The organism is Microbacterium sp. Leaf151 (genome assembly GCF_001424225.1).
Lineage (GTDB): Bacteria > Actinomycetota > Actinomycetes > Actinomycetales > Microbacteriaceae > Microbacterium.
The window spans coordinates 393,849-451,519 of sequence record NZ_LMOR01000003.1 but is presented as its reverse complement, the minus strand read 5'-3'; the positions used below and the strand labels follow the sequence as shown (position 1 = coordinate 451,519).

The 57,671-nt window shown below is 69.0% G+C and carries 52 protein-coding genes and 1 tRNA gene (2 of these 53 cut by a window edge); 19 read left to right on the top strand and 34 right to left on the bottom strand.

What is annotated here, in order from left to right:
• Positions 1-553, top strand: the 3' portion of a protein-coding gene (locus ASF76_RS09625; protein ID WP_082484970.1) for an acyltransferase family protein. It extends 470 nt beyond the left edge of the window; only the last 553 of its 1,023 coding nucleotides appear in the window; the start codon falls outside the window, past its left edge; its stop codon occupies positions 551-553.
• 71 nt (positions 554-624) lie between these two features.
• Here ASF76_RS09625 and ASF76_RS09620 read toward each other — a convergent pair whose 3' ends face one another.
• The gene (locus tag ASF76_RS09620; protein ID WP_055956616.1) at positions 625-2,898 is read right to left on the bottom strand and encodes a glycosyltransferase family 4 protein; all 2,274 of its coding nucleotides are present in this window, start codon (positions 2,896-2,898) and stop codon (positions 625-627) included.
• The gene (locus ASF76_RS09615) at positions 2,895-3,860 is read right to left on the bottom strand and encodes a glycosyltransferase (protein WP_055956613.1); all 966 of its coding nucleotides are present in this window, start codon (positions 3,858-3,860) and stop codon (positions 2,895-2,897) included. Before ASF76_RS09615 ends, ASF76_RS09620 begins: the two co-directional genes overlap by 4 nt.
• A gap of 533 nt (positions 3,861-4,393) precedes the next feature.
• Between ASF76_RS09615 and ASF76_RS17350 the strand changes: the two genes are divergently transcribed.
• Complete coding sequence (locus ASF76_RS17350) at positions 4,394-5,494, top strand: Ig-like domain-containing protein (protein ID WP_156459208.1); 1,101 nt, start codon at positions 4,394-4,396, stop codon at positions 5,492-5,494.
• 48 nt (positions 5,495-5,542) lie between these two features.
• Here ASF76_RS17350 and ASF76_RS09605 read toward each other — a convergent pair whose 3' ends face one another.
• From ASF76_RS09605 to ASF76_RS09545, 13 genes are all read right to left on the bottom strand, one after another.
• Positions 5,543-6,766, bottom strand: coding sequence for a glycoside hydrolase family 5 protein (locus tag ASF76_RS09605; RefSeq protein ID WP_055956608.1), 1,224 nt, complete (start codon positions 6,764-6,766; stop codon positions 5,543-5,545).
• A complete protein-coding gene (locus ASF76_RS17060) occupies positions 6,763-7,824 on the bottom strand; it encodes a glycosyltransferase (protein ID WP_162240816.1) in 1,062 nt (353 codons plus the stop codon). The genes ASF76_RS09605 and ASF76_RS17060 overlap by 4 nt, the downstream gene beginning before the upstream one ends.
• On the bottom strand, positions 7,805-9,202 hold the full coding sequence (locus ASF76_RS09595) for a NosD domain-containing protein (protein WP_055956603.1): 1,398 nt from the start codon (positions 9,200-9,202) through the stop codon (positions 7,805-7,807). The genes ASF76_RS17060 and ASF76_RS09595 overlap by 20 nt, the downstream gene beginning before the upstream one ends.
• A gap of 59 nt (positions 9,203-9,261) precedes the next feature.
• Positions 9,262-10,233, bottom strand: coding sequence for a glycosyltransferase family 2 protein (locus ASF76_RS09590; RefSeq protein WP_055956601.1), 972 nt, complete (start codon positions 10,231-10,233; stop codon positions 9,262-9,264).
• Entirely contained in the window at positions 10,230-12,416 is a 2,187-nt protein-coding gene (locus ASF76_RS09585) for a glycosyltransferase (protein ID WP_162240815.1), read from the bottom strand. Before ASF76_RS09585 ends, ASF76_RS09590 begins: the two co-directional genes overlap by 4 nt.
• Positions 12,409-13,761 carry a polysaccharide biosynthesis tyrosine autokinase gene (locus ASF76_RS09580; RefSeq protein WP_055956596.1) on the bottom strand — a complete coding sequence of 451 codons (1,353 nt, stop codon included), beginning with the start codon at positions 13,759-13,761 and terminating at the stop codon, positions 12,409-12,411. Before ASF76_RS09580 ends, ASF76_RS09585 begins: the two co-directional genes overlap by 8 nt.
• 189 nt (positions 13,762-13,950) lie before the next feature.
• On the bottom strand, positions 13,951-14,814 hold the full coding sequence (locus ASF76_RS09575) for an alpha/beta hydrolase (protein ID WP_082484964.1): 864 nt from the start codon (positions 14,812-14,814) through the stop codon (positions 13,951-13,953).
• On the bottom strand, positions 14,811-15,827 hold the full coding sequence (locus ASF76_RS09570) for a hypothetical protein (protein ID WP_055956590.1): 1,017 nt from the start codon (positions 15,825-15,827) through the stop codon (positions 14,811-14,813). Before ASF76_RS09570 ends, ASF76_RS09575 begins: the two co-directional genes overlap by 4 nt.
• Positions 15,828-16,191: 364 nt before the next feature.
• A complete protein-coding gene (locus ASF76_RS17600) occupies positions 16,192-17,445 on the bottom strand; it encodes a GDSL-type esterase/lipase family protein (RefSeq protein WP_082484962.1) in 1,254 nt (417 codons plus the stop codon).
• Between the two features lie 120 nt (positions 17,446-17,565).
• Positions 17,566-17,898, bottom strand: coding sequence for a hypothetical protein (locus ASF76_RS09560; RefSeq protein WP_055956584.1), 333 nt, complete (start codon positions 17,896-17,898; stop codon positions 17,566-17,568).
• A 169-nt stretch (positions 17,899-18,067) separates the two neighbouring features.
• Positions 18,068-18,140: transfer RNA gene (locus tag ASF76_RS09555), tRNA-Thr, on the bottom strand.
• A gap of 49 nt (positions 18,141-18,189) precedes the next feature.
• Entirely contained in the window at positions 18,190-18,567 is a 378-nt protein-coding gene (locus ASF76_RS09550) for a hypothetical protein (RefSeq protein WP_055956581.1), read from the bottom strand.
• Between the two features lie 42 nt (positions 18,568-18,609).
• Positions 18,610-19,557, bottom strand: coding sequence for a DsbA family protein (locus tag ASF76_RS09545; RefSeq protein WP_055956578.1), 948 nt, complete (start codon positions 19,555-19,557; stop codon positions 18,610-18,612).
• 212 nt (positions 19,558-19,769) lie between these two features.
• Between ASF76_RS09545 and ASF76_RS09540 the strand changes: the two genes are divergently transcribed.
• Both ASF76_RS09540 and ASF76_RS09535 read left to right on the top strand, forming a co-directional pair.
• On the top strand, positions 19,770-20,873 hold the full coding sequence (locus ASF76_RS09540; protein WP_055956575.1) for an ABC transporter ATP-binding protein: 1,104 nt from the start codon (positions 19,770-19,772) through the stop codon (positions 20,871-20,873).
• Between the two features lie 78 nt (positions 20,874-20,951).
• Complete coding sequence (locus tag ASF76_RS09535) at positions 20,952-22,274, top strand: DUF4032 domain-containing protein (protein WP_055956573.1); 1,323 nt, start codon at positions 20,952-20,954, stop codon at positions 22,272-22,274.
• Positions 22,275-22,336: 62 nt separating this feature from the next.
• On the opposite strand, the gene ASF76_RS09530 is transcribed toward ASF76_RS09535, so the two are convergent.
• The 3 genes from ASF76_RS09530 to cysS all read right to left on the bottom strand — a co-directional run bounded on the left by ASF76_RS09530 (position 22,337) and on the right by cysS (position 25,483).
• Complete coding sequence (locus ASF76_RS09530) at positions 22,337-22,978, bottom strand: NAD(P)-dependent oxidoreductase (RefSeq protein WP_055956570.1); 642 nt, start codon at positions 22,976-22,978, stop codon at positions 22,337-22,339.
• 122 nt (positions 22,979-23,100) lie between these two features.
• A complete protein-coding gene (rlmB, locus tag ASF76_RS09525; RefSeq protein ID WP_055956568.1) occupies positions 23,101-24,096 on the bottom strand; it encodes a 23S rRNA (guanosine(2251)-2'-O)-methyltransferase RlmB in 996 nt (331 codons plus the stop codon).
• The gene (cysS, locus tag ASF76_RS09520; RefSeq protein ID WP_055956565.1) at positions 24,089-25,483 is read right to left on the bottom strand and encodes a cysteine--tRNA ligase; all 1,395 of its coding nucleotides are present in this window, start codon (positions 25,481-25,483) and stop codon (positions 24,089-24,091) included. The genes rlmB and cysS overlap by 8 nt, the downstream gene beginning before the upstream one ends.
• A gap of 67 nt (positions 25,484-25,550) precedes the next feature.
• On the opposite strand from cysS, the gene ASF76_RS09515 reads away from it, so the two are divergent.
• Complete coding sequence (locus tag ASF76_RS09515) at positions 25,551-26,012, top strand: GNAT family N-acetyltransferase (protein WP_055956563.1); 462 nt, start codon at positions 25,551-25,553, stop codon at positions 26,010-26,012.
• On the opposite strand, the gene ispD is transcribed toward ASF76_RS09515, so the two are convergent.
• Together ispD and ASF76_RS09505 are read right to left on the bottom strand one after the other, a co-directional pair.
• Complete coding sequence (gene ispD / locus ASF76_RS09510; RefSeq protein WP_055956560.1) at positions 26,009-27,208, bottom strand: 2-C-methyl-D-erythritol 4-phosphate cytidylyltransferase; 1,200 nt, start codon at positions 27,206-27,208, stop codon at positions 26,009-26,011. The two genes, ASF76_RS09515 and ispD, sit on opposite strands and share 4 nt — an antisense overlap.
• 50 nt (positions 27,209-27,258) lie before the next feature.
• Positions 27,259-27,741 (bottom strand): CarD family transcriptional regulator, encoded by a 483-nt coding sequence (locus ASF76_RS09505; RefSeq protein ID WP_055956557.1) that lies wholly within the window; start codon positions 27,739-27,741, stop codon positions 27,259-27,261.
• Between the two features lie 206 nt (positions 27,742-27,947).
• On the opposite strand from ASF76_RS09505, the gene ASF76_RS09500 reads away from it, so the two are divergent.
• The gene (locus ASF76_RS09500; protein WP_055956553.1) at positions 27,948-28,514 is read left to right on the top strand and encodes a hypothetical protein; all 567 of its coding nucleotides are present in this window, start codon (positions 27,948-27,950) and stop codon (positions 28,512-28,514) included.
• 71 nt (positions 28,515-28,585) lie between these two features.
• Here the strand turns inward: ASF76_RS09500 and ASF76_RS09495 are convergent, their stop codons facing one another.
• Positions 28,586-29,269 (bottom strand): response regulator transcription factor, encoded by a 684-nt coding sequence (locus tag ASF76_RS09495; RefSeq protein ID WP_055956550.1) that lies wholly within the window; start codon positions 29,267-29,269, stop codon positions 28,586-28,588.
• On the bottom strand, positions 29,266-30,480 hold the full coding sequence (locus ASF76_RS09490) for a sensor histidine kinase (RefSeq protein WP_055956548.1): 1,215 nt from the start codon (positions 30,478-30,480) through the stop codon (positions 29,266-29,268). The genes ASF76_RS09495 and ASF76_RS09490 overlap by 4 nt, the downstream gene beginning before the upstream one ends.
• Positions 30,481-30,652: 172 nt before the next feature.
• Between ASF76_RS09490 and phoU the strand changes: the two genes are divergently transcribed.
• Positions 30,653-31,336, top strand: coding sequence for a phosphate signaling complex protein PhoU (gene phoU, locus ASF76_RS09485; protein ID WP_055956545.1), 684 nt, complete (start codon positions 30,653-30,655; stop codon positions 31,334-31,336).
• A 57-nt stretch (positions 31,337-31,393) separates the two neighbouring features.
• On the opposite strand, the gene ASF76_RS09480 is transcribed toward phoU, so the two are convergent.
• The gene (locus ASF76_RS09480; RefSeq protein WP_055956542.1) at positions 31,394-32,140 is read right to left on the bottom strand and encodes a phosphoglyceromutase; all 747 of its coding nucleotides are present in this window, start codon (positions 32,138-32,140) and stop codon (positions 31,394-31,396) included.
• A gap of 51 nt (positions 32,141-32,191) precedes the next feature.
• On the opposite strand from ASF76_RS09480, the gene ASF76_RS09475 reads away from it, so the two are divergent.
• Positions 32,192-32,989 carry a class I SAM-dependent methyltransferase gene (locus ASF76_RS09475; RefSeq protein WP_055956539.1) on the top strand — a complete coding sequence of 266 codons (798 nt, stop codon included), beginning with the start codon at positions 32,192-32,194 and terminating at the stop codon, positions 32,987-32,989.
• A gap of 58 nt (positions 32,990-33,047) precedes the next feature.
• On the opposite strand, the gene ASF76_RS09470 is transcribed toward ASF76_RS09475, so the two are convergent.
• From ASF76_RS09470 to ASF76_RS09455, 4 genes are all read right to left on the bottom strand, one after another.
• A complete protein-coding gene (locus ASF76_RS09470; protein ID WP_162240814.1) occupies positions 33,048-34,157 on the bottom strand; it encodes an FUSC family protein in 1,110 nt (369 codons plus the stop codon).
• Entirely contained in the window at positions 34,154-35,242 is a 1,089-nt protein-coding gene (gene ygfZ, locus ASF76_RS09465; RefSeq protein ID WP_082484961.1) for a CAF17-like 4Fe-4S cluster assembly/insertion protein YgfZ, read from the bottom strand. The genes ASF76_RS09470 and ygfZ overlap by 4 nt, the downstream gene beginning before the upstream one ends.
• A gap of 2 nt (positions 35,243-35,244) precedes the next feature.
• A complete protein-coding gene (locus ASF76_RS09460; RefSeq protein ID WP_055956536.1) occupies positions 35,245-35,844 on the bottom strand; it encodes an FABP family protein in 600 nt (199 codons plus the stop codon).
• Positions 35,845-35,972: 128 nt separating this feature from the next.
• Positions 35,973-36,263 (bottom strand): hypothetical protein, encoded by a 291-nt coding sequence (locus tag ASF76_RS09455; RefSeq protein ID WP_055956532.1) that lies wholly within the window; start codon positions 36,261-36,263, stop codon positions 35,973-35,975.
• A 114-nt stretch (positions 36,264-36,377) separates the two neighbouring features.
• On the opposite strand from ASF76_RS09455, the gene ASF76_RS09450 reads away from it, so the two are divergent.
• The 5 genes from ASF76_RS09450 (at position 36,378) to ASF76_RS09430 (ending at position 41,582) form a co-directional block, all read left to right on the top strand.
• Positions 36,378-37,070 (top strand): response regulator transcription factor, encoded by a 693-nt coding sequence (locus ASF76_RS09450; protein WP_055956528.1) that lies wholly within the window; start codon positions 36,378-36,380, stop codon positions 37,068-37,070.
• Between the two features lie 56 nt (positions 37,071-37,126).
• On the top strand, positions 37,127-39,295 hold the full coding sequence (locus tag ASF76_RS09445) for an RNA degradosome polyphosphate kinase (protein ID WP_055956525.1): 2,169 nt from the start codon (positions 37,127-37,129) through the stop codon (positions 39,293-39,295).
• A complete protein-coding gene (locus ASF76_RS09440; protein WP_055956522.1) occupies positions 39,292-40,230 on the top strand; it encodes an NUDIX hydrolase in 939 nt (312 codons plus the stop codon). The genes ASF76_RS09445 and ASF76_RS09440 overlap by 4 nt, the downstream gene beginning before the upstream one ends.
• A gap of 161 nt (positions 40,231-40,391) precedes the next feature.
• On the top strand, positions 40,392-40,775 hold the full coding sequence (locus ASF76_RS09435) for a hypothetical protein (RefSeq protein WP_055956519.1): 384 nt from the start codon (positions 40,392-40,394) through the stop codon (positions 40,773-40,775).
• 24 nt (positions 40,776-40,799) lie between these two features.
• Positions 40,800-41,582: a hypothetical protein gene (locus ASF76_RS09430; protein WP_235561275.1), complete on the top strand. Its 783-nt coding sequence runs from the start codon at positions 40,800-40,802 to the stop codon at positions 41,580-41,582.
• Positions 41,583-41,604: 22 nt separating this feature from the next.
• On the opposite strand, the gene ASF76_RS09425 is transcribed toward ASF76_RS09430, so the two are convergent.
• Positions 41,605-42,903, bottom strand: a complete 1,299-nt coding sequence (locus tag ASF76_RS09425) for a M1 family metallopeptidase (RefSeq protein ID WP_055956516.1) — start codon at positions 42,901-42,903, stop codon at positions 41,605-41,607.
• Positions 42,900-46,838: a Pls/PosA family non-ribosomal peptide synthetase gene (locus tag ASF76_RS09420; protein ID WP_055956513.1), complete on the bottom strand. Its 3,939-nt coding sequence runs from the start codon at positions 46,836-46,838 to the stop codon at positions 42,900-42,902. Before ASF76_RS09420 ends, ASF76_RS09425 begins: the two co-directional genes overlap by 4 nt.
• A 166-nt stretch (positions 46,839-47,004) precedes the next feature.
• Here ASF76_RS09420 and pstS point away from each other — a divergent pair, with 166 nt between their 5' ends.
• The 4 genes from pstS (at position 47,005) to pstB (ending at position 51,075) form a co-directional block, all read left to right on the top strand.
• The gene (gene pstS, locus ASF76_RS09415; RefSeq protein ID WP_055956512.1) at positions 47,005-48,120 is read left to right on the top strand and encodes a phosphate ABC transporter substrate-binding protein PstS; all 1,116 of its coding nucleotides are present in this window, start codon (positions 47,005-47,007) and stop codon (positions 48,118-48,120) included.
• A gap of 79 nt (positions 48,121-48,199) precedes the next feature.
• The gene (gene pstC / locus ASF76_RS09410; protein ID WP_055956509.1) at positions 48,200-49,144 is read left to right on the top strand and encodes a phosphate ABC transporter permease subunit PstC; all 945 of its coding nucleotides are present in this window, start codon (positions 48,200-48,202) and stop codon (positions 49,142-49,144) included.
• A 1-nt stretch (position 49,145) separates the two neighbouring features.
• The gene (gene pstA / locus ASF76_RS09405) at positions 49,146-50,255 is read left to right on the top strand and encodes a phosphate ABC transporter permease PstA (protein ID WP_055956506.1); all 1,110 of its coding nucleotides are present in this window, start codon (positions 49,146-49,148) and stop codon (positions 50,253-50,255) included.
• A gap of 40 nt (positions 50,256-50,295) precedes the next feature.
• Complete coding sequence (pstB, locus tag ASF76_RS09400) at positions 50,296-51,075, top strand: phosphate ABC transporter ATP-binding protein PstB (protein WP_055956505.1); 780 nt, start codon at positions 50,296-50,298, stop codon at positions 51,073-51,075.
• 113 nt (positions 51,076-51,188) lie between these two features.
• On the opposite strand, the gene ASF76_RS09395 is transcribed toward pstB, so the two are convergent.
• From ASF76_RS09395 to sigK, 4 genes are all read right to left on the bottom strand, one after another.
• Positions 51,189-52,073 carry an aminodeoxychorismate lyase gene (locus tag ASF76_RS09395; protein ID WP_055956502.1) on the bottom strand — a complete coding sequence of 295 codons (885 nt, stop codon included), beginning with the start codon at positions 52,071-52,073 and terminating at the stop codon, positions 51,189-51,191.
• 298 nt (positions 52,074-52,371) lie between these two features.
• Complete coding sequence (locus ASF76_RS09390) at positions 52,372-53,010, bottom strand: hypothetical protein (RefSeq protein ID WP_055956499.1); 639 nt, start codon at positions 53,008-53,010, stop codon at positions 52,372-52,374.
• Positions 53,011-53,087: 77 nt separating this feature from the next.
• Positions 53,088-53,897 carry an anti-sigma factor gene (locus ASF76_RS09385; protein WP_055956497.1) on the bottom strand — a complete coding sequence of 270 codons (810 nt, stop codon included), beginning with the start codon at positions 53,895-53,897 and terminating at the stop codon, positions 53,088-53,090.
• Positions 53,894-54,484: an ECF RNA polymerase sigma factor SigK gene (gene sigK / locus ASF76_RS09380; RefSeq protein WP_055956494.1), complete on the bottom strand. Its 591-nt coding sequence runs from the start codon at positions 54,482-54,484 to the stop codon at positions 53,894-53,896. The genes ASF76_RS09385 and sigK overlap by 4 nt, the downstream gene beginning before the upstream one ends.
• A 321-nt stretch (positions 54,485-54,805) precedes the next feature.
• On the opposite strand from sigK, the gene ASF76_RS09375 reads away from it, so the two are divergent.
• Positions 54,806-55,480 carry a fasciclin domain-containing protein gene (locus ASF76_RS09375; protein WP_055956492.1) on the top strand — a complete coding sequence of 225 codons (675 nt, stop codon included), beginning with the start codon at positions 54,806-54,808 and terminating at the stop codon, positions 55,478-55,480.
• A 109-nt stretch (positions 55,481-55,589) separates the two neighbouring features.
• On the opposite strand, the gene ASF76_RS09370 is transcribed toward ASF76_RS09375, so the two are convergent.
• Positions 55,590-56,636: an ABC transporter substrate-binding protein gene (locus ASF76_RS09370; RefSeq protein ID WP_235561274.1), complete on the bottom strand. Its 1,047-nt coding sequence runs from the start codon at positions 56,634-56,636 to the stop codon at positions 55,590-55,592.
• A 23-nt stretch (positions 56,637-56,659) separates the two neighbouring features.
• On the opposite strand from ASF76_RS09370, the gene ASF76_RS09365 reads away from it, so the two are divergent.
• A protein-coding gene (locus ASF76_RS09365; protein ID WP_200936104.1) for a FecCD family ABC transporter permease crosses the window boundary here: on the top strand, positions 56,660-57,671 show its 5' portion. The gene runs 38 nt beyond the window's last position; only the first 1,012 of its 1,050 coding nucleotides appear in the window; its start codon is at positions 56,660-56,662; its stop codon lies off the right edge, out of view.

Below are 57,671 nucleotides of genomic sequence, written 5' to 3'. Positions count from 1 at the left end.
CGCTGCCTACGACGTCGTTCCGACCGGAGACAATCCCATCTGGCGCTCCATCGCCCTGTACCTGTTCTTCTTCGCCCTCGGTGTGCGCGGAGCTCCGGCATGGAAGGCCCTGGCGGCTCACGCTCGGGCCTGGTGGGCCGTGCCCGCCGTCATGCTGATCCCCGCGGCGTTCGCGCTCTTCCGTGTCGTGCCGTCCGCGGGTAGTGGACTGGCGCGGGTCATTCTGTCGACCGTCTGCGTCGTGGCCTGCGTGGTGATCGCCTCGTCGCTCGCCCGATCGGTTGTTCTGTCCAGTCCGTTGGTTGCGGTCGGGCGCCGGACCCTGCCGGTCTATGTGCTGCACGCCCTGCTCCTGGCCACGGTCGTGCCGTGGATTCCGGCCAACGCCGCGTCAGCGCCCTTCGTCGCGTTCTCGCTCACTCTCGGAGCCGTCGCCGCCTGTGTCGGACTCTCCGTTCCGCTGAGCCGGGTGCCGGGGGTGTTCGCGCCGCCCAGGCGCTGGCAGCCTCAAGCGCGGGCGGTCGAGTCGACCCGCGACGAGATCCTTCCGTAACGACGAACGGCGTCGGCTGTCCCCCATCTCGGGGACCGCCGACGCCGTTCGCGGAGAAGCAGCGAACCGCGCTAGCGCAGATCGGCTCCCGCCTGAGCGTCCGCGTTGGCGGTCGCCCCCGTCGCCGTCGGCCCGGAGCTGAGGGCAGCACTGCCGCGGGCGTCCACCGCGGCTCCCTCGGAGAAGCGATCGCCCAGCGGGGCCAGCCAGATCGACTCCACGCGCGGGTAGACGGCCTCCGCCGCGTACGTGTCGGCGAATGCGGCGTGGCCGCGTCCCGCTCGGCGGTCCCGCTCGTCTTCGTCGCTCATGACCATCGTGAGCGCGTCGACGAGCGCGTCGACATCGCCCGGCGCCACGAGGACTCCCTGGTCGTCGCCGAGGACATCCGGAATACCGCCGACCTGGGTCGACACGACGCAGACGCGTCGCGCGAGGGCTTCCAGGATGAACATCGGCATCGCCTCGTCGCGCGAAGGCAGCACCGCCACGGACGCGTCACCGAGGAGCTCGAGCATGCGAGAGTGGGGAACGCTCCCCAGGAAGCTCGCCGAGGGGAGAGACCGGTCGACGAGCTCGGAGTCCCGGACCGGACCCGCGACGACGAGCGACCAATCGGGGAATGCGGCCTGCACCCTCCGCCAGGCCGCGTCCAGGACATCCATGCCCTTGCGACGGGACACCACACCCCCGAACAGGACGGTGGGCGTGCCGGCGGTCGCGGGACCCGAGGGAACAGCGTTGGGGACGATGCTCACCCGAGCCTCGCCCACCGTTCGTGCCGCGGTGTCGCGCGCCGAATCCGACAGCGCGATCACGTGGGCGCAGACAGCCAACACGCCGCGCACGCGGCGGTGGTGTCGCGCCTCGTATTCATCGAACTCACTGCCGTGCAGGTGCGCGATGACCGGCAGGCCCAGCCTGGCGGCGGCGATGGCCAAGGTACCCTCCCGCACGAATGATCCGCGCTCGGAGAGGTGGGCGACGACGGTTGCCGGCCGCCCCTCTCTCGCGATGCGCCGCAGCCGACCGAACGCAGTCAGAAAGAGCCTGAGGCCGGTGAGGTGGTCTCCGGGATTGCCACGGGATGCCAGGACCTCGACATCGCACCGCTCGAACGGCCAGTCGATGTACGCGTTCACGACCTGCGTCATCCCCCCCGGGTGATCACCCGCGCGTCCGAGGTGGTAGACGACGGGCCTTTCGGTCGCCGGGCTCGCCGCAGGAGTCACGCGCTCGCGGCGCAGGAGAGCCGTGAGCTCGCTCCTCACGGTCGCCAGTCGCGTCCGCGCTCCTCGGAGCGCGGACAATGCCTCGTTCCGACGTCCGGCGAGGGTGACAAGACGGTCACGTAGGTCTTGCGCGCTCATCCCCGTGGTGTTCACGGCGATGTCGTTCAAGCCGATCGTGTCGAAGTGCCGCGAGATTTTGTCCGAGTCGTCGAGCTGCAACCCGATGGGCATCGCCCCTTCGGTGTACGCCGCGATGATCACGTGCAAGCGGTCGCTGGCGGCAACTGCCGTACGCCGATATACCTCCCGCAGGCGCCCTTCCTGCTCCGAATGCGCTCCGAGTGCAGGCCATCCCACGACCTCCGCCCGGAGATCACGGGCGAGGCGCTGCGACCGTTCTTCGTCGACGCTCACTTGCGTGACGACCACGATGCGCAGCCGGAGCGCTTCGGCGGCCTGCCGGACCGCTTCCATCCAGGCGGCGTCCGGGTAGGGGCGGGGGGCCACCTCGGTGTCGTCGCGCAGGGAGACGACGAAGATGTCGCGGTCGCCCGAGTGTTGGGAACGCGTCGCATCGATCTCGTCGTCGCTGAGTCCCTCCGAGTATCCGAGGTCGGGCATCGCCGAGCCGAATCCGAGGTAAGCCGCGGTGCGGTCGTCCCTCCACCGGGTGTACGAGCTGAGAGCGTTGGAGGGCCACATCAAGGCGCGCGGAAGGGGCGCGAAGTTGCGAGCTCCCGCACCGATCCGAGCGACCTTGCCGCCCCGAAGGCGGACGAGAGCGACGGCCGGGAGCATCGCAAGGTGCTCCTTCATGCCGATCAGCGTGAGCTGCAACTCACCCGGCTTGTAGAGACTGTCGGCTTCGCCGCGTGCGGCGTAGGTCATGAGCGCCCTGTACCACGAGACGAACGACCGATATACGACGTCGCCGGGCTGGATGCCCAACCCCTCGTCGTACCCTTCCGGCGATGCCCCCACGTAGACGTGCAACCGGCCGCTGTCGCGCGCCCAGTCGAGGAGAGGGCGGCGCAGGAGCACGTCGCCGACATTCTCGTACTGGCCTCGGCCAACGGCGAAGATCTCGCGTCGGGCGGAAGTGGTGGCGGTCATACGGCTCGCTTTCTCTCGACGATCAGATCGTCCACGCTGGCAAGGGCTGCCGCCCGCTCACAGATCTCCCGCGTCACCGCGGGCCCGGGCACGGCTGTCGCGATCCCCAAGTCGTTGACAAGGGACGCGATCTGCTCTTGATGATTGTCGACGTGTTCACCACGGTCGGCGCTGCGGACGGCCAGGACCGGGTGGATCCCCAATGCCAACATCTCCAAGAGCGACCCGACGCCGGCGTGGCTGACAACCACATCGGCGGCGGCGGCGGCCGCAGTGAACTCTTCGGGACCCAGATAGTCGTGCACGTGGCCAGGGAGGTCGCCGCGAGGCGTCTCGCCGAGCTGCCAGACGGTGTCATCGTTGGCGAGACCGGATGCGAGCACCGCATCGATGACGGAATCGAACCGGTAGCCCCGAATGGTTCCCAGGGTCACGAACAGACGGTCGGTCTTGACGTGACCAGTCCGGGGAACACCTCGATACGCACTCAGCACGCTCTCCGAGGTCTTCCATCGACCGTCCGCCCACGTCGGGTTCTGGGTTCGCAGATGCACCTTCGGCCATCTCTGCAGGAGCCGGCCGGTGAGCGAGGGGCCATCCAAGCGCGCCACGCTCTCGATGTACGTGGCGGGGATGCCGTGCGCCGCAGCGATCGGGAGCGCGACGGCGGCGATGGCTGCCCCGGTACTGATCGCGGCGTCGAAAGGCTCACCGCGCAGCATGCGCCGAAGGGGTCGCATGGCCGCCATCGTCCCCTTCACATCGCGCGGGCCCACGTACGGCAGCATGGCGCAGCGGCGCCCCTCGAGCATCTGACGACTCTGTGGGGTATCGAATGTGATCCACAGCGAATCGGGATGCGGTCCGAAAACTGCTTCGAGCCGGTGCAGCTCAGCGAGGTGACCTCCGGTGGAACAGATGAACGCGGTCTTGCCGCCAGCGCCCCAGACGTGCATGGACATGTAGGCACCCGGAATTCCCTCGGTGGATCCTCTGATCCGCGGACGACGGCACCGGATTCTCCCCCGCCGGTGCAGCCAAACTTTGTCGCAACGGACTCTGGTCCGCGCGTTCGAAAGCGTATCGCGTCCGCCGGGTCGCCGGAGTCGGCACGACGATCCGTGACATGTTGTCACGCGGAATTTACGCGGGAGACAGTCAGCCCAGCGTCGATGAGCGACAATGTACTAATGAACGTGCGGCGAGGTCATTTCGCGGGCACAGCTGGCGCGGAGGAAAGTACATCTTGACTACTCACGAAAAACGCGCATTCTCGCGTCGCAATGTTCTTACCGGGAGCGTGTGGGGGGCGGGCGCAGCTGCTCTCGGACTGCTCGCCGCGAAATCCGCTAGCGCTGCGGAGTCGGGGCCGACGCCCCGTCTACCCGGTGAATACACACGCGTCGCCGACGAAGTCACCCCGGGCGGCGAGTTGTTCGATAACATCTGCGTCACCATCAGCGGCGATCAAGCTCGTCTCTACGTTCCCCAGAGCGTGAAACCCAACCAGGGGACCGCGGTCCCGGTGGTGTTCTTCTACCATGGGTCCGGCGGCGATCACAACGCGCTCGACGGCGGTTTCCGCACGTCGGCGATGTGGGCGGTAGAGCGTGGTGCGATCGCCATCTGCCAGAAGGTCGGCGGAACACTGTACTCCGCGCCTCGCGCGGTGAATCTTCAGAACGCGGGCCTGACCTGGCTGAGCAACCTGTTCACGGTCGAGTCGGTCGTCTTGCGCGCCACCTCGGGAGGCGGCGTCCTTGCCGCCGAGACCTATGCGCGCCGCCTGCTGCCGAACATCACCGGAATGTACGACGTCAACGCCGCCTACGACCTCCGCGCGCTGTACGACGGCGGAGGCCGTGGTCAACTCTCGGTACAGGCCGTCTTCGGCGACGACCTGGACGCCATCGACGCCGCCAACCCCGCTCGCTTCGGGGCCGACGCGTGGCGCGGAGCCAAGGTGCGCGTGGTGGTGTCCTCACCGGACGACAGCGACGCCGTCGTTCCTCCCCAGCAACATTCTCTCGAACTCGTTCGCCGCATCGACGACGTCGCGGCGGAGGCATCGATCCGCACTCATGCGATGGGGCACAATACTCCGGGTTTCGCCACCGCGGACTTCACCGCCTCGATGACACGATGGGGGTCGTTGACAGTGACTCCGGCACCGGTCCCGAGCCCTACGGCCAGTCCGACCAGCACGCCGAGCCCCTCCGCTACGCCTACCGCGTCGCCAACGCCTACACCTACGCCCTCGCCCACGCCTTCCGCCTCGGCGACACCCAGCCCGACGCCCTCGCCCGACACCACCGCACCGGTCGTGGAGATCCTCTCCCCCAGTAATGGAGCCGTCGTCTCCGGCGTGGCCACGATCCGTGTCAGCGCCGTCGACGCGGTGGGCGTGACAGGCGTGACGGTCTGGGTGGGAACCAACCGCATTGCGGTGGCCAATCAGACCACCACGGGCGAATGGCGCGCCGCGTACGACACCCGCAACGTCCGAAACGCGACCTACGCCATCACGGCGAAGGCGACGGACGCGGCCGGGAACACCGGCACCTCCCCCGCCGTCACTTTCACGATCCGGAACTGAACTCGTCTGTCGCGCCGACGGTGCTGCCCTCGGCGCGACAGGCAGATTTCACGGAGCAGAGAGATGCCTCTCGATGACGCGCGACTGAGACAGCGCCGTGTCGAGACCCGTGGCGGACGGTGTGCCGGGGCGACTCGAGACATAGGCGAAGAGCGTTCCCACGGTACGAGTGCTCGTCGCCCCGAAATAGGTCACGTCGAGGCGGTATTCGTCCGCGATATCGTAGAAGCGGTCGAACAGATCATTCCACTTCTCCGCATCCGCTCCCGATACGACGCCGCCCTCACCGCCTGAGGGCCATCCCACCTCCCCGACCGAGCATCGCACCGACCACTTCGCACACCACTCGCCGAAACTGCGCACGCGGTCGAGGACGGTGTCGGGTTGGTCGACGTCGGTCCACTCGGGCCCCGAGGAAGTGGCGTAGAAGTGCTCGGAGTAGATCACCCGTCCAGTGGGATCGACGATCCACGGCCCGTTCGGCGCGATGGCCGAGAGACGGCCGCGCGTGTCGCTGAGGAGGCCTTCGACCCACACGGGTTGTGTCGCGCCTGTCGAACGGATGGCGTCCACCGCGACCTGGGCGAAGTGCTTGTAGGTTTCGACCCCGACCGACCACCGCGGTTCATTGAACACGTCGAACGCCGCAACGCCCGGATCGTCACGGAATCGACCCGCGATCGCCGCCCACACCGTCTTCACGTGGTCCTCGGTGATCCCGTCTCCGCATCGGACACTGCCCTCGATCGCCGGACCGGCACCCCAGGGGTACGTGCACCCGTTGTGGAGATCGATGACGACGCGGACCCCCTGAGCAGACGCGGATGCGACCTCCTCGGCGATGGCGTCCAGATATCCGGCATCCACCGGCTGGGCCAAACCGTCCTCGGCGGATCCCCCGTCCGGGATCACCTGCAATCGTTGCCAGGGGATCGGGAGGCGGACGATATCAATGCCACGGGCTGCGAGGAAGCGGTAGCTGGACTCCGGCTCTGCAAAGTCCCCCGCCTGGGCGCCCGCACCTCCGAAGATGTGGCCGTAGACGTTGACACCGCGGAGGTAGGGCCGGCCCTCCAGATAGGTCTCGAACGCATCTGCGGGTACGGGGACCACGTCAGGCGACGGCGTCGGCACACAACCTGCCAGTGCGCTGACCGCCGCGACGGTCAGCGCTGCCAGCGCTGTGGTCGAGCGCACCTTCTTCCGTCGGCGACCGGAGGGACGGTCGTCTGAGAAGACCGCGATTCCCTCGGCCGCCGACGGATGGGTCATGCCGAGGCGACCCGGGTCGCCTCGTTTCGTCGAACCGCCAGATTGATCGCGCGGGTGAGGAGTGCGGTGCTCGGGGCCACGTCGAAGCGGTCGAGCCACTCGTCCACTCCCCCCACATCGAGGAGTGACGCCGCCTGAATGGCGTCCGCGAGGGCGGAAGGATCACCCGACACCGCAAGCTCGCCCGTAATGCCGGGGATCACCGCATCAGCCACACCGAGCGCGGTCGATACGGCGACGGCCGGCACGCCCGCTGCTGCTGCTCGGACGAGGTCGCCGCCGAGGCCCGAGTGAGATGCGCCGAGCACCACGATGGAACCTGCCGGAAGTACGCCGGCAGAGAGGGTGCCCACTGCCAAGCCGTGAGTTCTCGCGGCCGCGAGAACAGCTTCCCGCAATGGCCCGCCCGCTTGCGTGCTCATCCTCACATTCACACCTCGCCGTATCAGCTCACCCACTGCCGCGACGACGTGAAGAGGCCCGTTCGCTTCGATGAGTTCGCCCGCGATGACGACGTGCAGCTCGGCACTCGCCGCCCCCTCGTGCTCGAGTCGGCTTTTCGAACGCCGCACGCCCGCTAGAGCAGGTTCCGGAACGATGAGACTGCGGCTGGCAGGCACCGCGAAGCCAGCGTTGATCTCGGCAGCAAGCGCGTGCGAGGAGCCGGTGACGATATCTGCGCGGCGATACTCCCGGCGTGCCCTCGCCACGGCGAGCCGAGTGACGGGATCGGCGCTACGGCGACGGGGCGTGAGCAACTCATGCTCGGTGGCGACGACGGCCGGGCGCCGGCTCGTCAATTCCCGAGCGGCGATGGCAGCCAGATTCGACAGCGTTCCGGAGCCCACGACAGCCGAGACCCCCTCGACATCGATCCGCGCCGAAAGTGCGGCCACACGAGCTCGGCCACTTCCCGGCAGCTGGCCCAGACTCACCGTCTCGACGGCCACTCCCTGCGTGACGAGGCCGTCGGACCACGCCGCCGCCGATGCCCTGCCGGGCTCGTCGGAGGAGCCGACCACGAAGACGATGCGTCCCTCAAGATGAGCAGAAGACATTCGTGTTCCCACTTCCTGCGGCGGTCACCTGATTGTCGCACGCGACGGCTACCCCCCGCGTTTTGTCATGAACCCATACACCATAGCCCGACGATCCGACTCGACCCGTGTTGTCTCGGAATTCATTGTCGTAGCCCCAGTCACCCCAACTCAATGACGAGTATGCGTTTCCCACGGCGTCATCGCCGTCGTTGCCGATGATGGCCCATTCGTTACCCGTGACGAGCACCCACCCGAGAGCTCGCGAGCCGTTGAGGAATCCCTCGAAGGTATTGTCGGCGACGGTGCCTCCGCTCGTCCCCTCCTTGGCATCGATGCTCTCGGCGCCGGTTTGGACGAAGCGATTCGACACGATGACGTTTCGGTTCGATGCATCGGGCTCACCACCCGTGACTTCGTCCCAACGACGCTGCGACGTGCCGATATACACGCCCTCGCCGTATGACACGTCCAACGAACCGTTGCGCGCCAAGGTCGAGTGCGCAACCACACTGTCGCTGGTCATCGCGTAGAGATGAATCCCCTCGTAGCCGGTATCACGTACGACGAGGTCGCTAAGCACCATACGCGAGCTGTACTTGATCATGATGCCTTGCAGGGACCGTTCGACGGTAAATCCAGTCAGCACGATGTTCGACGACGCGTCGATACGGAGCGCAGAACCGGTGTCGATAGCGCCGGTCGTCAAGACGGCGCGAGGCGATCCGCAGATCCACACGGGACGATCGCGCGTCGCCGAGACGGAGAGCGCGAATTTGCCTGTGTACGTTCCGTCAGCGAGGCGGATGACGTCTCCTGGCTGCGCACCCTTGAGCGCGGCTGTGAGCTCTGCGGCGTTCGTAACCGTCTGGGTGGCCGTCGGGCAGTCCTCCGCGCGCGGAACGCTCGCATCGGCGTACGGAGCGACGGTCTCGGCCGTCACGACGAAGGAGTCGAAATGGGTCATCCGACCACCCGAGGCCGCGTTCTTCGAACCCGACCCGACCACGGTGATGGTGTGTGTTCCATCCACCACCGGGGCGCTGTATCCGATCACGCCGGTCACCGACGTCTTGGAATAGTTGTCGACCCGGGCGACCTCGACCCCGTCCACGAGAACGCGTGCGATGCCCGCGTTCGGCGACTTCCACGTATACCACGTGATCCAGCTGCCCGAGAAGGTCAGGCTCGCCGACGCACTCGCGACAGTGCTGTAACGAATGGACCCTCCACTCGAGCCCGATGACGTCAAGGTCGTCCAGGATCCGTTGTAGGCAATGGCGGACGAGTTCTCCTCGTACGTTGCGGGCGGAGCGGGTGCGGCTGCTGCCGCCCCCGTAGGGCTGCCCATGATCACCGAGCCCACCACGGCGATCATGAGGATGAAGACGGTCGACAAACGATCAAACGATAGAGACATGGCGCACTCCCGAACCCATGGTCGATCACAAGTGACGCCTATCGGTCGGAAATCTTCAGGAGTACTGAATGCGCAGGTAAAGAGGTCATGGCGGTAGCGATCAGTAGCATCCGTCGAAGATCACGGCGTCGCATGCTGACTCTAATACTGATCCAATGAATGAGCCCCCGATTGCGCGAAACTAGTGCTTTTTTTTCACCCTTTGAATAGCCTGCCTGCAGCGCATCTTTGATGCCGGAGAGTGCGATATAACGCGCCGTGAAGTACGCTAGATCGTTCGATTCTTGAAGCCCGAGTCGTCGAGCCGTGTCGGAGACGCGCCGATGCACCAAGGCCAGGGAGTCTGCCCGACGGGGAACGGACGTGATGATCGACCCGTCATGCAGGACGTAGGTGTAGATCACGACCCCCGTGAACGCGACAGTTGTCGCGTGCCCCAGCACGTCGGCCACGAGAGCGAGATCGGATTGCACCCGAGCCGGCGTGAACTCGGCACGCAGAAGCACTTCGCGACGAAACAGCTTGTTCCACAGGTGTCCGGTGATCTCCCCGCGCATGAGCATGCGGAATGCAGTGCGGCCGTCGACCGGAGCCGACACCGGCGGAGTGATGGCCCGTCGACGGCCTCCCCTCGTCACCAGCGCCGCGGCTGCCACGACCACATCCGCTCGACGCTCCGTCGCCATGCCGACCAGTACACGAAGTGCATCCGTGGTCCACGAGTCGTCGGCATCGACGAACCAGACGAGCTCCCCCGCTGCCGCCTCGACACCGGCCCGACGAGCCCGCGCCACGCCCCGGTTCTCCGGTAGCTCAACGACCTCGAAGCGCGCATCCCCGGCGGTCAGCTCCCGAGCCTTTGCCGCCGTACCGTCCTGGGAACCGTCATCGACGATGACGACCTCGTATGACGGGTAGTCCAGAGCCCGTAGACGCTGAACCGAGTCCGAGAGATACTTCGTGGCGTTGTAGACGGGGAGGACGATGCTGACGAGAGGGCGGCCCGTCACCGGCGGACCTGCCGGGAGATGACGTCCATCAGCCGGGTGAGCCTCGTTCTGGCGTGTATGACCGCCTCGACGATCTCCTCGCGGCGGGCGAGAGCGGATCTGACCGTGGCCGCGACGGCCTCCAGGTCGCGCAAATCTCGGTCGACGCTCGTTCCGACGATGCCCGCACCCTCGAGGGTTCGCGATGTCTTGTCCAAGGGACCCGTGCTGAGAGCGATCGGGACCGCGCCTTCGGTCGCCGCGATGACGACCGCGTGCAGACGGTCGCTCACGACCGCCGCGCTGTTGCGATACGTTTCCCGCAGCCGCTGTTCTTGGCGCGCGTGAGAATGGTCGAGCCAGGTGATGGCTTCACATCCGAGGCGGTCAGCGAGGTCTTCGGCGAGAGTTCCGTCCCGTTCGATCTGGGCTACGACGACGGGGCGCAGGCCCAGATCCTCGGCCAGCGTGCGGACGGTGGTCACCCAACGGTCGTCGGGGCGCTCACGAGCCGCGTGCTTCAGCCCTTGCCGCACGGAGATGGCGAGAAGCGGACGCTCATGTGCAGTGTCACGGAGTGTCTCGGCATCCGCCCCAAGGGCGAACGCCCAATCCGGGCTCACCTCTCCGATACCCAGCATCCGACGACTGGCGGCGTCGCGCCATGTGACGACGCGGCACAGGCGCAGGACGGCTGCGATCACATGACGCCACACGTGCGGTTCCCGCACCCCGACGCCGGTGAGGATGGCGGTTCCACCGCGCAGGCGGTGGACGAGAAGGAGCGGCGCCAGACGAAGATAGCGCAACGCGAACGCGCGACGTACCTCCGTCTCACCGGTATCGAAGGCATAGACGCCGCGGCCCGATAGCAGTTGCCGTGACACCGTACTGCGCCACTGCGCAGGATCGGCCACGATCGTGTCCTTCTCCGTGAGGCCGAGGCCGCTGAGGTAATCCGGGGCTTTGTCGCCTACCCAGACGGTGAGGGGTCCGAGCGGCCGCAAGTGGTCGAGGTACGCACGTCGGAGGACGGTATCGCCGATGTTGTCGTACTGACCGACAGCGGATGCGAGCACCGGCACTGACGTCGGCGTCGCAACCGCCCGGGCGCGATCGATGGCGGCCAAGAGAATCTCCCCACTTCGGGCGCTCGAGAACCGGCGCGCCCAGGCCGCTGTCCGGACAGGGTCTATTCCGCGCACGCGCCGGACGGCATCCGCGATGTCTTTGGGATCTCCGGAGAACGCCAGTTCTCCCGTGACCGTCGGGATCATGGCATCAGCGGACCCGTAGGCGTTCGAGACGGCGACGCACGGGATACCCCCCATGGCGGACTCGACGAGCGTGTTGCCGAAACCCTCGCGGTAAGAGGGCAGAACGGTCACCGAATTCGGCGGTGCGGACGCCACCCAGTCGGCGGTCCATCCCGGCAGATCAAGGGGGACGCCGCGATCCTCCGCGAAGGACTTGAGCTCGTCGACGAGCGGCCCCTTCCCGAAACAGACGACACGAACGTCGAGACCGTCTTCCCGGAGGAGAGCCGCCGCTTCCACGGCGCGCGTCGCGCGCTTCTGCGGGACGAGACGCATGGGCAGCAGAAGGTTGACCGTGCGGTCGAGGTCTATCGATTCCGAACGATGCGAGGACACCGTTCGTATCTCGGCGCGTCGGCCGGCCGGATTGGGCACGACGACGATCTGCTCCGGCCGCACCCCGTATGCGCCGACGAGTTCACCGGCAACCGGATGGGATATGGCTATCACCGTGTCGGCGAACCGGTATGCCCGTCGAGCGATCTCCCGCTTCGCCACATCGGACCGTGAGCGACGCTCGTCTTCCCGGGTGGTGATGTTGCGTTCGCTGATGAGGACCGCAGGCCGCCGGCGCAAACCCCGCGTCGCGGCCAGCGCGATCAGGTTCGGAAAGTTCTGCAGGGCCACGACCGCGTCGACGGGATGCGAACGCAGCTCGGTTCGCAGCTGTCGCACCGTGGCTGCGGAGCCTCCCCCCGCCAGACGACGGACCGGCGAGAGCATATCGTCGGGGATCTCAGCCGACGGATCCGTGAGGATCACCGTGACCTCGTGCCCTTCCTCAGCGAGCCAATGCGCCCACGCACCCGCGACGAATTCCGCTCCGCCCCCGCTGAGCGCCGTGGTGAGGATGGCGACCCGTAGCGGGGTACGCCCGGACTCAGGCACGCGAGGTTCGCAGATCGCGGAAGAGCGCCGTGGCGGGATCCGCGTCGACGCCGGCTGTCTTGGCATCCATGACGACGACGCCGACAGGGTCGACGCCCACTGCGCGCAGTCCATCCGCCGCCGCGCCCAGCTGCGCCGATGTCGCACGGCCCGCGGACACCGCGAGCACCGTGGAACCGGCCACAGAGCAGGAGAAGATCGCGTCGCTGAGAGGGAGAGACGGTGCAGCGTCGAGGACGACCATGTCGTAGGCCTCGGACAGAGTCTTCACGACACCGGCGAAGCCCGATCCGGACATGAGTTCGGCGGGGTTCTGGCTCGTCTCACCAACCGGCAGCACATCGATACCCGACACCGTACGCAGTGCCTCTGCGACGGTGGCCGTGCCGGCGAGCACTCCGGCCAGTCCGGGCCCATCGAGCGACAGCGAAGAAGAAATGGTGCCTGACCGCAGGTTCGCGTCGACGAGCGCGACTCGGACACCGAACTCCCGCATGGCCAAGGCTAGATTGGTCGACAGCGCGGAAGCGCCATCCCGAGGCGTGGCAGGAACGATCGCGACGACATCCAGGCGCGTGTTCGGCATGTGGCCGAGGACCGCAGCGACGGTTCGGTACGCCTCCGACGCCGCCGACTGCGGCGAATCCGCCACTTCGGTCAGATCGGCTCTCCCGCTCGCGGGAATGCTGCCCAGCACCCGCGGGCCCCCGTCACCCACCGACGCTGCACCGTGCACGCGGCGATCACGCGCAGCCGCCACAGCGATCCAGAGGAGCGCGAGGGCGAAGCCGACGGCGAAGCCGAGCGCGAGATTGGTCAGGGTATTGGGCGACGTCGGATCAATGGGGACCGTCGGTTCTTGAAGAGTCTCGATGCGCACGGGCGACGTCGTTCCGCCGATCGGGGTCTCGATGGACTGCACGGTTTCGCTGAAGGCGGTCACGAATGCGCTGGCGAGCTGAGTCGCCTGCTGCGCGGTCGGTGCCTCCGCTGACAGCGCAAGGATGGGGGTATTGATCGGTGCCTCCACCGAGAGCTGGCGCGCCGCCGCTTCGACGGTGATGCCGAGACCCTCCGACTCGATTACCTGCTCGAGCACGCGCGGCGATCGCGCGACCTCGGTGTACGCGAAGGCCTTCTGCACGGCGAAGTTATTCGCTTGGACGAGGTCGGAGGAGTTCGCCTGTGCTGGTGCGTTGTACGCGATGACGAGCTGAGCCGTCGACGTGTAGGAAGCCGGCAACACGAGGCTGGCGGCGAAACCGGCGGCGGCACCCAAGGCAGCGAATGCCAACAGAGTCCACCACCATTTCTTCAATGCTCGAAAGAGGGTGGTGGCGCTCATGTGGGTCCGATCGTTCGTGACAAATTCCGGCGTCGCACCTCGAATCTCAGTGCCCGAGGACGCGACGGAGGGCGACGTCATGGATGTTGTCAGATTAATGATTGTTCGTTGCGCCGACGTTGCGTCGAAGCGTCGGGTAGTCGTCTTTTGTCATACCGACCGCGGACTCACCGCGTACGCGGCCGAGGGTCAGGAAGAGTGGTCGCTCAGGAAACGCACGATACCGGCGCGAGTGTCGTTGTTCAGGAGTTGCAGACCGTGCTTCTGTCCATCGACGACGATCAGGTCGTGGATGACACCAGCCGTTTGCAGCGACTGGTCGAGCAACTGCGCCTGCTGAAGGGGAATGAGTTCGTCGCTTCCGTGGATGATGAGCGTCGGCGGAAGCAGATCGGCGGACGTCGCGGGAGACGCCTCGCCTGCGATCGCACAATCACTCAGGTCGTCGCAGCCGAGGTACTCCTGGACGACCTGCTCGAGGTCAGGTCGAGGATCACCCAACTGCGCCGCATCCGCCGTCAGCGAGCCCGCAGGAGAGAGGGCCACGACGGCATCGACGGGCGCCGACGCGCTGCGAAGCTGTTCGGCGGCGCTCAGGGCGATGATGGCGCCCGCCGAGCTTCCGAGGATCGAGACCGAGCGGGACAGATTGAACCGCTCCGCCTGAGCGGGTTCACGCAGCCACTGCACGGATGCCATGACGTCCTCCACCTGGGCCGGGTAGGTGGAGGGAAGCAAACGGTAATCCACCGCGAAGGCGGCGAACCCCTGATCCCCGAGCGCACGACAGATTCGCGACATCGTGCCGCGATCGCCCTCCTTGAAGGCACCGCCGTGGACGAGGACCACCGCCGGGTGTGGCCCGCTGCTGGTGGGCAGGCAGGCGTCGGCCTGAAGATCACCGCCATCCGCACCGGGATACGGGATGTCGTTCTCGACGGTGATAGCCGGATCAGGTGTTTCTTGTGGTCGCGAGGGGCTGCACGACGCAATCACACAGATGAGACCTATGGTGCCTGCGACAGCCATCGCACGTGCAGCGATGCGATTCATCGTCGTCCTCCTCGAACGCGTTGGATGGCGCTGCGGTACACGTCTCGATGGCGCCGGCCTACTTCATCCCAGTCCCGGCCCTCCAATCGAGGCCGCGCGGAGGTGCTCAGTGCCTCGGCTGCTGCAAGCGCCTTCATCAGGTCGTCTTCGTCGAGCTCATCGTCGAACATCGTGACCCACTCGCTGCCGACCTCACTGGCGAGGGCGGCGTTCGCGGCGCTGCGGGGCACCAGGACAGGGCGGTCCAACGAGAGAGCGACGAGCGCGGCCCCGGAGTTGTGCATCTCCGCATAGGGGAGCACGACAAGCGTCGCCATGGTCACGTCCGCCACCAGTTCCGCGTCGTCGACGAATGTGAGACGCGCGGAGATCCGCTCGTGGCCATCGATACGCTTCCTGATGCGCCGCGCGAGGTCTTCGGTGGGTGAACCCACGATCCGCAACCGGCATTCGGGGCAGTCGGATCGCAGGAAGACATCAATCAGATGCTCCACATTCTTCCGCGGGCGGATGATGCCGAAATACAGGATCCGCCCCGCCTGTCGAGACGGGTGGGCGTAGGAGGCGAACCGCTCGCGGTAGTGCCCGTGCGGAATGATCGTCTCTGCTCCGGGTCCTGGAGCTTCGGTGACGGGGTTGAGGTGGACGAACTCCGTGGTCGCCGCGTTGACCGCTCGTGTGAGTCGAGATTCGGCGGTCGTGCCCTCCTCGTGAGGCTGCACATTATGCGTCGTCCGCACGATCGCGATGCGCCTGAGACGGGCGCGAAGCAACAGGACCCGCATCGCCGTCCGCTTCGCGAGTCTCACCCTGCGCGACCTTGCTCTCACCAGGAACTCCGGCCAATGCAGATGAAGCACGTCATAAGCTCCGAAGAGGGCGTATTGCCACGTGAAGTAGCGTACCTCGACGTCGCCAGGGGCCCCTTCGGTCATCTGGTCGACATAACGCGTCGTGCCGTCTGGCGGCGCCAGAGAGTGCAAAACGACGATCTTTTCTGGGATGTTCGACACCGCAGACCTTCCCCCGGAACGCGCCCTCGAAACGATGACGGATTTTTTGGCCTTCCAAGAAGGCTACGCCAATCCCACGTGGCCGCTGACGCCGAGCACATGTCGCAATGCACATGTGAGGACGACCGCCTCCCTCTCACCGCCGCGATTCGACGCAGCCCCACGGCGATCGACCACCGCCGGCGTGCCGGCTACAGGACTCGAACCTGCAACCCCCCGCGCCGCGGGTTGTGCGGGGCGCACTTGCCCGTCTGGGTTCTGAAGCGGCGGAAGGACCCGAGATGCGTTGGCATCTCGAGCCCTTCCGTATTGCACCGCAGCGACCCGGTGCCCCCGCCGAGGCGAGAGCGTTTCTGTCAGGTGCTTATCGCGTGATGGTGATGGCTGTGCTGCGGCCTTCGTTTCCGGCGGCGTCGGAGGCGCGGGCTGTGATGCTGTAGGTACCGGCGGGGTAGGCCGAGGTGGACACGGTCAGACGCCAGGACCCGTCGCTCGCTTTGGTGGCGTCGCCCAGCTTGGTGGAGCCGCTCCAGAAGCTGACGCGGGTGACGGCGACGTTGTCGGTGGCGGATGCGATGAATGTCACGCTTGCCCCGGCTGTCGTTCCGGTCGCGGGGGACGTGATCCGCACGGAGGGAGCGACTGTGTCGGGCGATGATGTGGGAGTTGGGGTCGGGGTCGGGGTCCGCGTGGGAGTGGGCGTCGGGGTGGGTGCGGTGCCGGTCAGCGGGAGACCCCACGCGTTCCATGTGGTCGCGGCGATTTTTGCTTGCCCGGTTGCGTTCGGGTGAAAGTAGTCGACGTCGGTGTTGAGATCACTCAGCGGAATAGGCATGCGCGAGACCGCTCCACCGTCCCAGACGCAGTCGTTCGCCGCTGCGGCGCATGCGGAGGCGAGAGCGCTGTTGTAGTCGGTGGCGCGCGCCGCGGCCGCGGCGACAGAGTTGGTGTAGGCGGTGCCGGTTAGCTGGTTACCGTTTGCGTCGACACCTCGAGTGGTTCGGCAGAAGCCTTGCGATGCCCAGATGGCGGCGCCGTCGGTGGACTTGACGTTGTTCCATTCCGAGGCGACGTTCGGCACCGATGCGACGAGCACGGTGGCCTGGGGCCAGGCCGCGGCGATCTTGTTCATGATGCCCGTGGCGGCGGAGGTGAAACCGGGCACCGTCGTCATCGTGTACGTGTCGCCTTTCACGCCGTTGTCCGGGTTGCACAAGTCGTTGCCGCCGATGAGGAGGGTCACGATGTCCGGGTCGACGCCAGCGGCAATCGCGGCATCGATACGTGCTGCCACGCCCGTGATGAGAAGGCCTGACTTCGCATAGTTATCGGTCGTAACCGTGGTCGACGGGTCTGACGCCCTCAGGCGTGCCGCGATCGAGTTGACCGCGGTGTTCGTTCCTGTGGCCCAGTTGTTCGGCACGCAGTCACGCGCATAGCCGCACGAGGCGTTGCCTCGGGTGATGGAGTCGCCCAGCGCAAGAAGCGACTGCGTTCCCGCAGCCTGCGACGGCGCGGCCGTGAGAAGACCAGCGAGAAGCGCCACAGCGCCCACCCCGGCACCCAGCGCCCCACGCCATCGTCGGTGGACCGTCGATCGTTGTGAATTGATCTTCATGGTGAGATGCCCCCAGTTTGGTTTCGAACACGCCTGAGGTCGCGTTGTCGCGCCCCCAGGTGGAGCCAACCGCGGATCACGCGTCTACGTCAAATTGACGCGCGCACGCCGCACGCGCCCTCAACGCAGCTTCGACCGCCTGAGGGGAACGTAGGACGGACCAGATCCCGTAGTCCCGTGCGACGGCGCTCCCCGACGCGCGCGCCCTTCGTGGGTCCACTCTGCGGCGCACGGGATGCCGTCGACGATCGCGGCCACCAGCACCGCGGTGTGCTTGTCGTCGTAGTACTCCGCCCACCGGCCCACCTCGAACGCGAGCACGTCACCCCGGTCGCCGGCGACCGCGAGCAGCTTGGCGATCACGGGCGCCGGGTCGCTCGTGTACCGGTTGCGGGAGCAGATCGCGCTGAGGTGCACCCCGAGCGCGACGTCGGGGTGCAGCGGGCGGGACATGCGGTCAGGCTATGCGCCCACCGCCCACACCGGTACCCAGAGGGGGCTGCGGCGTCGCCGTGACGCGAACGCCGATGAACGTCTAGGTCGCGTGGGCTGAAAGCGATGGGTTTCCGATGGATCAGAGACCATCCGGTGGCGAAGACCGCGTGCGATCCCCGGAATGACGTGCCGGCTACAGGACTTGAACCTGCAACCCCCGTATTACAAGTACGGTGCGCTACCAATTGCGCCAAGCCGGCGTGAGACGCCGCGGGCGTCTCGGAGGACGAGTCTAGGCGGTGGGCCGTATCACTCGTTGTGCTTGCCGCTGCGGCGATCCCAGTCGAGGGACTTGAACTGCAGGAACGAGCAGAGGTTTCCGGCGATGACGAGCTCGGCCGCGAGGCTGGCCATCTCGTGCGGCGTGAGCGTCAGATCGTCGGGGCGGGCGCTGAGCGTCGCTTCCCACAGCGGCTCGTCGTAGCCCCGGGGCTGCATGTAGATCGACGCATTCGCGTTCGACAGACTGACGACGACGAGACCCGTGTCCTGGCCGTCCGCGTCCTCTTGGTCGACGACTTTGATCTTCCCCGCGACCAGGTGCCCCTGATTGCGGAACTCCTGCACCCAGATCTTCAGCTGATCACGGGACCGCCGCGGCGGGGAGTCCTCGATCTCCTCATTCATGACACCAGAATCGCACACCGCCGGCTCCACCGAGAGGTCGGTTCAGCCCGCGGGCGTGGTCGACGGCACCGGGGTGGCGGTGGAGTAGTACGCGTTGCTGTCGACGGTCAGCACGAACTGCGCGAACTCCTTCGCGTCATCCATATTGCCGACGTACGGCGTGCCGTTCACCAGCACGGTGGCGGTGGAGGTGAGTGCCTGTCCGTCCGTGCCGGGCAATCCCTTGATCGCGCGATCGGTGGCGGCCTTGGCCCAGGCGGTGTACGTCTCGTCCTCGATGCACGACCGCACGGTCGCGACGTCGCTCACGCCCGCGCCCTGAGCCATGTCCGCCAGCTGCTGGTCGCTGTACCCGTCGGTGTCGACGGCGGGCTGGGTGGTGAGCAGCTCGTGATTGAAGGCGAAGAAGCGGTCCGACGCGTGGGTCGCCACGCACGCGGCGGCTCCGGCGGCGCGCAGGCTGTACTTCGTGCCGTTCGACTTCGAGGTGAGCATCGCCACCGGGTAGTAGGTGAGGGTGGCGGCGTCGTCGCCCACCCACTTCGACAACTGCGTCGCGTTGGCGGACTGGAACTCCCGCGCCTCCGTGGAGAGGTAGTCGACGTAGACGCGGATGTCGACGGGCGCGGCCGTCGATGTCGGCTCGGGAGTGGGCTCCGCGGTCGGGGCGGCCTCGGCCGCCATGGTCGCGGCCGTGCCGTCGACGGTCTGGTCGGCGAGCGGGTTCGCCACCTGTGGTGCGCTGGTGACGAGGAATCCGTCGTCGCTGGCGGCATCCGGAAGCGCCTGCGAGCGGTCTTCGCGCGAGTTCAGCGCGGCCGAGACGCCCACGGCGCCGATGCCGATCACCGCGACGGCGCCGACGGCGATGGCGGAGCGCCGCGCGATGCGCCAGCGCGTCTGCTTCGCCTTGACCTGCTGCGCCTTCTCGCGCACCGCCTCGCGACGGTCGCGTTCGGCGGGCGCATTCGCTGAGGGGTCGTGGGACATGAAACCTTCCGGACGCGGGTGATCGCCGCATGAAACGAGGGGGTTCGCACGGGTGGGCGAACGAGCACCGATGGTAGCCACGCTGGCTGAGAAATGACCAGACACGTGCCATACTGACCCTGCGTGCACTGTCGCCCGCACGGGGTCGCCCCCGCTCATTCCATTCACTACGGATCGTCCGGCACGTACCTGCCGGTGAAGGAGAAGAAGAAATGGCGTCCGTCACCTTTGACAACGCAACCCGTCTGTACCCCGGCGGAACCCGCGCCGCCGTCGACAAGCTGAGCCTCGACGTCGCAGACGGCGAGTTCCTCGTCCTCGTCGGCCCCTCCGGCTGCGGTAAGTCCACGTCGCTGCGCATGCTCGCCGGCCTCGAAGAGGTCAACTCCGGCCGCATCCTGATCGGTGACCGCGACGTCACCGACGTGCCCCCGAAAGACCGCGACATCGCGATGGTCTTCCAGAACTACGCGCTGTACCCGCACATGACCGTCGCCGAGAACATGGGCTTCGCGCTCAAGATCGCCGGCATCGGCAAAGAAGACCGCGCCGCCCGCGTGCTCGAGGCCGCCAAGCTCCTCGACCTCGAGCAGTACCTCACGCGCAAGCCGAAGGCCCTCTCGGGTGGTCAGCGTCAGCGCGTCGCGATGGGCCGCGCGATCGTCCGCCAGCCCCAGGTGTTCCTCATGGACGAGCCGCTGTCGAACCTCGACGCGAAGCTCCGTGTGCAGACGCGTACCCAGATCGCGTCGCTGCAGCGTCGCCTGGGCGTCACCACGGTCTACGTCACGCACGACCAGACCGAGGCCCTCACCATGGGAGACCGCATCGCCGTCCTCAAGGACGGCCTCCTCCAGCAGGTCGGCACCCCGCGCGACCTGTACGAGACCCCGAAGAACGTCTTCGTCGCCGGCTTCATCGGCTCGCCCGCGATGAACCTCTTCACGGCCGACCTGGCCGAGGGCGGCGTCCGCTTCGGCGACATGGTCGTCGCTGTCGAGGCCGACACGATCGGCAAGGCGCACGGCTCCGAGGTCACCATCGGTGTCCGTCCCGAAGACATCCAGGTCGCCCCGGCCGACGGCCGTGGCCTCAAGGTCGTCGTCGACCTCGTCGAAGAGCTCGGCGCCGACGGCTACCTCTACGGTCACACCGAGATCAACGGCAAGCGCACCGACCTGGTCGCACGCGTCGACGGTCGTCGTCACCCCAACGCGGGCGAGACGGTCGTGCTGGCTCCGGTCCCCGGACACATCCACGTGTTCGACCTCGAGTCCGGCGACCGCCTGACCGACCGGGCCATCGCTTCGGCCTGACCCACGCACCGACGCGGCGCGTCCCCGGTCCCGATTCGTTCGGGCGGGGGCGCGCCGCACTGTTTCCCGGAGGTTCCCGTGTCCGAATCCCTCAGCATCACGGCCAGCGCCGTCGATCCGGGGCTCCTGCAGCTGCCGTGGTCGACCGGACTCGGCGAGTGGCCGAGCAGCCACATCGTGGCGCTTCCGAAGGGCATCTCGCGTCACCTCGTGCGCTTCGCCACCCTCTCCGGCCGCGTCGTCGCCATCAAGGAGACGACCGAGGAGATGGCGCGGCGCGAGTACGACATGCTCGGCAACCTCGACCGCCTCGCGGCCCCCTGCGTCGACCGGATCGCCGTGATCGCCGGGCGCACCGATGCGTCGGGCCGTCCGCTGCCCGCGGCCCTCGTCACCGCGCATCTGCGGTTCTCGCTCCCCTACCGCGCGCTGTTCACACAGGTGCTGCGACCCCACACCGCCACACGCCTCGTCGACGCCCTCGCCGTGCTGCTCGTGCGTCTGCACAACGTGGGGTTCTACTGGGGTGACGTGTCGCTGTCGAACACCCTGTTCCGCCGCGACGCGGGTGAGTTCGCCGCCTACCTCGTCGACGCCGAGACCGGTGAACTGCACGGCAATCGCCTGACCCCCGGCCAGCGCGCCCACGACCTGGACATCGCGCGCACCAACATCGCCGGCGAGATCATGGACCTCGAGGCGGGCGGAAGACTCGAGGGCGGAGTGGACGCCATCGCCATCGCCGACGGGCTGGTGTCGTCGTACCACTCGCTGTGGGGTGCGCTCACCGACAAGGAGTCCTTCGCGGTCGATGAGTCCTGGCGCCTCACCGAGCGCGTGCACCGGCTCAACGCCCTCGGCTTCGACATCGGCGAGATGTCGATCCGCACGGCGAGCGACGGCACGCAGGTGTCGATTCAGCCGAAGGTCGTGGACGCCGGGCACCACCAGCGCCGCCTGCTGCGCCTCACGGGGCTGGACGTCGAAGAGAACCAGGCCCGCCGCCTGCTCAACGACCTCGACGAGTTCCGCGCACGCGTCTCGCGCCTCGGCGCCGATGAGGAGATGGTCGCGCACGAGTGGCTCACCCGCGTGTTCGAGCCCATCGTGATGGCCATCCCGTGGGACCTGCGGGCCAAGCTCGAGCCGGCGGAGGTGTTCCATCAGGTGCTCGAGCACAGGTGGTACATGTCGCAGGCGCGAGGTCGCTCGGTTCCGCTGGCCGAGGTCGTGAGTTCCTACATCGACGACGTGCTGCGCCACCGCCGCGACGAGGCGACCGTGATGGGTCCGCCGACCGACACCATGTCGCTCCCCACCGTGTCCGACGCCGACGCCCCCGCCACGGGTGAGGTGCCGACGACCGACACCGACCTCGTCGACTGGCGCGACCTGGTCTGAGCGACGGAGGCCGTGGCATCCGGAGTCGATCCGGGATGCCACGGCCTCTGTCGTACGCGGGGTCAGTACCCGACGGTGAACCGCTCGCGGGTGTGCTTCGGTTCTTCGATCTCGTCGAGGACGGCGACGGCGAAATCGGCGCCGCCGATGAAGGAGTCGCCGTTGTCGTCGACGACGAGCACGTCGCCGCCGTCTCGGTAGGACCCGGTGCGCTCCCCCGGCGCCCAGGAGCCGAACCCGCCGGCGGGGTGCACGTAGAACCAGTCGCGGCCGGTGTCGTCGGCCTGCAGGTCTTCGAGGATGCCGATGGCCTCACGGGCCTCGGGCTTGTACTCCTCCGCGAAGCCGTCGGTGTCGATCAGGCGCGGGCCTCCCTCGGCGGCGAGCGAACCGCCCGCCCCACCGACGACGCCCAGACGGACGTCCTCGGGCAGCGCGGTGACGAGCTCGGTGATGGCGGGGCGCAGCTTGCCCTCCATGTCGCCGCGCGGGGCGACGGCCGAGACCACCACGTCGACGCCTTCGAGCTGGGCGACCAGACCCGGCACGTCGAGGACGGTGCCCTCGATGTACGTGGCTCCGTCGATGCGCTCGGCGGGGACGGAGCGGGCGATCGACACGACCGTGTGGCCGCGACGGACGGCCTCGGTCACGATGTGGCTACCGGCGTAGCCGGTGCCTCCGATGACGGCGATGCGGGGCATGGCGTTCCTTTCGTCGGTCGTGCGGGGAGCAGACCTCGTCGTCGTCCAGCGTGCCGCGTTCAGCACGGCTCGGCAACGCGACGCCGGAGGTTCTCCCCGCTTTCAGAGCAGGGTCGGGCGCGTCACCCGGCGGCGCGCAGCGTCGACACCTGGTAGAGGGCGACGGATGCCGCGATGCCGGCGTTGAGCGACTCGGTGGCGGCCGTAATGGGGATCGACACGACCTGGTCGCACGTCTCGGTGACGAGGCGCGACAGGCCCTTGCCCTCGGAACCGACGACGATCAGGACCGGACGGTCGGCGAGCTCAAGCGAGGGCAGCGATACGTCGCCGTCGCCATCGAGGCCCAGGACGAAAACGCCCTGCTTCTTGAACTCCTTCAGCGTCGCCGTGAGGTTGGCCGCCAGCGCCACGGGGATGCGGGCGGCAGCTCCCGCGCTGGTCTTCCAGGCGGCGGAGTTGACGCTCGCCGAGCGACGCTGCGGAATGATGAGCCCCTGACCGCCGAAGGCGCCCGTGGAGCGGATGATCGCGCCGAGGTTGCGCGGGTCGGTCACGCCGTCGAGCGCCACCAGCAGCGGCACCTCGCCGCGGTCGATGATCTGCTCGAGAAGGTCTTGCGGGTGCGCGTAGGAGTACGGCGGAACCTTCAGCGCGACGCCCTGGTGCACGCCGTCGAACCCGGCCATGCGGTCGAGCTCGGGACGGGTGACCTCGAGCACCGGGATGCCGCGGTTCGTCGCCATCGACAGCATCTCTTTGACGCGGTCGTCCATCTCGACGCGCTGAGCGATGTACATCGCCGTGGCGGGGATCTTCGCGCGCAGCGCCTCGAGCACCGAGTTGCGGCCGGTGACCGTCTCGGTGTCGTCGGCCGCCTTGGGGCTCTTGCGGTTGGGGTTGCCGACCGCGCGCACGCCGGGCCGACCCTTGCCGCCGGCGGCGGCGTAGCGCTCCTCGGCAGCCTTGCGCTTGCCGGCGGGGTGCCAGGCACGGTCTTCGGCCTTGGGGGTGGGACCCCGACCCTCGAGCGCCTTGCGGACGTGCCCGCCGGTGCCCTTCAGGGGGCCTTTCTTCTTGCCGGGGTTGCGTGCTCCGGGGCGTCCAGGCTTAGGCATCGATACTCCAATGTGTTCCGGCCGGAGTGTCCTCCAGCGTGATTCCGGCGGCGGCGACGGCATCGCGGATGCGATCGGCGGCCGCCCAGTCCTTCTCCGCGCGAGCGCGGGTGCGCTGCGCGATCATCTCCTGCAGGAGGGCGTCGAGGGTCGCGTCGGACGACGCGCTCGCGACCGTGGGCTCGGAGGCGTCCAGTCCCAGGATGCCGAGCATCGCGCCGACCGAGCGATGAGCGGCGATCGCGGCGTCGGTGTCTCCCGCGTCGATGGCGACGTTTCCCGCACGCACCGTGTCGTGCAGTGCTGCCAGAGCCTGGGGGACCCCGAGGTCGTCGTCCAGGGCTGAGGCGAATGCGGCGGGGACGTCGCCCGGCACGAGCACGAGCGGATCCGCGCCGGAGGACCGCAGCACGCGCTGACGAAAGGTCGCGATCCGCTCGAGCGCGCTGGCCGCCTCGGCGAACCCGCGGTCGGACACGTCGAGGCTGGAGCGGTAGTGCGCGGCGGCGAGGGCGTACCGCACGACCACCGGGTCGTGTTCCGCGAGCACATCGGCGGCGAGGGTGAAATTGCCGAGCGACTTCGACATCTTCTGCCCGTCGACGGTGACGAGGCCGTTGTGCACCCAATAGCGGGCGAAGGCGTCACCCGCAGCGGTCGACTGCGCCATCTCGTTCTCGTGGTGCGGGAAGCGCAGGTCGAGCCCGCCGCCGTGGATGTCGAACTCCGTGCCGAGGTAGCGACGCGACATCGCCGAGCACTCGATGTGCCAGCCGGGACGACCGTCTCCCCAGGGCGAGGCCCAGGTGGCCGATGCGGGCTCCCCTGGCTTGCTGCCCTTCCACAGGGCGAAGTCGCGCGGGTCGCGCTTGCCGCGCGGGTCTGCGTCGGCCGCGGGCTCCATGGCATCCAGGCTCTGACGGGTGAGCTCGCCGTAGGCGGGCCACGAGCGCACGTCGAAGTAGACGTCTCCGGCGGCGGAGTAGGCGTGGCCGCGCTCGATGAGCTCGGCGATGAGCTCCTGCATCTGGGTGACCGACGCGGTGGCGCGCGGTTCGTACGTGGGGGGCAGGATGCCGATGGCGGCATAGGCCCGCGAGAATTCGAGCTCCATGCGGTATGCGAGCGCCCACCAGGGCTCGGCGTCGGTGGCGTTCGCGAGCACCTTGTCGTCTATGTCGGTGACGTTGCGCACGAAGGTGACGCGCCCGAAGCGGTGGGTGAGCCACCGGCGCAGCAGGTCGAAGGCGAGAGCTGCGCGCACGTGGCCGATGTGGGGCCCGGACTGCACGGTCGGGCCGCAGACGTAGACGGTGACGTTCGAGGGGTCGAAAGGGACGAAGTCGCGCAGGTCCTGCGCCCTCGAGTCGTACAGCCGAACAGTCACCGCACAAGCCTACCGGCCACTCCGTGCGCGACACCTGGGGGAAACACGCAGCGGCTACGGTGCGGGTATGCCCCTGCTCATCCGCCCCGACGACCTCACCGGCGCCGAGACCCGCGCCCTGGTCGCCGCCCACCTGGCGGGGATGCTCGAGAACACCCCGACCGAGAGCATGCACGCCCTCGACGCCGACCGTCTGAGCGCCGACGGCGTCACGGTCTGGTCGGCGTGGGTCGACGACGAGCTGGCCGGGATCGGCGCATGCAAGGATCTCGGCCATGACCGAGCCGAACTGAAGTCGATGCGTGTCGTCGAGCGCTTCCTCGGTCAGGGGATCGGCCGGGCCATGCTGCGGCACATCATGGAGGATGCCGCGGAGCGTGGCATCCGGAGCCTGTGGCTCGAGACCGGCAGCACCGACGATTTCGCGGCCGCGCGGGGACTCTATGCGAGCGAGGGATTCCGCGAGTGCGAGGCGTTCGCGCCCTACGAGCCGGACCCGCTGTCGACGTTCATGACCCGCGGACTCTAGAGCGGCACGACCAGGGCCGTGGCGAAGGCCGCGACCCCCTCGGTGCGTCCGGTGAAGCCGAGTCCGTCGGTGGTCGTCGCGCTGACCGACACCGCCGCTCCCCCCAGTGCCGCCGACAGCACTCGCTCCGCCTCGACACGACGCGCCGCGAAGCGAGGGCGGTTGGCCTGCACCTGCACCGAGACGTTTCCGACCCGCATCCCCGCCGCGCTCAGCAGTTCGACCGTGTGCGCGAGGAACGCCTCGGCGTGGGCACCGGCGAACTCGGGACGATCGGTGCCGAAGTGCGTGCCGATGTCGCCCAGTCCCGCCGCCGCCAGGAGGGCGTCGACGATGGCGTGCGCCACCGCATCGCCGTCGGAGTGCCCCGACAGGGCCTGCTCCCCCGGCCATTCGAGGCCCGCAAGCCACAGCGTCCCCTCGCCGCCGAAACCATGCACGTCGGTGCCGATGCCCACCCGCGGCACCGGGACCGACGGGGATGGGACGGATGCCAGGGGGGCGGCGGCGAGCAGGGCACGTGCGCGCTCGAGGTCGGGAGTGGTGGTGATCTTGAAGGCCACCGCGTCGCCGTCGACGACGACGACGTCGTGCCCGGCCGCGGCCACCAGGGCCGCGTCGTCGGTGTGGTCCGCCTCGACCGCGTTCAGAGCCGCACGCAGGACCGATACGCGGAAGGCCTGCGGGGTCTGCGCGGCCACCAACTCGCTACGGTCGACGGCGGCCACCACACGGCCGTTCGCGTCGACCCGTTTGATCGTGTCGACGACCGGCACGGCGGGGATGACCGCGACGGCACCCGCCGCGATGCGCGCGATCACGCGCTCGAACACCGAGGCCGGGGTGAGGGCCCGGGCCGCGTCGTGGATGAGCACCGTGTCGACGTCGTCGCGCAGGATGGCGAGCCCGGCCGCGACGGACTGCTGACGGGTGGTCCCGCCCGAGACGATATCCACCGCGCGGGGATCGCCGTCGGCGGCGTCGCGCGCGACGTCGAGAGCGGCCGCCTCATGGCCCGCGGGAACGACGATCACCACCTGCGCCGGTCGCGCCAGGAAGACGACGCGGAGAGCATGGTGGAGGATCGATCGATCGTCGACGGCCACGAACGCCTTCGGTGCTCCGCCGCGAAGACGGGTACCGGAGCCGGCGGCCACGACGACGACCGCGAAACGCGAGTCCGGGGCGTGAGTCACCCGTTCACGCTAGCGCGACGACACCCGGAGGAATCGCACACCGAGCGGCGTCAGGACGCGAGGACCTCGTCGAGGACGACGCCCGCGCGGTCTTCGTCGGTCTTCTCGGCCAGCGCGAGCTCGGAGACGAGGATCTGACGCGCCTTGGCCAGCATGCGCTTCTCTCCAGCGGAGAGGCCACGATCCTGATCGCGGCGCCATAGGTCGCGGACGACCTCGCTCACCTTGATCACATCGCCCGAGGCGAGCTTCTCGAGGTTCGCCTTGTAGCGGCGCGACCAGTTGGTCGGCTCCTCGGTGAACGGTGCGCGCAGCACCTCGAAGACGCGGTCGAGACCCTCTTTGCCGATGACGTCACGAACGCCGACCAGGTCGACGTTGTCAGCGGGAACCTCGATGACGAGGTCTCCTTGCGTGACGTTGAGCTTCAGATACTTCTTCGTCTCGCCCTTGATGACGCGTTCTTTGACCTCGATGATCGTGGCCGCACCATGGTGCGGATAAACGACGGTCTCGCCAACCTCAAAAAGCATGGAGTTATGTCCTTTCGGCAACATCCAGGATACCACAGGCCCGCATGCGCTATTGTTCCGCCCACCCTGCGCCCCTCCCCCTCGCGCGCGGGCCCCGCATGCCCTCACGTGCGCGGGACGGCGCGGGGAGCCCACCGCGCGAGGCGGACGCGCGCCAGGGACCCCGTAGGATGAGGGGGATGCCGTCTGTCGATCTTGGAGGATCCGTGAAAACGCGCCTGATCGCGTCCGTCGCCCTGGGTGCCGCTGTTCTGCTGGGCACGACGGGGTGCAACCTCATCGCTCCGCAGGCGACCACCATCGACTACTCGGCTTCGGACGGCGTGAACGTCCCCGCCGACGCCGGCCCTCTGTCCGTGCGCAACGCCCTGATCGTCGCCAACGACGACGGCACGACCGGCAACCTCGTCGCCGCGATCGTCAACGACACCACCGACCAGCTGGTGCTGCGCATCGAGGTCGGCGAGGGCTCCTCCGCCGTCCGCGCCGCCGTGAACGTGCCGGCCGGCCGCACGCTCAGCCTCGGTGACCTGACGGACGACGTGGAGCCGTTGCGTCTCGACGACATCGACGCCGTCCCCGGCTCCACCGTTCCGGTCTACTTTCAGTCCGGAGACGGCCAGGGATCGCTCATGCAGGTGCCTGTGCTCGACGGTGCCCTCGAGTACCTCGCGCCTCTCGCCCCGACGCCCGAGGCGACCGTGACGATCGCGCCGATCCCCACGAACACGGCGACGCCGACGCCGACCGCGACACCGACGCCCTCTACCTGAGGACGACGCCCCTCTCCTTTCGACGACGAAGGCGCCGACGCATCGCGTCGGCGCCTTCGTCGTTCTCTCGCTCACGCCTCGAAGCGATACCCCAGGCCGCGGACGGTGACCAGCATGCTGGGCTCGCTCGGGTTCTGCTCGATGCGCGAACGGATCCGCTTGATGTGCACGTCGAGCGTCTTGGTGTCGCCGAAGTAATCGGTCCCCCACACACGGTCGATGAGCTGACCGCGCGTCAGGACCCGTCCCGCGTTGCGCATCAGCACCTCGAGCAGCTCGAACTCCTTCAGCGGCATGTTGATCTCGCCGCCGTCGACCGCGACGGTGTGGCGGTCGATGTCGAGCACCACGCGCCCGCCCGCCAGGACGCGATCGTCGAGGTCGGCGTCGACGGGTGTGCGTCGTCGGAGTACCGCGCGCATGCGCGCCAACAGCTCCCTCGTCGAATACGGCTTGGTGACGTAGTCGTCGGCGCCGAGTTCGAGCCCCACGACGATGTCGACCTCGGAGTCCTTGGCCGTCAGCATGATGATGGGCACCTGCGACGTCAGCCTCAGCTGCCGACAGACCTCGGTGCCCGGCATCCCGGGGAGCATGAGATCCAGCAGCAGAATGTCGGCACCGCGCTCGCGGAAAGCGGCCAGCGCGAGGGCGCCGTCTTCCGCGATCTCGACCTCGTAGCCTTCACGGCGCAGCAGGTAGGCCAGCGGGTCGGCGAGATCGGGCTCGTCCTCGACGATCAGAACGCGAGTCATACGGTTTCCTCTTTCACGGGAGCGGAAGCCGCGGCAGACGCCTTACGGCCCTTGCGACGCTGCTTCGGACGGACGATGTCGAGATCCGGGGTCTCCGACAGCGGGAGGCGGATGGTGAAGGTCGAGCCGCGGTCGGGCCGCGACCACAGCCGCACCTCGCCGCCGTGGCGCTGAACGGCGTGCTTGACGATCGAGAGACCGAGCCCGGTGCCGCCCGTGCGGCGCGAGCGCGCCTGGTCGGCGCGGTAGAACCGCTCGAACACCCGGTGCTGGTCGCTCTCGGGGATGCCGATGCCGCGGTCGGTGACGGCGATCTCGACGACGTCGACGTCGAGTTTGATGCCGACTCCGACTTTCGAACCCTGCGGCGAGTAGGCGATGGCGTTGGCGATGAGGTTGCCCACGGCCTCCGTGAGGATCTGGGGCTCGCCGCGCACCCACAGACCCTTCGTGCCGCCGCGCACGACGACCACCTGCGCCGAGTCGGCCTGCACCGTGTGCGACTCGACGGCGGCGGTGACGACCTCATCGATCGACACATCGCGCACATCGCGCAACTCTTCGGACGCCTGCAGACGCGACAGGCTCAGGATGCGATTGACCAGGGCGCTCAGCCGCGCCACCTCGGCCTGCATGCGCGCGGCGAAGTGGCGCACCTGGTCGGGGTCGTCGGCCGCCGACTCGATGGCCTCGGCGAGCAGACTGACGGCGCCGACCGGCGTCTTCAGCTCGTGAGAGGTGTTGGCCACGAAATCGCGCCGCATCTCCTCCACCCGCTCGCGCTCTGTGATGTCGCGCAGCACGACGAGGGTGAGCCGGTTCGAGATCGGCGTCGCCCGCACGGCGACGAGCCGGGCCTCCGCGGGGGCGGCACCGCGTCGCAGGCGCAGGTTCTCGGCGACGGAGGCGCCTGTGTCGCGGGCGACCCGTGCCACCCGCTTCAGTTCGTCGCTGGCGACGACCTCCCCCGTGTGAACGCCGAACACCTCAGCGGCGGGCGAGAGCGCCAGGACGGTCGACGACGTGTCGCACACGAAAGCAGGGTCGTCCATCGCCTCGAGCATGGCGTCCACGCCCTCCGGCACCTCGACGGAGGTCTGGGCCAGAGAACGATCGCGGGCCCGCAGAGCTGCGACGACCAGGCCGACCACCGCGGCTCCGATCAACAGACCTGCGAAGAGCGAGAGCAGCGCGAGCTGCGGTTGTTGCATGCCCCCAGCGTAAACGTGACGATGCGGCTTCACCCGCCGTTCACCCCCGCGCGCACTCACGCGGACGCTACTATTCACTGTCACAGCACCACTCGTTAACCTTCGCTGGACAGAATCCCGGAGGGTTGCGGGACACCTATGTGCCGTGCCGCCGACGAGGAAGGTACCCGCCATGCGCGAAGTATTCCACCAGTCCCTCGAGGACGTTCAGAACCGCCTGGTCGAGATCGCCGACCTCGTGACCATCGCGATCGACCGTGCCACGCGCGCGTTCGGCACGAGTGACGTCGCCCTCGCCGAAGAAGTCATCGAAGCCGACGCGATCATCGACGAGAAGGCCGTCGCGCTCGACGAGCTGGCCATCGAGATCCTGGCCCGCCAGCAGCCGGTCGCCCGCGACCTGCGCATCGTCGTCACCGCCCTGCGCGTGAGCGCGTCGCTCGAGCGCATGGGCGACATGGCCGAGCACATCGCCCAGCTCGCCCGCTCGCGCTTCCCGGAGCGCGCGATCCCCAAGGGTCTCAAGTCGACGTTCACCCGCATGGGCGAGCTCGACGTCGAGGTCGCGCGCAAGCTCGCCGAGCTGTTGCGCACGCAGGATCTGCGCGTCGCCGAGGCCATTCGCGACGCCGACGACGACATCGACGAACTGCACCTGAGCGTCTTCGAGAAGGTGCTCGGCGACTCGTGGAAGGGCGAGGCGACCGCGACGGTCGATGCGACCCTGGCGAGCCGCTATCACGAGCGTTTCGCCGATCACGCGGTGTCGGTCGCCAAGAAGGTCACCTACCTGGCGACCGGGGACTGGGCCGGTGCCGACGAAGACATCTCCTACGAACCCAGCCCGGCCATCTGAGCACGAACGGAAAGGGGGTGGATGCCGATCGGCATCCACCCCCTTCGTCGTGCGGTGTCAGTGCTTGTTGCCCTGCGCGGCCACGACCGCGGCGCCGGCCGCGGCGGCCTCGGGGTCGAGGTACTCGCCCGGTCCGACCGGCGTGAGGTCGTCGTTCAGACGGTAGACGAGCGGGATGCCCGTAGGGATGTTCAACTCGGCGATATCTGCGTCGCTGATGCCCTCGAGGTGCTTCACGAGACCGCGCAGCGAGTTGCCGTGCGCGGTGACGAGCACCGTCTTGCCGGCCTTGAGGTCGGGCACGATGTCGCTGTGCCAGTAGGGCAGCATGCGGTCGATGACGATCTTCAGCGACTCGGTGTCGGGCACCTCGCCGTCGATGCCGTCGTAGCGGGGGTCGCCGACCTGGCTGTACTGGTCGTCGGCAGGCAGGGCCGGCGGCGGCACGTCGAACGAGCGGCGCCACAGCATGAACTGATCATTGCCGAACTCTTCGAGGGTCTGCGCCTTGTCCTTGCCCTGCAGAGCGCCGTAGTGACGCTCGTTGAGGCGCCACGAGCGCTTGACGGGGATCCAGAGACGGTCGGCCGCATCGAGGGCGATGTTCGCCGTCTGGATGGCACGGCTGAGCACGGAGGTGTGCAGCACATCGGGCAGCACGCCCGACTCGGCGAGCAGTTCACCGCCGCGCTTCGCCTCGGCCTTGCCCTGGTCGGTGAGTCGCACGTCGACCCAGCCGGTGAACTGGTTGGTCTTGTTCCACTCGCTCTGCCCGTGGCGGAGGAGGATCAGCGTGTGAGGCATGACTCCATGCTATCGACGCGCGGGCGTCGACCAGGAGCTGCGGCTGGCATCATGTCGGACGTGACCTCCTCCCCCGTCGGCCGTCCCACCCGCGGCACGACCGGGGTCAACCGCCTGCGCCGGGTCGACCGCTGGATCGCCCGGCATCCGGCGTTGCGCCGAAGTGACGACCCGCTCGTGGTCGATCTCGGGTTCGGGGCGAGCGCGGTCACGCCCCTCGAGTTGCACGCCCGCCTGATCCGCGAGCGACCGGATGCCACGGTGCTGGGGCTCGAGATCGACGCCGACCGCGTGGCCCGCGCACGGGAACAGGCCGCGGGGGTCGCCGGGGTCACCTTCGCCCGCGGAGGGTTCGAGGTGCCCACCGCCCCGGGCCGACGCCCGGCGATCATCCGCGCGATGAACGTCCTGCGTCAGTACGACGAGGCCGACGTCGTCGGCGCGTGGGCGCGCATGTGCGCGCGCCTCCAACCGGGCGGCATCCTGGTCGAGGGAACGTGCGACGAGATCGGCCGGGTCGTCACGTGGGCCGAGGTCGGGGCCGACGCGGTACCCCGGAGTTTGACGGTCTCGCTCAGGCTCGCCGAGCTCGACACCCCCGCCATCGCGGCCGAGCGCCTGCCCAAAGCCCTGATCCATCGCAACGTCGAGGGCGAACGGGTGCACGCGTTCCTGGCATCCCTCGACCGGGAATGGACGCGCGCGGCGGCGGTCGCGCCATTCGGCGCCGTGCATCGCTGGCGCACCGCGATGAAGGGGATGCAGGATGCCGGCTGGCCGCTCGTGCGTCGCGAGCGCTGGCGGCTGGGAGAGGTCGGCGTCGCCTGGGAGGCCGTTGCGCCGCGGTGATCGGGGCGACCAGGGCGCAGATACCTCGATACGGGAAGAATCGATCCGGGGCGCCGTCTCAGATGCGCGGGAGCAGCGCCCGCGCCTCGGCGGACGGCATTCCGGCCGCGGTCAGCAGATCGACGGCCAGCGGTCGCATCGCGGCGACGAGGTTGAGTTCGCCGACTCCGCCGTCGGGCAGCAGCGCCGCCGGATCGAGGCGACGAATGACGGCGACCACCGCCGAGCGCGCTGCCGGTTCGAGCGAGATGTCGTCGAGGCTGTCGCGCACCAGCGACGCGCCCCGGGCGAGCTCGGCCAGCAGGTCGGCCGGTATCGGTCGCGTCTCACCGTCCGCGCACAGGTAGGCAGCGCGCCGGGCCACGACCCGCAGGTTGCGCGTGGCCAGGTCCAGCGACTGCCTCACCCGCTCATGGCGCTGCAGCTCCGTGCGCTGGCGTCGGAGGAACGGCGAGATACGCGCGACCTCGCGTCCCGACTCCAGCGACCCGCTCCACGCGTCGACGTAGGTCTGCAGCGACCGGGCACGCTCGAGGCCCCGCTCGGCCCGGACGCGATCGCCCCGGCGCAGCGCCCGCACGATGGTCGCCATCGCGATCTCGAGCGCGTCGAACAGCTCGTCGGCGTCGCGCAGTTCGGTGCGCCTCAGCGTCCGCGGGATCAGCGCCGTGACGATGAGCGCCGCGACCCCGCCGATCGCGCCGTCGGCGAGACGCAGGAAGGGCGCTCCCGTGACGACGACCAGGGCGATCAACGACTGCACCACGGCCGCCAGGGCGAAACCCGGTTGAGGTGAGAGGAAGCGGGCGATCAATAGCGTCGTCGTCATCGCCACGGCGATCTGCCACCAGCCGCTGCCCGCGGTCACCAGCACAATCTCGGCGATGAGGATGCCCACCAGCATGCCCATGACGGTTTCCGCGACGCGCCACGGACGCGCGTCTCGCACGAGACCGAGACTCGACACCGTCACGGTCGCCGCCAGGAGCGGGACCGGATGCCCGAGCACGAAGTGGGCGAACGCGTACGCCGCAGTCGCTGCGACGACGATCTGCGAGATCGCGGGGAGCGACTCGCGCACCCGCGCGACGCGCCGCCGGAGCGTGGAGCGCAGGCGCGAGCGGGGTACGACGACCCCGACGGTCGTCGAGGGGTCGTCGGCGATCATTCCGCCGCGCGGCGGCGTCCGAGGCGGGGCATCCGCGGAATGGACGCGGTGGCCCCCGCGTCGGCGGGTACGACCGTCTCGGCCGCGGCGGCGAGCGGACCGTCGGCGGTATCGACGACGAGTGGCACTCCCTCGGGTGCGGTGCGCTTGACGAGAGCGAGGGCAATCGGCCCCTCCTCGTGGTGCACGGCGACCGACGTGATGGCGCCGATCACGGTGTCACCCGCGCGCACGGCGTCGCCACGGGCGGGGAGGACATTGTCGCTTCCGTCGAGCTGCAGGGCCACGACGCGACGAGGCGGGTGTCCGAGGTTGTGGACTTTGGCCACCGTCTCCTGGCCGCGGTAGCAGCCCTTCGACAGGTGCACCGCCGTGCGCAGCCAGTCCATCTCGTGCGGCAGCAGGCGTTCGTCGGCGTCGACACCGACGCGCGGACGCCAGGCGGCGACACGCAGCGCCTCGACGGCGTCGAGACCCGCGAAGGCGATCTCGCCGCGGACGGCGCCGTCGAGCACGCGACCGAACTCCTCGGCGTCCACGATCGCCTCGGCCCAGTCGCGCTCGGCACCGGGGTGCGGTTCGACGCGGGCGTAAGCCCAACCCCCGGGTGAGACCGCGGGCCAGGGGTCGACCCAGACGGGGGCCACCGTGCGCAGGGCATCGACGGCCGCGCGGGTGCCGCCCACGACGACGAGATCGTCGGAGCGGTCCTGCACCTCGACCCGCAGACGGAAGCGCATTCGGGTGAGCCAGGTCGCGAGGGCATCGGCGTCGGACGCGTCGACGAGGAGCCATGTCGTCTCGCCATCGTCGACCACCGCGGCCGCATGCTCCACCCGCCCCTGGGGGTCGAGGATCAGCAGCTCGGTGGACACCCCGGGCGCCAGATGCGTCAGAGCCTGCGACGACAGCGAGTCGAGCCAGCTGCGGCGGTCTTCGCCACCGACGGAGATCACGCGCCGGTCGCCGAGGGGCGCGAGCGCCGATCCGGACGACAGCCGTCGCTGCTCGGCCACGGGCGAACCGACGTGACGCAGCCCGCGGTCGTCGATCACGGCGCCGGGGACGTCGGTGAGGGAGACCACGATCAGTCCGCCCGCGCGAGACGCGCCGAGGCGTGCGAACCGAGTTCGCGGCCCAGGGCGGCGATGTCCCACGCCCACAGCAGGTGGTTGTCGACCAGTCCGTACAGTCGCGTCGCGGCGGCATAGGGCTTCGCTCCGGCGGTGCGAACCACGGCATCCGTCGCCAGATCGATGCGGGGACCCTTGACCTGACCGACGTAGAGCTCCAGGATGCCGTCGGCGTGCGCCAGGCTCACTTCGATGTCGAAGCCGCCGTCGGCGTTGCGCAGAGCCTCGACGTCGTCGGCCGTGCGGATGACGGGCACGGCCGTCGCGGGAAGGAGCCCGGGACCGGCATCGGCATCGCCGACGGGTCGCGCCAGACGCCAGTAACCGACCTCGGACACGAGGGGACGCCGCTCTTCGCCGTCGAGCAGCCAGGCGTCGGCGGAGTAGTTGAGGAAGGCTCCCCCGTCGTGACTGAAGCTCACGCGGTGCGCGAATTCACCGGAGAAGGCACGGCCGTCCGCCTCGTAGTCGATGACTCCGGTGCCTTCCCAGACGCCGACGAGCCACGACAGGGGAACGAGGTCGGCCGGAAGGTCGGTCGGGATCTCGATCACGGCGCTCAGCGCTGGCCGCGATAGAGGTTCCAGATGACCGTTCCGGACACGAAGGCGATCGCCAGCGAGGCGAGGCCCAGAAGTCCCACGAAGAACAGTTCGAGCGCGAGGAGGTCCATGCCTCAACTCTAGCCCGAGACCAGGGATGCCAGACCGAAACCGATCGTGATCACCCCGAGCACGACGAGCGCACCCAGCGAGCTCAGCGCCATCCGCTGGATGAACGCCTGCGACCGGCCGTACCAGAGCTGCACGGCGAACGAGACGATCACGCACCCGCCCAGGGCGACCGCGATCCACTGCGCACGCCACTGCTCGGGGGCGAAGATCCCGATGAGGACGCCGGCGATCGCCGCCAGCACCCATACCGCCACGACACCGGCGTAGGTGCGGCGCGGGGCGAGGTCGGGAGTCGACATGACCCCATCATCACTCAGGACCCCCGTCGCGCGCACGCGCAGCGCCGGTGATGAGGCCGCGGCCTCGTCGCCCTAAGATGATCGGGTGCGCGACACGCCGCACGGGAGGTCCTCTTGGCACAGCTTCTGGTACTCAGCTCCGCCCCGGGCGGCGGCGCTGCCCTGCCCGCGCTCGAATTGCTGAGCCACCGCGTGCGGCAGATCCCGGCCGAGGCAGCGCAGCTGGTGAACGCCCCCAGCGCCGACGTCATCTTCGTCGACGCCCGCTTCGACCTCGTCGGCGCCAAGTCGCTGTGCAAGATCATGTCGACCACCGGCATCGAGGCTCCACTGGTGCTCATCATCACCGAGGGAGGCCTCACCGCGGTCTCCACCGACTGGGGCATCGACGACGTCGTGCTCGTCGGGGCGGGTCCCGCCGAGATCGACGCCCGCATCCGACTGGCCATGGGTCGGCAGACGGCCGATCAGGTGTCGACGCGCATCCAGACCTCGGGCATCACCATCGACGAGTCGTCGTACTCGGCGAAGGTGCACGGCAAACCCCTCGACCTCACCTACAAGGAGTTTCAACTCCTGCACTTCTTCGCCACGCACCCCTCGCGGGTCTTCACACGCGAACAGTTGCTGAGCGAGGTGTGGGGGTACGACTACTTCGGCGGCACCCGCACGGTCGACGTGCACGTGCGGCGCCTGCGCGCCAAGCTCGGTGACCTCGAGCAGCTCATCGGCACCGTGCGCAACGTCGGCTACCGCTTCAACGTGTACGAGGACGACGCCCCCGTCGCGGCATCCGCCCCCGTCTGACCCGACGCGAACCGCCCGTTCACTCCCGTGTCACCGACCACTGCAATGATGTGGGGATGATGGAACACGACGTGCTGGATACGGGGCTCGGCGACGCCGACGACGACGACTTCGATGAGGCCGTCGAGGCCGAGGACGACCAGTTGCCCGATCACCGGTACCTCGACCGCGAGGTGAGCTGGTTGGCGTTCAACCAGCGCGTCCTCGAGCTGGCCGAAGACCCGTCCGTCCCCGTGCTGGAGCGGGCGAACTTCCTCGCCATCTTCGCCAGCAACCTCGACGAATTCTTCATGGTGCGCGTCGCAGGGCTGAAGCGCCGCATCGTCACGGGACTCGCCGTACCCACGAACGTGGGCCGAGCACCACTCGACGTGCTCGCCGACATCTCGGCCGAGGCGCACCGCCTGCAGGAGCGCCACGCGGCCGCCTGGACCGAGAAGGTCCGCCCCGCGCTGGCCGAGGCCGGCATCAAGGTCGTGTCGTGGGACTCCCTCGACGAGGACACCGCGGCTCGATTGACCGAGTACTTCCAGCGCAACGTCTTCCCGGTGCTCATGCCGCTCGCCGTCGACCCGGCGCACCCGTTCCCCTACATCTCGGGGCTCTCGCTCAATCTCGCCATCCGCATCCGCAACGCCCGCACCGGCCGTCAGGAGTTTGCGCGCCTGAAGGTGCCGCCCATGCTGCCGCGCTTCGTCGAGGTGCCGGGGGACGGCCCGGGCGTGCGCTACCTCCCGCTGGAGGAGCTGATCTCCAACCACCTGGGAGACCTCTTCCCCGGCATGGAGGTGCTCGACCACCACGCGTTCCGCCTCACTCGCAATGAAGACATGACGATCGAGGAGGACGAGACCGAGAATCTCATCCAGGCCCTCGAAGCCGAGCTCCTGCGCCGCCGTTTCGGCCCGCCGATCCGCCTCGAGATCACCGAGGACATGGATGACGTCACCCGGTCGCTGCTGCTGAGCGAGCTCGACATCACCGAGCAGGAGGTCTACCGGCTTCCCGGCGCCCTCGACCTGCGCGGGCTGTTCGATCTCTCGCGCATCGACCGCCCCGACCTGCGATACCCGCCTCACGTACCCAAGACCGCTCTGGCGTTCCAGCCGCCGGAGCAGAACGGCCGCGCCGACCTCTTCCGTGCGATCCGCAAGAGCGACGTGCTCGTGCACCACCCGTACGAGTCGTTCGCGACGAGCGTGCAGGCCTTCCTCGAGCAGGCCGCCCGCGACCCGCACGTGCTCGCCATCAAGCAGACCCTCTATCGCACCTCGGGCGACAGCCCCATCGTGCAGGCCCTCATCGACGCTGCCGAGGCAGGCAAGCAGGTGCTGGCGCTCGTCGAGGTCAAAGCGCGCTTCGACGAGGCGAACAACATCGTCTGGGCCCGCAAGCTCGAGAAGGCCGGCGTCCACGTCGTCTACGGCCTCGTGGGCCTCAAGACGCACTGCAAGCTCGCCCTCGTCATCCGTGAAGAAGAGGGGCGACTGCGCCACTACAGCCACGTCGGCACCGGCAACTACAACCCCAAGACGAGCCGCATCTATGAAGACTTCGGCCTCTTCACCGTCGACGATCAGGTGGGTCGCGACCTGACCCGCCTGTTCAACGAGCTCAGCGGCTACGCGATCGAGAAGAAATTCAAGCGCCTGCTCGTCGCACCCCTGCACCTGCGCAAGGGCCTGCTGCGACACATCGACAAGGAGCGCCGCAACGCGCTGGAGGGCAAGCCGTCCGGCGTGCGCATCAAGGTGAACTCGATGGTCGACGAGGAGATCATCGACGCGCTGTACCGCGCCAGCCAGGCGGGGGTCCCCGTCGAGGTGTGGGTGCGCGGCATCTGCTCGATCAGGCCGGGAGTCCCGGGCATGAGCGAGAACATCATCGTGCGCTCCATCCTCGGCCGCTACCTCGAGCACTCGCGTATCTTCTCGTTCGCGAACGATGGCGATCCGCAGATCTTCATCGGCAGCGCCGACATGATGCACCGAAACCTCGACCGCCGCGTCGAGGCGCTCGTGCGCGTCGTCGACGAGAACCAGTTGCGCGAGCTCACCTCGTTGTTCGACCTCGCGATGGACGACGGGACGAGCTCGTGGCACCTCGGGCCGGAGGGCGAGTGGACGCGTCACAGCGTCGCCGCCGACGGCACGGCCCTCATCGACCTGCAGGAGCACACGATGTCGCGCGTCCAGCGCAAGCGCCGCGCCCGGACGGCCCGATGACGGAGACCGCCGTCTATGCCGCCGGCGGCGTCGTGTGGCGCCGGGTCGAGGGCAAACTCCGCATCCTGCTCATCCACCGCACCAAGTACCGCGACCTCACCCTGCCCAAGGGAAAGGTCGACCCCGGCGAGACGCTCGCCGAGACGGCGGTCCGCGAGATCCGCGAAGAGACCGGCATCCGTGTCGCACTCGGGGTCCCCGTGGGCGTCTCGCGGTATCGGATGCCGAACTCGCGCACGAAAATCGTGCACTACTGGGCGGCCGAGGCCACCGATGCGGCCGTGCGGACGTCGTCGTTCGTCCCCAACAAGGAGGTCGCGGCGATCGAGTGGGTGAGCATGAAGAAGGCGCGTAAGCACCTCAGCTACCCCGTCGACATCGAGATCCTCGACGAGTTCGCCCGCATCGTCGACGAGCAGGCCCTCCCCACGTTCCCGGTCGTGGTGCTGCGCCACGGCAAGGCGCGCTCGCGCGACGAGTGGGACGGTGATGACGCGGACCGCCCGCTCAACGCGCGCGGCCGTAAGCAGGCCGAGGCCATCGTCGGACCGCTGTTGGCCTTCGGGGTGCGTCGGGTGGTGTCGAGCCCTGCTGAGCGCTGCGTGCGCACCGCCACCCCGATCGCGCAGGCGATCGGTCAGCGGGTGCAGCTGTGCGCCGACATCAGTCAGGATGCGTGGGAGCAGGGCCGGGCCGACGCCCGAGCCGTCATCGGGCAGCGGGTGCGCGCGCGCAAACCCGTGGTCCTGACCAGCCACGGGCCCGTCCTGCCCGCCCTTCTGCACGAACTCGCCCTCGCGACCGGCACGATGGGCGGCTCCTATCTCGGCAGCGCGTCCGCCCTCGAGCCGGGCGCGTTCTCGGTCGCCCACGTGCCGGTGGAGCACCCGGGCGCGGGCATCGTGGCGATCGAGACACACGAACCGCGGGCGTGACCCTCCCGCCGGGCATCCGCATCGCGTGGCGGGCGGTTCTCCCGGGGTCGTCGCGGAGGGACACGTCGCGGGCGCTCCTCGCGGAGTTCCTCCCGGGCGCGAGGTTCGTCTCGCGATGCCCGCGGTGCGGTGGGGACCACGGTCGGGTACGGGTGGAGTGCGTGGATGCCACGGTGTCGGTGTCGTACGTCCCCGGGTGGACCGTCATCGCCGTGACACGAGAATACGGGCGCATCGGCGTCGATGCGGTTCCGGCGGACGCCGCGGGACTCGAACGTGTGCTGCCCGGTGAAGCGGATGCACAGGCCTGGGCGCGTGCGGAAGCCGTGCTCAAGGCCGACGGACGGGGTCTGACCGTCGACCCGGCACAGGTCGTCGTCGAAGAGAGCGCGGACGGGTGGCGGGCGTGGATCGTCGAGCATCCGGACGCCCGTCACTCGACGACCGAGTGGCGTGGGTGGGACCTCGACGGCCCCGACGGAGTGGTGGCGGCGCTCGCCGTCGACGCGCGCGCCGAGGCCCATCGTCGAGCGCGTACCTCCTGACCGAGGAGGCGGTACAAATGGTGCATGCGCCACCCCGACGGCATGCTCCCACCTCTGCCTCCGCGTGTAGCCGACCTCGACGACGACTTCGCAGAAGGGTTCCCCGATCCCTCCCGCTGGATCAGCTCGTACCTGCCGCACTGGACCGATGCCGAGCGGGCAGCGGCCCGGTGGAATGCCGAGGCCGACGGCGTCCGGCTCCGGATTGACCAAGATCAGCGCGACTGGCGTCCCGGGGACGCTCCCCTGCGAGTGTCCAACCTGCAGACGGGGCTGTTCGCGGGAGAGAAGGGATCGCATCGCGGCATGCACCGCCACCGCGACGACCTGACGGTACGCACGGAGGTGCCCACTTCGGTTCTGTTCATCCCCACCCGGGGTCGCGTCGACGTCACACTGTCTGCCACCCGGGACAGCGGATGCATGGTCGCCGCGTGGCTCGTCGGGACGGAGCACCTCTCACCACACGATGCGGGCGAGATCTGCCTCTTCGAGATCGACGCCGACGCCGTCACCGACACCGAAACCCGCGCCCGCAGCGGAATCAAGGCGCATCACGACCCTCGATTGGCGACCGACATGGCCGAGGTCTCGCTTCCCTTCGACGCGTGCCGGCCGCACACGTGGACGGCCGTGTGGGGCGACGGCGAGACGATCATCGGGTGCGAGGGCGTCGTCGTCCGACGCATCGCCCAGGCCCCCGACTACCCGCTGGCGCTCATGATCGACATCTTCGAGGTCGATGCCACGGCGGGCCCGTACCCGAAGTCCTTCGTCGTGCACCGGGTGCGCGGCTGGAGCGGGTGACCCGTCCCGGACCCCGTGCCCGTCAGGGGCGCGGCGGCAGCGCCTCGGCGTCGATCCAGCGCGACAGCACCGCCACGGCATCCGGTCCGCCCGCGCTCTCGACCGCGGCGCGGAAATCCTCGGTCGTGACGAGTGCGTGCCGGTGCCGCGCCGTCCAGCCCCGCACCAGGTCGAAGAACGCCTGGTCGCCCAGAGTCCGACGAAGAGCGTGCAGTGTCAGTGCTCCGCGCTTGTAGACGCGGTCGTCGAACATGTCGTCGGGACCGGGGTCGGCCAGGAGCAGATCGCGGGGCTTGGCGGCGAGGCGCGCGTAGTGCTCGGCGACACAGGTCTCGACGGGGGTGCCGCCCGAAGCATCCGACCACAGCCACTCGGCGTAACAGGCGAAGCCCTCGTTGAGCCAGATGTCGCGCCAGCGCGCGATGCCGACGCTGTTCCCGAACCATTGGTGTGCCAGCTCGTGCGCCACCAGACGCTGAGCCGCCGGTACGAGATGGTTCATGCCGAAGACGGCGAGCCCCTGCGCCTCGAGCGGGATCTCGAGCTCGTCGGCCGTGACGACCAGCGAGCAGGTGTCCTGCGGATAGGGCCCGAAGAGCCGGTCGAACACGCGCAGCATCTCGGGCACCGCTGCGAACGCACGATCGACCGCCGCGCTCAGCGACGGGGGCGCGGTGACGCTGATCGACGGCACGGCATCCACTCCCCCACCGACGAGCGGTCGGGTGCGGTAGCGGCCGACGTGGACGGCAGCGAGGTACGTCGCGGTGGGCACGTCGGAGGTGAACGTCGCTGTCACGCGTCCGCCGCGCCGGGTCGTGGGACCCGCGACCCCCGTCGCCGCCACCGTGTAGCCGTCGTCGACGGTGATCTCCATGCGCATGCGCGCTCGATCGTCGGGACGGTCGTTGCACGGGAACCAGGTCGGCGCACCGATCGGCTGGCCCGCCACGAGCGCGCCGTCGGTCAACTCCTCCCACCCCACCGCTCCCCAGCGCGAGCGTCGCGGGGCCGGAGCGCCCGCGTACGCCACCTCCACCTCGAACACGTCGCCCGCGGCGAGCGGTCGCGGGGGCGTCACGCGCACCACGCGCGGACCGGCGGCGAATCGGGCCGCCGCCCCGTCGACGCGGACGCGCGACGTGCGCAGCCCCACGAGATCGAGCGCGAACGAGGTCAGCGGCTCTCGCGCGACGGCCACGATGGTCGCCGTGCCCTCGAGGCGGTTGGTACGCACGCGATAGCCGAGCGCGAGGTCGTAGGACCTCACGTCGTACGAGGCGTCACCGCTCTGCGGGGCGTAGGGGTCGGTCGTGCTCACGTCGTCGACTGGTAGGCGCGAACCTTCACCGCGCGCCAGGGTCCGATGGGGTTGCCACTCCAGCGCGAACCGACCGGAACGGTCTCGCCGCGCATGACGAGGGAGGCGGGGCCCACTGTTGCGTGCGCCCCGAGCGTGGATGCCGGCAGCACCACGCTGTGCGGGCCCAGGGTCGCCCCGGGTTCCAGCTCGACGGTGTCCATGCTCATGATTCGATCATGGAACAGATGCGTCTGAACGACGCATCCGCGGTTGACGGTTGACGCATCGCCCAACGTGACCAGGTCGGGTTCGGGCAGCCAGTAGCTGTCGCACCACACACCTCGCCCGATCTTCGCACCGAGGGTCCGCAGCCATACGGCGAGCGCCGGCGTCCCCGACGCCGCGCGGGCGAACCAGGGCGCCGCGACCATCTCGGTGAACGTGTCCGACACCTCGGTGCGCCACACGAAGCTCGACCACAGCGGCTGCTCCCCCGCGCGGATGACGCCGACGATCGCCCACTTCGCGGCGGTGGACACCCCGGCGGCGACCGCTCCGGCGGCCAGCAGGACGACCCCCGACAGCAGCAACGCCCACAGCGGTCCCGCGGTCTGCCACAACGCCGCGAGCGTGAACAGCACTCCCAGACCGATGCCGCAGGTCACCACGACCGGCACGAACCGGCAGAGTTCCCACAGCGCCCGAGCGAGGCGCAGCCCCGGCCCGGGGTTGTAGGTGCGGGAATCGTCGCCCCCGGCCGACAGTCGCCGAAGGCGCACCGCGGGGGAACCGAGCCACGACGACCCCGCCTTGGCTCGCAGCGGAGCGGCCGACAGCACGGCGACGAGCCCGTCGCGCGGAACGCGGTGGCCGGGGGCGGCCATGCCGGAATTACCGAGGAACGCGCGCTTGCCGATGCGCACCTGCCCGAGGCGGAGCCAGCCCGCCCGCAGCTCGTAGGAGGCGACCATGGTGTCGTCGGCGAGGAACGCCCCGTCTTCGATCCGCGCCATCGAGGGGATGAGCAGGACGGTGGATGCCTCGACGTCACGGCCGACGCGCGCGCCCAGCATCCGGAGCCACACGGGGGTGAACAGCGATGAGTAGAGGGGGAAGAGGATCGTGCGGGCGGCATCCAGGAGTCGTTCGATGGTCCACGCCTGCCACGCGACCCGGCTGCGCACCGGATGCGTGCCCTCGGACAGACCGATCGAGAGCAGGCGGACGAGCAGGACGACGGATGCCGCGAAGACCAGGCCCGTGAGGGCGACGCCCGGAACGAGCCAGATGAAGGCCCGTCCCGCCGCCTCGGCGAGCGAGTCGGCGCCGCGCATACCCTGGGCCACGACGAGTCCGCCCACGGTGAATGCCGCCAGCGGCAGCAGGGCGAGCGCGACCGCGGACGCGGCGTAGGCCCACAACCAGCGCGTCGGCGCCGGCGGACGCTCGGTCGGCCATCCCTTCGCGGTGCCGCCCACGCGCACGGCGGGCGAGCCCGCCCACGACTGATCGGCCTTGACACGACCGAACACCGCCGAACCGGGAGCGATCTCGGCGCGACGGCCGATACGGGTGCCGGGGGCGAGGGTCGAACGCGCGCCCACCGTGGCATCCGCCCCGATCCGCACCTCGCCGATGCGCACGAGGTCACCGTCGATCCAGTACCCCGTCAGATCGACCTCCGGCTCGATGGAGGCACCGTCGCCGACCTCGAGCATGCCCGTGACGGGCGGCAGGGCGTGCAGGTCGACGTTGCGACCGATCCGCGCGCCCAGCGCCCGGGCGTAGTACGACACCCATGGGGCTCCGGCCAGGCCCACGGCATCCACCTGATCGGCGATCTGCTCGGCCAGCCAGAGCCGGATGTGCACCCAGCCCCCGCGGGGGTAATCGCCTGGACGAACGTCCGCCAGCAGAAGACGAGCGGATGCCACGGCGATCGCCATGCGCCCGAACGGGGTCGCGAACACCAGCAGGCCGCCGACGAGCACGGGCCAGGGCACGCTCGGCAGCACGTCGAAACCCGGAACGAGCTGCAGGATCGCGGAGGCGGTCAGCAGGTACAGCAGCCAGCGCACCCCGGACAGGATGAACAGGGGCGCGCCGAGGAGCGTCTGCGCCCACTGCGTCGTGCGGGGTGTGGGCGCGGCACGGTGGAACTCCGCAGGCGCCTCGTCGGCGAGCTGCGGCCCCAGCGCCTTGGCCATGGCGCCCAGACGCGGTACGTCGTAGATGTCGGCCACCGAGAACTCCGGCACCCGCGTACGGATGCGCGAGACGAGCTGCGCTGCGGCGAGCGAGCCGCCGCCGAGGTCGAAGAAGTCGGTCTTGCGCTCGGTCACGGGAAGACCCAGCACCGCCTGCCACTGCTCGGCGAGCCAGCTCTCATCGGCAGTGAAGTCGGTGGCGGCGGGGGCGTCGACGCCCGGCAGCGGCCACGGCAGCGCGGCGCGATCGACCTTGCCCGACGTGCGGACAGGCAGGGCGTCGACGACGCCGAGGAGGGGGATCGTCGCCGCGGGGAGGCGCTCGGCGAGCGCCGCACGGGCAGCCCCCCGGTCGAGCTCCACGCCCTCGTCCATGACGAGGTAGCCCACGAGCACCGGCACACCGGCCTCGGTCGTGCGGACGGCGACGGTGGCTGCACTGACCCCTGAGAGGTCCTGCAACGCCGACTCGACCTCGCCGAGCTCGATACGACGACCGCCGACCTTGACCTGGTCGTCGGCGCGCCCCTGGAAGACCAGTCCCTCGGGCTCAAAGCGCACGAGGTCACCGGAGCGGTAGGCGCGGTCCCAGCCGAGGGTCGGCATGGGCGCGTACTTCTCGGCGTCCTTCGCCGGGTCCAGGTACCGCGCGAGGCCGACGCCGCCGATGATCAGCTCGCCCACCTGGCCCTCGGCGACCGGGAGGCCCTCGGCATCCACCACGGCGAGCGCCCATCCGTCGAGCGGCAGGCCGATGCGCACGGGCAGGGAACCGTCGAGCGGGGCGGCGCAGGCGACGACCGTCGCTTCAGTGGGGCCGTACGTGTTCCACACCTCACGCCCGTCGGCGACGAGTCGCGCGGCGAGTTCGGGCGGGCACGCCTCGCCACCGAAGATCAGCAGCCGCACGTTCTCGATGGAGTCCGCCGGCCACATCGCCGCCAGCGTCGGCACGGTCGACACCACCGTGATGCCCTGGCGCAGCAGCCAGGGCGCGAGATCTTCGCCGGAGCGCACGAGCGACCGGGGAGCCGGCACGAGGCACGCCCCGTGCCCCCACGCCAGCCACATTTCCTCGCACGAGGCATCGAACGCCACCGACAGACCCGCGAGCACGCGGTCGCCGGGGCCGAGGGGCTCCTGCTGCAAGAAGATGCGGGCCTCGGCCTCCACGAACGCCGCGGCCGAACGGTGCGAGACCGCGACGCCCTTGGGAACGCCGGTGGAGCCGGAGGTGAAGATGATCCATGCGTCGTCGTCGACGGTGGGCGGGGCGACGATGGGCACCGCGTTGGTACTCGGGTGGGGCGCGTCGCCGTCGTACAGCCGCACGAGGTCGGCATCCTGCGCGACGAACTCCCCCTCCCCCGCGACGATGCCGCGAACGCCCGCCTCTCCGAACACGAGGCGGGCACGGTCGTCGGGATCGTCGGCATCCACCGGGACGTAGGCGGCCCCGGCCGCCATCACCGCGAGGATCGAGACGTACAGCTCCTTCGATCCGGAGGGCATACGCACGCCGACCCGGTCGCCGCGGCGGACCCCCGCCTCGTGCAGGGCCGCCGCCGTCCGCCACACGCGCGCCAGGAGCTCGCGATAGCTCAGGGCGCCCGAACCGTCGTCGATGGCGGAGGCCTCCGGATGCCGAGCGGCGACGTCGGCGAGGAGGTCGATGAGGGTGCGCGCGGCGGGCGCGGCACCGATGCGATCGAGGGAAGCCTGGGCGGCGGAGGCGGGGATCGTCACGGAGGTGAACAGTACAGCGCCGAGGGAAACACCCCGGAATGGCGGGGCTGGTTCACCGCCCGTTCACCCGAGGGGCGCACTCTCTTAAGGATCGCTGTTTAGCGTTCCCGGCGAGTCCCCAGCGGGGCTCACCTCACAGCTCCCGATATCCCGAAGGACTTTCATCGTGAAGATCACTCGCTTCGCCCAGCTCGGCGCGCTCACCGCCGTCGCAGCTCTCGCCCTCGCCGGCTGCGCCGCGAACGAAGGCGGCGGCAGCACCGGCGGCAGCAGCAGCGACACCGGCTCGAACCTCTCGGGCGAGGTCGCCAGCGGTGGTGCGTCGTCGCAGGAGGTCGCCGTCCAGGCGTGGACCGCCGGCTTCCAGACGGCCAACTCGGGCGTCACCATCACCTACGACCCCTCCGGCTCGGGCGCCGGTCGCGAGTCCTTCCAGGCGGGCGCCTTCCCGTTCATCGGTTCGGACCGCGCATTCAACGACGAAGAGGTCGCGGCGGGCGGCTTCGGCGCCTGCGCCGACGGCTCGGGCATCGTCGAGCTCCCGACGTACATCTCCCCGATCGCGGTCATCTTCAACCTCGAGGGCGTCGACTCGCTCAACCTCGACGCCGCCACCGTCGCGGGTCTGTTCGCGGGCACCATCACCAACTGGAACGACCCGGCCATCGCCGCCCTGAACCCGGGCGTCACGCTCCCCGACCTGGCCGTCACCCCGGTCCACCGTCAGGACGACTCGGGCACCACCCAGAACTTCACCGACTACCTTTACCAGGCCGCCCCCAGCGTCTGGACGTCGGAGGCCGACGGCGAGTGGCCGCTCACCTCCGGTGAGGCCGCCAACGGCACCTCGGGCGTCGTCTCGGCCGTGTCGGGCGCCAACGGCACCATCGGTTACGCCGACGCCTCGCGCGCCGCGCAGGAAGGTCTGTCGACCGTCGCCATCAAGGTCGGCGACGACTTCGTCTCGTACTCGCCCGAGGCCGCTGCCGCGATCGTCGACGAGTCGCCGTTCGTCGAGGGCCGCGCCGACGGCGACCTCGCCATCGAGCTCGAGCGCACCTCGCAGGAGGCCGGTGTCTACCCCATCGTCCTGATCAGCTACATGATCGCGTGCGAGCAGTACAGCGACAACAACACGGCCTCGATCGTGAAGTCCTTCCTCGAGTACGTCGCGAGCGAAGAGGGTCAGACCGCCGCCGCCGACGCCGCAGGTAGCGCCCCCATCAGCGACTCGCTCCGCGAGCGCGTCAACTCGGCGATCGACCTGATCGTCACCCAGTAAGACCCTCTGAGACCCGGCCCGGAGCACACGCAGGCTCCGGGCCGGGTTCTCGCCCGTTCTAGACCCGAGACAGGACGACATGACCACCACCACGGCTCCGGCGCCACAGAAGCCGAAGCAACGCCCAGGAGACCGCGTCTTCTCGGGTACCGCCCTCTTCGCCGGCTCCATGATCCTCGTCACACTCGCCGCGGTGACGATCTTCCTCGTCGCCCAGTCGATCCCCGGATTCACCGCCACCAGCGAGAACGCGTCGATCCTCAGCAGCGACTTCTGGTCGTACGTGGGCCCCCTCGCCTTCGGCACGATCTGGGCGTCCATCCTCGCGCTCATCATGGCCGTGCCCCTTTCGGTGGGCGTGGCGCTCTTCATCTCGCACTACGCGCCCCGCCGCTTGGCACAGGGCCTCGGATACGTCGTCGACCTCCTGGCCGCCGTCCCCTCCGTCGTCTTCGGCCTGTGGGGCATCCTGGTGCTCGCCCCGGCCATCCAGCCGGTCTACGCCTGGCTCAACACCAACGCGGGCTGGTTCCCGTTGTTCTCCGGAACGGTCTCGGCCACCGGCCGAACGATCCTGACCGCCGCTGTCGTCCTCGCCGTGATGATCACCCCGATCATCACCGCCATCTGCCGCGAGATCTTCCTGCAGACGCCCGTCCTCCATGAGGAGGCGGCCCTCGCCCTCGGCGCGACGCGCTGGGAGATGATCCGCATGGCCGTCTTCCCGTTCGGTCGCAGCGGCATCGTTTCGGCGTCGATGCTCGGCCTCGGCCGCGCGCTCGGCGAGACGATGGCCGTCGCGCTCGTCCTCTCGGCATCCGGAGTCGTCACTCTCCAGCTGTTCACGTCCGAGAACCCCAGCACCATCCCCGCCAACATCGCCCTGACGTTCCCCGAGGCCTACGGCTTCAACGTCAACGTGCTCATCGCAACGGGTCTCGTGCTCTTCATCGTCACCTTCGCGGTCAATGCGCTGGCGCGCTACATCGTCAGCCGCCGCAAGGAATTCTCGGGAGCGAACTGACATGACCGCCACGTCCACTGCGCCGCGCACCCCGGCGACCGCGACACCCACGCGTTCGACCAACAACCTCACCAGCGGTCGCCTCCCCTCGTGGGCTCCGTGGGTCACCCTCGCCGGCAGCGCGGGCCTCTCGGCCCTGCTCCTGGGCATCGTCTCCCTCGCCGCCGGCGGCCCGTTCAACATCGCGGGATGGGCGGTCGTCGCCGCCATCCTGTACCTGGTCCTGATCACCACCATCTCCACGATCATCGAGGGGCGACGCAAGGGCGTCGACCGTCTGGTGACGGGCGTCGTGGTCATCGCCTTCGGGATCGCCATGGTCCCGCTGGTCTCGGTGGGAGTCACGGTCGTCACCAACGGCGTGAGCGGCATCAGCGCCGAGTTCTTCAACTCGTCGATGCGCAACGTCGTCGGCGAGGGCGGCGGTGCCCTGCACGCCATCATCGGCACGGTGCTGATCACGCTGGCCGCAGCCGTGATCTCGATCCCGATCGGCATCTTCACCGCCATCTACCTGATCGAGTACGGCGCCGGCAAGCGTCTCGCGCACGCGATCACCTTCCTCGTCGACGTCATGACGGGCATCCCGTCCATCGTCGCGGGCCTGTTCGCCTACGCGCTCTTCGCCCTCTTCCTCGGCCCCGGAATCCGCATGGGCATCATGGGCGCGATCGCTCTGGCGGTGCTGATGATCCCTGTCGTCGTGCGCTCGACCGAAGAGATGCTGCGGCTCGTCCCCAATGAGTTGCGCGAGGCGTCGTACGCGCTCGGCGTGCCCAAGTGGCTCACGATCAGCAAGGTCGTCCTGCCGACGGCCGTGGCGGGTATCACCACCGGTGTGATGCTCTCGATCTCGCGCGTCATCGGCGAGACCGCACCTTTGCTGCTGACCGCGGGTGTGGCCACCTCGGTGAACTACGACCTTTTCAACGGCCGCATGATGACGCTGCCGGTGTTCGCCTACTCCCAGTACATGAACCAGGGCATCCCCGCGTCGGCCTTCATCGACCGCGCCTGGGGCGCGGCCCTGGTGCTCATCGTCATCGTCATGGTGCTGAACCTCGTCGCGCGCGCCGTGGCGAAGTTCTTCTCCCCCAAGCTCGGCCGCTGACCGCGGCACGTCGACCCGACCAGAAATCACCCGAGGAATCGTGTCCAAAAGCATCGAAGTAAACGACCTGAACGTCTACTACGGCGACTTCCTCGCTGTCGAGGGCGTGTCCCTCGACATCGAGCCCCGCACCGTCACCGCCTTCATCGGCCCGTCGGGTTGCGGCAAGTCGACCTTCCTGCGCACCCTCAACCGCATGCACGAGGTCATCCCCGGCGCTCGCGTCGAGGGTTCCGTGCTGCTCGACGGCGACGACCTGTACGGCTCGGGCGTCGACCCCGTACTGGTGCGTCGTCAGGTGGGCATGGTGTTCCAGCGCCCGAACCCGTTCCCGACGATGTCGATCCGCGAGAACGTGCTAGCCGGGGTGAAGCTGAACAACCGCCGCATCGCCAAGTCCGACGCCGACGCGCTGGTCGAGAAGTCGCTCAAGGGCGCGAACCTGTGGAACGAGGTCAAGGACCGCCTCGACAAGCCCGGCTCGGGCCTGTCGGGTGGCCAGCAGCAACGTCTGTGCATCGCCCGCGCGATCGCCGTGTCCCCCGACGTCATCCTGATGGACGAGCCCTGCTCGGCACTCGACCCCATCTCGACCTACGCGATCGAGGAGCTCATCGGCGAATTGAAGAGCGAGTACACCGTCGTCATCGTCACGCACAACATGCAGCAGGCATCGCGCGTGAGCGACAAGACGGCGTTCTTCAACATCGCCGGCACCGGCAAGCCCGGCAAGCTCATCGAGTACAACGACACCTCCACGATCTTCACCACGCCGTCGGTGCAGGCGACCGAGGACTACGTCTCGGGCCGCTTCGGGTAAGCACCCGACCCCACGCGAAAGCCCTGCTCCGGCGGGGCTTTCGTCATTTCCGGATGCCGAGCACCGGCGTCACCTGACGACGACGCCCTGCCCCGGGCGGCGGGCGCGGCGGATCAGTCCCGGGGACTCAACAGGTAGGCGTTGAGCTCGTCGCTGAAGGCCCGGTCGATCGGGAGAGCCCGCCCGTCCACCGCGGAGACCGGGGCTGCGAGACGCACGCTCGACAGCAGCCACGCGGCCTCCGCGTCCGCGAGCTCGGCGACCGAGACCGTGGCGTAGTCCGTGGCGAAACCCCGCCGTTCGAGGTGCGCGAACAGACTCACCTGCGTGGTGCCGTGCAGGATGCCGACGCTCGGCGCGGGTGTCACGAAGCGCTGACCGACGCGCAGGACGACGGATGCCGTGGGTGCCTCGAGCACGAAGCCGTCGCTGCTGACGAAGACCGCATCGTCGGCCCCGCGGCGTTTCGCCTCGCGGATGGCGGCCATGTTCGTCGCGTACGACAGGGTCTTGGCGCCCAGAAGCAGCCACGGTGCGCGGGCGGGCACGTCGAGGGCGTAGCCGCGGTCGAGGGTCGCTACGCGGACGCCGTCGGTGCGCGCCGCCGTGTTGTCGGGCGCATCGGCGAGGGTGATCCACGCGGTCGGCGCGTCGGCCCCCTCGACACCCCGGCTGAGCAGGAGCTTCATCACGTTCTCCCCCCGACCCGCTTCACGGGCCACCGTCACGATCGCCTCCCGCCACTGCGCGAGGTTCGGCACGGGTAGGTCGCACAGCTGAGCCGAGTGGGCGAGGCGCTCGAGGTGCGGTTCGACCTCCTGCGGGTGAGCGTCGACGACGCCGAGCGATTCGAAGACGCCGTCCCCGCGTTGGGCGCTGAGCTCGCCGACGGGAAGAGCAGGGGCGAACGGGTCGATCGCGCGGAAGGTGTCGGCGAAGGACTCCCTCCGCTCGACGGATGCCGCGGGGTCGATGCGAAGAGCAGAGCGCAAGGCCATGCAGGGAGCCTACGCGGCGGTTCCGACACGCCCGGGGTTTGTCAACGCCGGCCGCGGGAGGGAATGACTCGGGCTCGCGCTTGTTACACTTCTCTAGCCGGGCCGCAGTAACCCCGGGCTCCATCTTTTGCCGCTCTGAGCGGCCATGCGCCGAGAGGCGTTCTGCGGTCCGGCACCCAATCTCTTGCACGTGCGTTCCCGTGCAGATCTCGCACCCGACCCGCTGACCTGTCGCGGGGACCGGGAGCCGCCGTCATCCGGTGCTGTGCGCCCTGCCGCCCCGAGGCGTCGCGCCGACTCAGGTCAGGGCGTCGCGACGCCACAGCGCCGCGCATGCCGACAGGTCTTCGGCGTAGGTCGCCAGGCGCAGGGCGCGCGTGGTCAGCGCGCTCGCGCGCTCCGACTCCGTGTTCTCGTAATCGTCCGCGAGGTGGGTGGAGCCCGCGGCCTGCACGCGGCAGAAGGCGGCCGCACGATCGAGCGCGACGGCGAAGTCGCCCTCGAACAATCCCCGCAGGATCGTGTCGATGAGGCGCACCAGCTCCTCGGGCCCCGCGGGTGCGGGAGCGCCCGCCACCACGGCATCCACCGTCGCGATCTCGATGCGGCCACGCTCGTACAGCAATGCGGCGGTCGCCGCGTCGTCATGGATCATGAGCTGCAGCAGGTACAGCCGCCAGAGCGCGCCTGGAAGCGAGCGGGCGGGCGAACGCGACCACAACTCCGCGATGTCGTCGATGCCGTTGTCATCGGTGAAGGCCACGAGGCGCTCGACGACGTCGACCGAGGGATCGGCACGCACGCGAGAAAGTAGTGCGTGAGCCGTGCTGTGGGCCACACGCGACACCTCGGCGGGGTCGTCCGCCGCGAAGAGGCGGTCGAACAGTTCGGCGGGGCGCCGCACCGGCTTGTGGAACTCGCGAGAGGAATCGCTCATCCATCCAGGCTAGGCGGTCCCCCACCGCCCGCGGGTCGGGACCCGCCCCCCGGCCGGGCCCCGTTCGGGCGGTCGCGTCAGGCCGTGGCGACGGCGACGACCGGGTCGGTGCTCGGCGTTCCGTCGGGCGACCCGCCCGCCGGCTCGATCGTGACCGCGATCACGTCACCGGTGTGCATCTGGCCCTGCAAGACAGCGGTGGCCTTGCCGTCGGGGTCAGGCTGGAAGGTGCCCGCCGCGATCGGGGTCTCCCCGCGGACGAACCACAGCTCGTACGTCGTGCCGTCGGCCAACTCCGGCATCCCGTCGGCCACGAGCACACTCTGTCCCGTCGACGGCGACCAGTGCGCTGTCGCGACGGTTCCGTCGGACATCGTCGCCGAAGCCGACTGCGCGTCAGGGGCGTCCTCGATCTGCTGCAGGGCGACGACCGCCGCGGGAGGCGCGAAAAACTGACTGACGGTCACTGCTCCGAAACCGAGCACCAGCACGGCCGCGAACGATGCGGCGAGGGCGAACCACCGCTTTGTCCCCCATCCCGAGCGGCCGGACGAACGGAGGGCGACGGGCTCACGCACGCTCGCCGCCGGGGCGATGCCCAGCGCGGCGAAATCTTCGTCATCGGCGGAGGTCCGCACATCTCGCGGCTCCGCGGAGTCCTGCGGGAGTTCGGAGATGCGGGCGAACAACGACGCGCGCACGGCGGACGGCGGCTCGACCGGTTCGACGGAGGCGCTGAGAGCGGCGACGGTGTCGACCGCCCCGCGCACGTGATGGTCCCACTGTGGATTGCCCGCGAGAGCCTCCTGGTACGCGCGTTCATCTGCCTCGGATAGCGCATTCAGCGCATGTCCGACGGCGAGGTCGGCGAAATCCCTCTCGTTCACTTGTCCACCCCCATCTCCATCCTCAAGCGCGACAGACCGTCACGCATCCTGGTCTTGACCGTACCGAGCGGCGCCCCGACGAGGGTCGCGATCTCACTTTGGCTGTACCCACCGAAATAGGCCAGCGTGAGCGCTTCCTTCTGAGCTTCGGGGAGCGTCGCCAGTGCATCGACGACGCGCCGCCCTTCCATTTTCAGTTCCACTTTCTCGGACACGTTGTCATACGCGACATCCATGTCCCGGAAGCCGGCGCGTACATCTCGATCCACGCTCGACTGCGACGACCGCACGCGGTCCACCGCTCGTCGATGCGCGATCGTGAGTATCCACGATCTTCCCTGTCCTCTATTCGGAGTGAACTTCGCAGCGGATTGCCAGATCTCGAGGAAGACCTCCTGCAGTACCTCTTCGCTCTGCGACCGGTCGACCAGGACGCGCCGGATGAGACCGAAGGCGCGCGCAGCAAGGGCGTCGTACACCTCGGCGAAAGCACCACGGTCGCCGTCCGCGACACGCAGCAGCAGGACGCCGATGTGATCGACCTTCTCGAGCCCCTCGTCGGGCAGGTCGAAACCGTCGATCACCATGGCATCCATCATTCCGTACTGCCGGGACGATTCCTGTACGCGCGCGCGAGCACGCGAAAGGTCTGTCCGAACCGTTATATGGGCCGTCCCATCGGCCATTCGAACGGACGAAGAAATATTGTGAGGAATATTTATGACCCTCTGACCAGGGTTTCTCCGATCTTGTGACGCCGTGGAACGACCCGAAGGGAAACATTTCGCAATCCGTTCTCCGGGGGGTCCCGAAGACCCTGTGTAAGCCGCTCCACGGCGAACCGCCCCTCGCACCGGGGTGTCCTTGACGGGTCGCAGACGCGATCCGAACGATTTCGGAGGAATGTCATGCTCACCAACAAGAAGCCTGTCGTCGCCGGTCTCGCCCTCGTTCTGGGCTCGGCCTTCGCTCTCACCGCATGTTCGGGCGGCACCACCTCGGGTGGCACGACCACCGAGGAGAGCACCGCCCCCTCGATGGAGGCGTCGCCTTCGATGTCGGCCTCGGCATCCGCGATGGACCCGGCCGCCAACCTCGTCGGCCCCGGTTGCGCCGGTTACGCCGAGACCGTCCCCTCGGGTGCCGGTTCGGTTGCGGGCATGGCCGCTGACCCGGTCGCCGTCGCCGCCTCGAACAACCCGCTGCTCACCACGCTCACCGCGGCGGTCAGCGGACAGCTGAACCCCAACGTGAACCTGGTCGACACGCTGAACGGTAGCGAGTTCACCGTCTTCGCACCGGTCGACGACGCTTTCGCCAAGATCGACGCCGCGACCATCGAGACGCTGAAGACCGACACCGACCTGCTGACCTCGATCCTGACCTACCACGTGGTCCCCGGCCAGATCGCCCCCGACGAGATCGACGGCACCCACACCACGGTTCAGGGCGCCGACGTCACGGTCGCCGGCTCGGGCGACTCGATCACGGTCAACGGCACCTCGAACGTCATCTGCGGTGGCGTTCAGACGGCCAACGCCACGGTGTACCTCATCGACACGGTGCTGATGCCCCCGATGTAATTCCTCGACGCGTGAGCGATCACGCGCTCGACCGATCGATGACCGATCGGATCTGACGGCGAGAGCCGGACCCCAGGCGAGGGGGTCCGGCTCTCGCTCTTTTCGTGCGTCAGTCGGCGCCGACGACGCGCACCATCTCGTCCTGCACGATGCGTGCCGCCGTGGGGCCGGCATTCATGAACCACGGGTCGAAGTCGACGGCGACGGTACGTCCGCCCGACACGGCGTCGAGCGTGGACCACAGCGGCGCCTCCTCGATGAACGCAATGCCCTGGCCGGTGCCGGCGTAGAACACGTGGTCCGCATCGGTGAGGTCGATCTGCTCCGCGCTGACCTCCTGCGATGTCTCGTCGAACTGCTGGGATGCCGGGCGACCGAGCCCGAGGTCTTCCGCGAGACCACCGGCGAAGGAGGGCACGCCCATGATGCGCGTGCGATCGCCCGTCGACTGCAGGAATGAGACGGTCGGCTCGCCCTCCGCGTGGGTCGCGGCGAACGCCGCGCTGTCGGACTGGAGCGAATCCAGGATGCCGCGCGCCGCGCCTTCGTCACCGAGCGCATCGGCGATGAGCAGGAAGTCGCTCTTCCAGTTCACCCCGTTGCCCTTCGTCACCACGGTCGGGGCGACCGCGGACAGGGCGTCGTAGAGCTCCGCGCCCCGCGTGGCGTTGATGAGGATGAGGTCGGGGGCGGCCTGGGCGATCGCTTCGAGGTCGGGCTCGGTGCGCTGGCCGATGTCGGTCATGGCGGCGAGTGCCGCGGCATCCTGGGGGAAGGCGTCGAGCAGGTACTGCGGCACCAATCCGCTGTTCTCGGCGCGGGTGGCGGCGGCGGGCACAGTACCCAGCGTGAGGAGCGCGTCGAGCTGGCCGGTGGACACGATGGCGATGCGGGACGGCCGTGCGGGGATCTCGGTCACGCCTTCGAAGTGGGTGACTTCGCGGGGGAAGACACCATCGGGCTCGGTCGAGCCCATACCGGGCTCCAGATCACGCGATACGACCCACTCCCCCGTGGCGCCGGCTTCGGCGTCGACGGTGGATACGTGAGCTGCGGCGCCGGCGCAGCCGGTGAGCGCAAGGACGACTACTGCCCCGAGGGCGGCGGCGAGTGGACGAAAACGGGCGGGGAGAGACGGGGAACGAAGCTCGATCACCTACTGAGGGTATCCTTACCTTCGTGATCGATCTGTCCGCGGCCGCTCGACCGGTGACCGCGGCGCATCTGCTTCACCGCCGCCGGAGAGCCGGGCGGCGCGCGACCGGACTGACCCTCGCCGCGCTCGTCATCCTGGTCGGGCTCGTTGTCGCGAGCCTCGCGGTTGGGTCGCGCGCTCTTGCCCCGACGGACGTGATGTCGGCGCTGTTCTCGGGTCGGCGGGATGCCGTCGGCGTCATCGTCTTCGACCTCCGCATCCCCCGCACGCTCACCGCGCTCCTCGCCGGATCCTGCTTGGGGGTTGCGGGAGTGCTGATGCAGGCCGTCACCCGCAACCCCCTCGCCGACCCCGGTCTGCTGGGCGTCAATGCCGGGGCGGCGGTCGGCGTCGTCGTCGCCATCGCGTTCTTCGGCGTAGGCACCGCCGCCGGATACGTCTGGTTCGCTTTCGCGGGAGCTGCGGGAGCGGCTCTCCTGGTGAACGCCGCCGCACGGCCGGGGCGGCGCGGCGACACGGTCGGCCTCGTTCTGGCGGGGGTGGCGCTGAGCGCGTGCCTCGGCGCGGTGGTCCGCATCATCACGATCGCCGACGACGACACGTTCGAGTCGTTTCGTTTCTGGGCGGTCGGGTCCTTCGAGCGACGCGACCCCGACGTCGCCGCCCAGCTGCTGCCGTTCGCGATCGCGGGGGTCGTCCTGGCCGCGGCGGTCGCCCGCGGGCTCGATCAGCTGCAGCTCGGCGACGACCTGTCGCGTTCGCTCGGGGTGTCTCCCGTGCTCGTCGTGGTCGTGGCCGGTACGGCCATCACCCTCCTCTGCGCCGCAGCGACGTCGGCCGCGGGTCCCCTAGCGTTCATCGGACTTCTCGTCGCCCACATCGTCCGCGGTGTCGTCGGCCGCGGTGTGCGCACCTCGCTCCCCCTGGCCGCGTCGGCCGGCGCCGCGCTCACCCTCGCCAGCGACGTGATCGGTCGGGTCATCGCTCTTCCGGGCGAGGTCGAGGCGGGTATCGTCGCCGCGTTCGTCGGTGCTC

Excerpts from the sequence above, each read along its gene's own strand:
- ASF76_RS09560 (WP_055956584.1), bottom strand. The coding sequence starts at position 17,898 with ATGTCCCGCCCGCTGCACCCCGACGTCGCGCTCGGGGTGCACCTCAGC.
- ASF76_RS09490 (WP_055956548.1), bottom strand. The coding sequence starts at position 30,480 with ATGCAACAACCGCAGCTCGCGCTGCTCTCGCTCTTCGCAGGTCTGTTG.
- ASF76_RS09495 (WP_055956550.1), bottom strand. The coding sequence starts at position 29,269 with ATGACTCGCGTTCTGATCGTCGAGGACGAGCCCGATCTCGCCGACCCG.
- ASF76_RS09550 (WP_055956581.1), bottom strand. The coding sequence starts at position 18,567 with ATGAATGAGGAGATCGAGGACTCCCCGCCGCGGCGGTCCCGTGATCAG.
- ASF76_RS09480 (WP_055956542.1), bottom strand. The coding sequence starts at position 32,140 with ATGCCTCACACGCTGATCCTCCTCCGCCACGGGCAGAGCGAGTGGAAC.
- ASF76_RS09470 (WP_162240814.1), bottom strand. The coding sequence starts at position 34,157 with ATGATCGCCGACGACCCCTCGACGACCGTCGGGGTCGTCGTACCCCGC.
- ASF76_RS17060 (WP_162240816.1), bottom strand. The coding sequence starts at position 7,824 with ATGTCTTCTGCTCATCTTGAGGGACGCATCGTCTTCGTGGTCGGCTCC.
- ASF76_RS09605 (WP_055956608.1), bottom strand. The coding sequence starts at position 6,766 with ATGACCCATCCGTCGGCGGCCGAGGGAATCGCGGTCTTCTCAGACGAC.
- ASF76_RS09620 (WP_055956616.1), bottom strand. The coding sequence starts at position 2,898 with ATGACCGCCACCACTTCCGCCCGACGCGAGATCTTCGCCGTTGGCCGA.
- ASF76_RS09455 (WP_055956532.1), bottom strand. The coding sequence starts at position 36,263 with ATGTCGACTCCCGACCTCGCCCCGCGCCGCACCTACGCCGGTGTCGTG.
- ASF76_RS09515 (WP_055956563.1), top strand. The coding sequence starts at position 25,551 with ATGCCCCTGCTCATCCGCCCCGACGACCTCACCGGCGCCGAGACCCGC.
- ASF76_RS09530 (WP_055956570.1), bottom strand. The coding sequence starts at position 22,978 with ATGCCCCGCATCGCCGTCATCGGAGGCACCGGCTACGCCGGTAGCCAC.
- pstA (WP_055956506.1), top strand. The coding sequence starts at position 49,146 with ATGACCGCCACGTCCACTGCGCCGCGCACCCCGGCGACCGCGACACCC.
- ASF76_RS09395 (WP_055956502.1), bottom strand. The coding sequence starts at position 52,073 with ATGGCCTTGCGCTCTGCTCTTCGCATCGACCCCGCGGCATCCGTCGAG.
- ASF76_RS09375 (WP_055956492.1), top strand. The coding sequence starts at position 54,806 with ATGCTCACCAACAAGAAGCCTGTCGTCGCCGGTCTCGCCCTCGTTCTG.
- ASF76_RS09505 (WP_055956557.1), bottom strand. The coding sequence starts at position 27,741 with ATGCTTTTTGAGGTTGGCGAGACCGTCGTTTATCCGCACCATGGTGCG.
- rlmB (WP_055956568.1), bottom strand. The coding sequence starts at position 24,096 with ATGCCTAAGCCTGGACGCCCCGGAGCACGCAACCCCGGCAAGAAGAAA.
- ASF76_RS09575 (WP_082484964.1), bottom strand. The coding sequence starts at position 14,814 with ATGAATCGCATCGCTGCACGTGCGATGGCTGTCGCAGGCACCATAGGT.
- ASF76_RS09540 (WP_055956575.1), top strand. The coding sequence starts at position 19,770 with ATGGCGTCCGTCACCTTTGACAACGCAACCCGTCTGTACCCCGGCGGA.
- phoU (WP_055956545.1), top strand. The coding sequence starts at position 30,653 with ATGCGCGAAGTATTCCACCAGTCCCTCGAGGACGTTCAGAACCGCCTG.
- ASF76_RS09390 (WP_055956499.1), bottom strand. The coding sequence starts at position 53,010 with ATGAGCGATTCCTCTCGCGAGTTCCACAAGCCGGTGCGGCGCCCCGCC.
- sigK (WP_055956494.1), bottom strand. The coding sequence starts at position 54,484 with ATGGTGATCGACGGTTTCGACCTGCCCGACGAGGGGCTCGAGAAGGTC.
- ASF76_RS09440 (WP_055956522.1), top strand. The coding sequence starts at position 39,292 with ATGACGGAGACCGCCGTCTATGCCGCCGGCGGCGTCGTGTGGCGCCGG.
- pstC (WP_055956509.1), top strand. The coding sequence starts at position 48,200 with ATGACCACCACCACGGCTCCGGCGCCACAGAAGCCGAAGCAACGCCCA.
- ASF76_RS09445 (WP_055956525.1), top strand. The coding sequence starts at position 37,127 with ATGATGGAACACGACGTGCTGGATACGGGGCTCGGCGACGCCGACGAC.
- ASF76_RS09615 (WP_055956613.1), bottom strand. The coding sequence starts at position 3,860 with ATGTCCATGCACGTCTGGGGCGCTGGCGGCAAGACCGCGTTCATCTGT.
- ASF76_RS09545 (WP_055956578.1), bottom strand. The coding sequence starts at position 19,557 with ATGTCCCACGACCCCTCAGCGAATGCGCCCGCCGAACGCGACCGTCGC.
- ASF76_RS09475 (WP_055956539.1), top strand. The coding sequence starts at position 32,192 with ATGTCGGACGTGACCTCCTCCCCCGTCGGCCGTCCCACCCGCGGCACG.
- ASF76_RS09430 (WP_235561275.1), top strand. The coding sequence starts at position 40,800 with ATGCGCCACCCCGACGGCATGCTCCCACCTCTGCCTCCGCGTGTAGCC.
- ASF76_RS17600 (WP_082484962.1), bottom strand. The coding sequence starts at position 17,445 with ATGAAGATCAATTCACAACGATCGACGGTCCACCGACGATGGCGTGGG.
- ASF76_RS09580 (WP_055956596.1), bottom strand. The coding sequence starts at position 13,761 with ATGAGCGCCACCACCCTCTTTCGAGCATTGAAGAAATGGTGGTGGACT.